Origin of the sequence: Nonlabens xiamenensis (genome assembly GCF_003865345.1) — a bacterium.
Taxonomy (GTDB): domain Bacteria; phylum Bacteroidota; class Bacteroidia; order Flavobacteriales; family Flavobacteriaceae; genus Nonlabens; species Nonlabens xiamenensis.
Window position 1 is genome coordinate 403701 of the sequence record NZ_RMVE01000004.1, and the last position, 45987, is coordinate 449687.

Annotated in this window: 35 protein-coding genes (1 of these 35 cut by a window edge); 10 read left to right on the plus strand and 25 right to left on the minus strand. The window is 42.2% G+C overall.

From position 1 onward, the window contains the following. The 7 genes from EGM47_RS12570 to EGM47_RS12600 form a co-directional block, all read right to left on the minus strand. On the minus strand, window positions 1-420 hold the 5' portion of the coding sequence (locus tag EGM47_RS12570) for an FkbM family methyltransferase (RefSeq protein WP_124981167.1). Its footprint begins 375 nt before the window's first position; only the first 420 of its 795 coding nucleotides appear in the window; its start codon is at window positions 418-420; its stop codon lies off the left edge, out of view. A gap of 30 nt (window positions 421-450) precedes the next feature. Next, a complete protein-coding gene (locus tag EGM47_RS12575) occupies window positions 451-735 on the minus strand; it encodes a hypothetical protein (protein ID WP_124981168.1) in 285 nt (94 codons plus the stop codon). Between the two features lie 146 nt (window positions 736-881). After that, window positions 882-2222, minus strand: a complete 1341-nt coding sequence (locus EGM47_RS12580) for a dihydrolipoamide acetyltransferase family protein (RefSeq protein ID WP_124981169.1) — start codon at window positions 2220-2222, stop codon at window positions 882-884. A 204-nt stretch (window positions 2223-2426) separates the two neighbouring features. Beyond that, on the minus strand, window positions 2427-3545 hold the full coding sequence (locus EGM47_RS12585) for a glycosyltransferase family 2 protein (RefSeq protein WP_124981170.1): 1119 nt from the start codon (window positions 3543-3545) through the stop codon (window positions 2427-2429). Between the two features lie 4 nt (window positions 3546-3549). After that, window positions 3550-4167, minus strand: coding sequence for a recombination mediator RecR (gene recR, locus EGM47_RS12590; protein ID WP_124981171.1), 618 nt, complete (start codon window positions 4165-4167; stop codon window positions 3550-3552). Window positions 4168-4242: 75 nt separating this feature from the next. Beyond that, window positions 4243-5289, minus strand: a complete 1047-nt coding sequence (locus tag EGM47_RS12595) for a hypothetical protein (protein ID WP_124981172.1) — start codon at window positions 5287-5289, stop codon at window positions 4243-4245. Between the two features lie 138 nt (window positions 5290-5427). Continuing rightward, the gene (locus tag EGM47_RS12600) at window positions 5428-5961 is read right to left on the minus strand and encodes a DUF1599 domain-containing protein (RefSeq protein WP_124981173.1); all 534 of its coding nucleotides are present in this window, start codon (window positions 5959-5961) and stop codon (window positions 5428-5430) included. 55 nt (window positions 5962-6016) lie between these two features. Here EGM47_RS12600 and folP point away from each other — a divergent pair, with 55 nt between their 5' ends. Next, window positions 6017-6865: a dihydropteroate synthase gene (gene folP, locus EGM47_RS12605; protein WP_124981174.1), complete on the plus strand. Its 849-nt coding sequence runs from the start codon at window positions 6017-6019 to the stop codon at window positions 6863-6865. A 27-nt stretch (window positions 6866-6892) separates the two neighbouring features. Here the strand turns inward: folP and EGM47_RS12610 are convergent, their stop codons facing one another. Beyond that, the gene (locus EGM47_RS12610) at window positions 6893-7900 is read right to left on the minus strand and encodes a 3-oxoacyl-ACP synthase III family protein (RefSeq protein WP_124981175.1); all 1008 of its coding nucleotides are present in this window, start codon (window positions 7898-7900) and stop codon (window positions 6893-6895) included. A 74-nt stretch (window positions 7901-7974) separates the two neighbouring features. On the opposite strand from EGM47_RS12610, the gene EGM47_RS12615 reads away from it, so the two are divergent. The 5 genes from EGM47_RS12615 (at window position 7975) to EGM47_RS12635 (ending at window position 12163) form a co-directional block, all read left to right on the plus strand. Then, on the plus strand, window positions 7975-8586 hold the full coding sequence (locus EGM47_RS12615) for an alpha-ketoglutarate-dependent dioxygenase AlkB family protein (RefSeq protein WP_124981176.1): 612 nt from the start codon (window positions 7975-7977) through the stop codon (window positions 8584-8586). A 67-nt stretch (window positions 8587-8653) separates the two neighbouring features. Next, window positions 8654-8950 carry a TIGR03643 family protein gene (locus tag EGM47_RS12620; RefSeq protein WP_124981177.1) on the plus strand — a complete coding sequence of 99 codons (297 nt, stop codon included), beginning with the start codon at window positions 8654-8656 and terminating at the stop codon, window positions 8948-8950. Between the two features lie 73 nt (window positions 8951-9023). Then, window positions 9024-9986, plus strand: a complete 963-nt coding sequence (locus EGM47_RS12625) for an alpha/beta hydrolase (protein WP_124981178.1) — start codon at window positions 9024-9026, stop codon at window positions 9984-9986. 75 nt (window positions 9987-10061) lie between these two features. Next, on the plus strand, window positions 10062-11390 hold the full coding sequence (locus EGM47_RS12630) for a DUF819 family protein (protein ID WP_124981179.1): 1329 nt from the start codon (window positions 10062-10064) through the stop codon (window positions 11388-11390). Between the two features lie 59 nt (window positions 11391-11449). Then, window positions 11450-12163 carry a DUF4369 domain-containing protein gene (locus tag EGM47_RS12635; protein WP_124981180.1) on the plus strand — a complete coding sequence of 238 codons (714 nt, stop codon included), beginning with the start codon at window positions 11450-11452 and terminating at the stop codon, window positions 12161-12163. Here EGM47_RS12635 and EGM47_RS12640 read toward each other — a convergent pair. The 3 genes from EGM47_RS12640 to idi all read right to left on the minus strand — a co-directional run bounded on the left by EGM47_RS12640 (window position 12160) and on the right by idi (window position 13577). Then, window positions 12160-12426, minus strand: a complete 267-nt coding sequence (locus tag EGM47_RS12640) for a hypothetical protein (protein WP_124981181.1) — start codon at window positions 12424-12426, stop codon at window positions 12160-12162. The genes EGM47_RS12635 and EGM47_RS12640 overlap by 4 nt on opposite strands. A gap of 231 nt (window positions 12427-12657) precedes the next feature. Continuing rightward, complete coding sequence (locus EGM47_RS12645; protein WP_124981182.1) at window positions 12658-13068, minus strand: 6-pyruvoyl trahydropterin synthase family protein; 411 nt, start codon at window positions 13066-13068, stop codon at window positions 12658-12660. Continuing rightward, on the minus strand, window positions 13065-13577 hold the full coding sequence (gene idi / locus EGM47_RS12650) for an isopentenyl-diphosphate Delta-isomerase (RefSeq protein ID WP_124981218.1): 513 nt from the start codon (window positions 13575-13577) through the stop codon (window positions 13065-13067). The genes EGM47_RS12645 and idi overlap by 4 nt, the downstream gene beginning before the upstream one ends. Window positions 13578-13792: 215 nt before the next feature. On the opposite strand from idi, the gene EGM47_RS12655 reads away from it, so the two are divergent. After that, complete coding sequence (locus EGM47_RS12655; protein ID WP_164510887.1) at window positions 13793-15904, plus strand: thioredoxin domain-containing protein; 2112 nt, start codon at window positions 13793-13795, stop codon at window positions 15902-15904. A gap of 4 nt (window positions 15905-15908) precedes the next feature. Here the strand turns inward: EGM47_RS12655 and EGM47_RS12660 are convergent, their stop codons facing one another. From EGM47_RS12660 to EGM47_RS12670, 3 genes are all read right to left on the minus strand, one after another. Then, window positions 15909-19187 (minus strand): VCBS repeat-containing protein, encoded by a 3279-nt coding sequence (locus EGM47_RS12660; RefSeq protein WP_240642452.1) that lies wholly within the window; start codon window positions 19185-19187, stop codon window positions 15909-15911. Window positions 19188-19303: 116 nt separating this feature from the next. Beyond that, window positions 19304-20830 (minus strand): RagB/SusD family nutrient uptake outer membrane protein, encoded by a 1527-nt coding sequence (locus EGM47_RS12665; RefSeq protein WP_124981185.1) that lies wholly within the window; start codon window positions 20828-20830, stop codon window positions 19304-19306. A gap of 16 nt (window positions 20831-20846) precedes the next feature. Continuing rightward, window positions 20847-23891, minus strand: a complete 3045-nt coding sequence (locus tag EGM47_RS12670; protein ID WP_124981186.1) for a SusC/RagA family TonB-linked outer membrane protein — start codon at window positions 23889-23891, stop codon at window positions 20847-20849. 206 nt (window positions 23892-24097) lie between these two features. Here EGM47_RS12670 and EGM47_RS12675 point away from each other — a divergent pair, with 206 nt between their 5' ends. Together EGM47_RS12675 and bglX are read left to right on the plus strand one after the other, a co-directional pair. Beyond that, window positions 24098-24967, plus strand: a complete 870-nt coding sequence (locus tag EGM47_RS12675; RefSeq protein ID WP_124981187.1) for an AraC family transcriptional regulator — start codon at window positions 24098-24100, stop codon at window positions 24965-24967. A gap of 215 nt (window positions 24968-25182) precedes the next feature. Beyond that, on the plus strand, window positions 25183-27495 hold the full coding sequence (gene bglX, locus EGM47_RS12680) for a beta-glucosidase BglX (RefSeq protein WP_394341797.1): 2313 nt from the start codon (window positions 25183-25185) through the stop codon (window positions 27493-27495). Window positions 27496-27834: 339 nt separating this feature from the next. Here bglX and EGM47_RS12685 read toward each other — a convergent pair whose 3' ends face one another. The 8 genes from EGM47_RS12685 to EGM47_RS12720 all read right to left on the minus strand — a co-directional run bounded on the left by EGM47_RS12685 (window position 27835) and on the right by EGM47_RS12720 (window position 38976). After that, window positions 27835-29247, minus strand: coding sequence for an MFS transporter (locus EGM47_RS12685; protein WP_124981188.1), 1413 nt, complete (start codon window positions 29245-29247; stop codon window positions 27835-27837). A gap of 9 nt (window positions 29248-29256) precedes the next feature. Further along, a complete protein-coding gene (locus EGM47_RS12690) occupies window positions 29257-30273 on the minus strand; it encodes a LacI family DNA-binding transcriptional regulator (RefSeq protein ID WP_124981189.1) in 1017 nt (338 codons plus the stop codon). 19 nt (window positions 30274-30292) lie between these two features. Next, window positions 30293-31666, minus strand: a complete 1374-nt coding sequence (locus EGM47_RS12695) for a GntP family permease (protein ID WP_124981190.1) — start codon at window positions 31664-31666, stop codon at window positions 30293-30295. Continuing rightward, the gene (gndA, locus tag EGM47_RS12700) at window positions 31659-33071 is read right to left on the minus strand and encodes an NADP-dependent phosphogluconate dehydrogenase (protein WP_124981191.1); all 1413 of its coding nucleotides are present in this window, start codon (window positions 33069-33071) and stop codon (window positions 31659-31661) included. The genes EGM47_RS12695 and gndA overlap by 8 nt, the downstream gene beginning before the upstream one ends. Beyond that, window positions 33068-33550: a gluconokinase gene (locus EGM47_RS12705; protein WP_124981192.1), complete on the minus strand. Its 483-nt coding sequence runs from the start codon at window positions 33548-33550 to the stop codon at window positions 33068-33070. The genes gndA and EGM47_RS12705 overlap by 4 nt, the downstream gene beginning before the upstream one ends. Beyond that, window positions 33543-35810 carry a glycoside hydrolase family 3 N-terminal domain-containing protein gene (locus EGM47_RS12710; protein WP_164510888.1) on the minus strand — a complete coding sequence of 756 codons (2268 nt, stop codon included), beginning with the start codon at window positions 35808-35810 and terminating at the stop codon, window positions 33543-33545. Before EGM47_RS12710 ends, EGM47_RS12705 begins: the two co-directional genes overlap by 8 nt. Beyond that, window positions 35810-36847, minus strand: a complete 1038-nt coding sequence (locus EGM47_RS12715) for an SMP-30/gluconolactonase/LRE family protein (protein ID WP_124981193.1) — start codon at window positions 36845-36847, stop codon at window positions 35810-35812. Before EGM47_RS12715 ends, EGM47_RS12710 begins: the two co-directional genes overlap by 1 nt. 134 nt (window positions 36848-36981) lie before the next feature. Further along, window positions 36982-38976: an OmpA family protein gene (locus tag EGM47_RS12720; RefSeq protein ID WP_124981194.1), complete on the minus strand. Its 1995-nt coding sequence runs from the start codon at window positions 38974-38976 to the stop codon at window positions 36982-36984. A 264-nt stretch (window positions 38977-39240) separates the two neighbouring features. Between EGM47_RS12720 and EGM47_RS12725 the strand changes: the two genes are divergently transcribed. Next, on the plus strand, window positions 39241-40845 hold the full coding sequence (locus EGM47_RS12725) for a peptide chain release factor 3 (RefSeq protein WP_124981195.1): 1605 nt from the start codon (window positions 39241-39243) through the stop codon (window positions 40843-40845). A gap of 82 nt (window positions 40846-40927) precedes the next feature. Here EGM47_RS12725 and EGM47_RS12730 read toward each other — a convergent pair whose 3' ends face one another. From EGM47_RS12730 to EGM47_RS12740, 3 genes are all read right to left on the minus strand, one after another. Next, window positions 40928-42922, minus strand: coding sequence for an OmpA family protein (locus tag EGM47_RS12730; protein WP_124981196.1), 1995 nt, complete (start codon window positions 42920-42922; stop codon window positions 40928-40930). A gap of 17 nt (window positions 42923-42939) precedes the next feature. Continuing rightward, window positions 42940-43872, minus strand: a complete 933-nt coding sequence (locus EGM47_RS12735; protein WP_124981197.1) for a PorP/SprF family type IX secretion system membrane protein — start codon at window positions 43870-43872, stop codon at window positions 42940-42942. A gap of 50 nt (window positions 43873-43922) precedes the next feature. Continuing rightward, window positions 43923-45987: T9SS type B sorting domain-containing protein (locus EGM47_RS12740; protein ID WP_206052172.1), on the minus strand; the 2065-nt coding region annotated here is incomplete at its 5' end.

The following is a 45987-nucleotide window of genomic DNA, read 5'->3' on the forward strand; positions in this document are numbered from 1 at the left end:
GCTGTCGCCCAGATGGGCATTAAGGCTGGACATACGACTGATTTGATTCTGATCAGATACAGCGGCTTGAAACGGCTGAACATTTGAAAAATTATTCAGCCTGATGTTTTTGCGCAACTCTTGAAAGGCGATTGGATCTGGTTCAAAACAGATCACTTCCTTACATTTTCGCGCGGCATACAGCACGGTAGGGCCGATCCAAGCACCTATGTCGAGAAATAGACTATTTGCATCGAGATGTTGATCCAATATCCTTAAAGTTTCCGGTTCCCATTGGCCTCTGGACGCCACCTTCCAAAACCCAATATGATCCAGGCCTACTTTGAACCTTTGATCCAGCAATTTTGCCGGGTAATAGCCCTTGAAGCGATACAACAGTTTTCTAGCTTGTCTTAATCTCTTGTTTACGGCAGTCCTCATGGCGATGGTTGAAACAGATCAGTTAGCCTATTATTTATTCTTCCATTGGATATCGACACCTTGGAAATCGGAGGCCGCTTGATCCTTTGCCTGGTTCGGAATTAAGAATTCCATTTCATGAACGATCTCTAGATCATCGTCCAAGTAAAATAACATGGTTTCTTCTCCCTCATAATCACATATAGTCAGCGCATGGATCTCATGGACATTGAAATAGTCATCCTTGTACTCTTGAGGCTCTGTCAACTCGGCATAGTTCAATACTCTTGCGCCTTTGAAGTAATCGATTTGTTGAAGATAGATGTCTTTTTCCATATTACAAAGGTAGTGGTAATTGTGCATTGAACGCTGACCATACTGATGAAGACATTGGAACTCAAAATGATTCCCATCCTTATATTAAAACAAAAAGCCGTTGCTCCAATAGCAACGGCTTTATAATTTTCCGTTCTTGATATCGATCAGATCTTGCGATCAGGATCAAATCCTTCCAGCAATTGAGCTACGCGTTGTACAAATTGTCCACCCAAAGCGCCGTTGACCACGCGATGATCATAACTGTGGGATAGGAACATCTTCATGCGTATCCCGATAAAATCTCCATCTGGAGTTTCTACCACTGCTGGGACTTTTCTAATGGCACCTAGTGCCAAAATAGCTACTTGCGGCTGATTGATGATGGGAGTTCCCAAGACAGAACCAAAGGTTCCTACATTGGTGACTGTATAGGTACCACCCTGCGTATCATCCGGTTTCAATTTTCCATCACGCGCCCTTTGCGCCAGGTCGTTGACTGACTTGGCCATCCCAACCAGATTGAGCTGATCGGCATTTTTGATTACCGGAACGATCAGATTACCGTCTGGCAATGCCGCTGCCATCCCTAGATTGATATTCTTACGCTTGATGATTTTATCACCATCAACCGAGATATTGATCATCGGGAATTCTTTAATGGCTTGGGCCACAGCTTCCATAAAGATAGGCGTGAAGGTAAGGTTCTCCCCTTCTCTTCTCTTGAATTCTTCCTTATGCTTCTTTCTCCAATTCCAAATGGTGGTTACATCACACTCAATAAAACTTTGAACATGGGCACTGGTCTGTACTGATGCCACCATATGGTGCGATATCATCTTGCCCATTCTGGACATTTCGATGATCTCATCTTCTCCATTGACCGAGATCGGAGCAGCTTTTGGAGCTTGCTTGGGTGCTGCGCTGTGTGATGCAGGAGCAGCTGGCGTATTGGATTGAGTAGCGGTGGTAGCGGTCTTGCCTGCTTTTTTATCAGCTACATAATCCAAAATATCATTTTTGGTTACCCGACCATCTTTACCCGTTCCTTGAATAGCCTCAAGCTCTTCCAAAGAAATACCTTCTTCTTTGGCGATATTTTTAACCAACGGAGAGTAAAAAGAATCTGACCCTGAAAAATCTACAGTGGCGGTGGCCTGTTGTGCCTGATCCATTTGAGCGACTGCCTTCTCAGCGGCCTGATTCACCACTTGTTGTTCATCTGATGACGTGGTATCATCTTCTACATCTACTTGAGGTGCATCGCCATCTGTTTCTATAATAGCAATGGTTTGACCTACCTGAACAACATCATCTACTTCAAATAAGACTTCGACCAATGTACCATCTACCTCACTAGGCACCTCGCTATCTACCTTATCGGTGGCAATCTCCAACACCGGTTCATCCATCTCAATGGAATCGCCCACGTTTTTGAGCCATGAAGTAATGGTAGCCTCGGCAACCGATTCTCCCATTTTAGGTAATTTGAGTTCAAATTTTGCCATAACAAGTAGGTACTATAACGTTTTCAATTATTTTGCAAAAGTAGTGATTTCACACCACAGAATCTTTGCATCCTTTCGCGAAAGCATAATTTTAAGAATCGTTTAAGGATCACTAGACTGGAAAAAAGACTTTCAACTGAAGCAGTTTGCAGCTATAACTTGAAGGCCCAGCAATACCATCTATCAAGGACCATATCCTATAGCTTACACTGAAACGCGCACCCCTTTTCTATCGCTAGTATCACTGCCAATATAAAACTTACCTGAGGGCGACAAAAATCTATATCGCTTGCTTGGATGAGTTTGCATGTAGAGAATGATTTTGGCAAAAGAAAGGTTTTGAACGTCCCAAAGTACAGCCGCTGAATTGCGTTGATCTAGCTCTTCCCAAGTAGAATGGGAAATATTTAAAGATTCGGCGCGGTCTTCATCATTGGTCACCAGCATTAAGTCCTGCGGTTCTGGTTTTAGAGGTGGTAATTCCACCGTCTTTAACTGCATAGCCAGCCACAAAGCTGCCTGAATCATATATTTCCCTATCGGATGAGGCTTGAAATATTTATCATAAAATAAACCCATCGCACCGTAGAAACGCTGCAGGTATTGCTTGTTTTTGACGGTACTTTCTCCCTTAAAATGTACGACAGTTAGCCTTCCGAGATAGTGATTTTGATAACCTTTCAACAGGGCAGTATAACTCAGATCGATATCCTCTCCGTACATAAAATAGCGTTGGTCGAATCCGCCGCAAGTCGTAAAAACCTCCTTTGCACAGAACATGAATGCTCCAACTAATATCTCTACAGGTCCAGATGCATGCTGATCTAGTTCATTGAAATAATAGAGGGAATCCCTACCCAATAATTTTTGACGTGCTACCTTCGGCGTGGGTACATGACGTTTGGATTCAGGCAGGAATGATCCTGTGCCGTCTATCAATTGTACGCCTATAAAACCCGGTGGAGCGATCCGATCAGCATGGGAATTGGCATTTGTGGTTTCGCTTTTCGCGAAAGCGATACATTCCTCAAAGATATGCTCTGGCACCAGCGTATCTGGATTGAGTATACAGAGGTATTCACCATTAGCTTGATCGATAGCCAGATTATTACCTTTGGAGAATCCATGATTCTGATCAAAAGGCAGCACCTTAATCTGCCGGCCGAATTGACGCTCTAACATAGCCAAACTATCATCTTGGGACTGATTGTCTGCTACGATAATTTCGGCCTGAATATGCTGGGTTGCCCTCAGTACACTGTGAATACAAAGCTCCAGAAAAGCACTGGCATTATAATTCAAGATAACAACCGAAAGCTCCAAAAGGCTAGTTTTTAAGTGAGTTTTCGTAAGGCACACGGTGCAGTATACTGCGGCCTAAGGTTACCTCATCGGCAAACTCGAGTTCGTCACCCACAGCAATCCCCCTGGCAATGGTAGAGGTATTGACCTCCAATCCATTTAATTGTTTGAAGATATAAAAATTGGTAGTATCGCCTTCAATCGTTGGGCTTAAGGCAAAAATTATTTCATTAACACCGTCATTTTTGACCCGATCCACCAATGACTTCACCTTTAAATCCTGTGGACCTACTCCATCCATGGGACTAATTTTCCCTCCTAGCACGTGGTAGAGTCCGCGGTATTGACTGGTGTTTTCAATAGCCATCACATCCCGGATATCCTCGACCACACATACCAGACTCCGATCGCGATTGTGACTGCTACAAATTTCACAGATTTCAGTATCGCTTACATTGTGACAGGTGCGGCAAAAATTAAGATCATGCCTCATCTTTAACAAGGCCTCAGAAAGCGCATCGGTTTGGTGCTCTGGCTGCCGCATCAGGTGCAATACCAATCTCAAGGCGGTACGCTTACCTATCCCGGGCAATTGAGAGACCTGATCCACCGCCGTTTCCAGTATTTTTGAGGAAAAATTCATGTCCTACAAAGATAGTGAAGATGTAGATGGATGTAGAAGGCTTTCTCCGTGTAATATGATTTGCAATCCGCTATATTATTCTGGCGCTTGGGTAATGGGTAGCTCCAACAACTGAATAAATTTCTTCCTGGGTGCGTACACTAAAAACGAGTTTTCCACAGGTCCAGGCGTACTGTAGATGTGAAAAGAGTTGGTGTCTTTAAGTTGCTTCAAAGCTTCCAAAGGAAATGCCTTTTGAAACTCTTCTTTGCTCAATTCCGGATCCGATTTGAACAAATCATACACTGTTTGATACATGCTTATTCTAGAAAAATAGGTAGACTCTGCCTCCTTGTAGGTAGGATCATTTTCTTGAAGTTCCTTCAACGCAACGAGCGAATAGGCAGCGTACTGCTTTTTACCATTTTTAGTCAGATTGACCAGCTTAACATCTTCCAGTTCATCCGGTTTTTCAAGGACAACTTTGTTGTGGAAGACATCTACCAATTTGATTTGATGCTCCCCTAATTTGAGATATTGACCTACTTGATTCCTGTTGACCAAAACAAAATCATAACCGGTATGGAACTCAAAACTATAGATTACCTTTCCTGTAACTAACGCTGGATTGAGGCTATCTCCGTCCAATTGAAATTGTCTAGTTATGGTCCTATAATTCAGGTCAAGCTGTTTTTCTGGCGTATATATCAACCGCTGTTTTGAACCAAAGCTAGTGGCACCAACATTGCGCACTTCGACCGAATCGTCCTCATGAAATAAGATAGATGCATGCAACTCGATATCCAACAATTCCTGTAATTCCTCAGGATCAAAATAGCTGGGAAAATAGCCTTTCAGCATTAAATTGGTTCCCCAGGATCCTTCCTCCACATAGGTCTGCGCATTAGTTCTCAAGCTGTCCATGCTTGATTGAATAATATCTTTTGGTGGTGAATCGATGCTGAACGGAGTAAGCTCGACGGTTTTATAAGCTAGTTTTCTCTCCTTAAAAACCTCTTCCCCCGTGGCGTAGAGCATATTGTAAATCATATCTTGCTCTTCTGGCGTAGGGCTCGGTGTTTCCTGCGCCATCCCAGTCCAACCCAGTGAGACCGTTAACGATATAACGATAAATTTCTTCATGTATAGTATTGAAAAAAAACTCTCATATTATATTCAATAAAATTAAGCTTAGATAGCTACCTATAATATCCACATTGATTAAGATCAGATTTCTTCAAGAAACGAGGCAATGGGAAATGTATTCTTCCATACCATCTATCAAGATAGGTGGATCATGGCAAAAACCGCATAATTCACCATATCCTGATAATTGGCATCCAGCCCCTCAGAAACGATGGTTTTTCCGGCGTTGTCTTCAATTTGTTTGACCCTTAGAAGCTTTTGTAAAATCAGATCGGTAAGCGAACTCACCCTCATATCTCTCCATGCTTCACCGTAGTCATGATTTTTATCCATCATCAATTTTTTGGTGATAGAAACTTGTTCATCATAAGCTTTCAGCGCCTCTTCCAAACTGAGATCAGGCTGTTCTACAACGCCCAACTGAAGTTGGATCAGCGCCATGATAGAGTAATTGATGATTCCTATAAATTCGCTTTCCTGCCCTTCATCTACCTTAGACTCGGATAATGTTTGTAGTCCCCTGATACGTTGGGCCTTGATAAAGATCTGATCGGTCAGTGAGGGTAATCTGAGAATGCGCCAGGCACTACCATAATCTTTCATTTTATTGGAAAACAAATCGCGACATTGGGCGATGACGGCATCGTATTGCTGACTGGTTTGGGACATACGGGCTTTAAATTTTGCGTAAATTTCGCACTTAATCAGCAAACCAGCATCATTCATGTCTGTTATTAATTGTTCCGGCCAACTCGTGGATCTTTCCCTACCCAAGGTGATGGGGATCGTCAATACCACACCAGATTCATTTTACGACGGCGGAAAACTCAAGACAGACGCTCATATTTTAAATCAAGTAGGCAGCATGCTCGAGGAAGGTGCTACCTTTATTGATGTAGGCGCTTATAGTTCGCGTCCCGATGGAAGCCACATTTCAGTAGACGAGGAATTGCGCCGATTACTTCCCGTATTAGATGTGATTGTCAAGGAATTTGATATCATGGGGTTGAGTTGCGATAGCTTTCGCGGAAGCGTCATCCAAAAATCTCTAGAGCACGGTGCCAATATGGTCAACGATATTAGCGCAGGTCTTCTGGATCCAAAAATGATGGAAATTGTTGCCCAAGCACAGGTGCCATATATCATGATGCACATGAGGGGAACTCCTCAAACCATGCGGCAATACACAGACTATGACAATATAGTTCTTGATCTGAACTTGTACTTTTCAGAACGCATTGCCAGTGCAAGAGCTTTCGGCATTAATGATGTGATCATCGATCCAGGATTTGGATTTGCTAAAACCAGGGAGCAAAATTTTGAATTGCTATCACAATTGGAGTTGCTACAAGCCCAAGAAGTTCCTATACTGGCGGGAATCTCCAGAAAATCCATGATTTACAAAACTTTGGACATAGAGGCCAAAGAAGCATTGAATGGCACCACCGCTTTACACATGGTGTGTTTGCAGCAAGGTGCCAACATTCTACGGGTTCACGATGTAAGAGAAGCCATGGAGACGATCCGCTTGTTTGAGCAGCTCAACCTGTCTCATCCTAAAAAGAATATTTGAATTTCCTAAAGAAATCTATTTTTGGTATTACCATCTAATGATGGCACTACCCCAGGTAAATCCACTTCCAAACGCCGCCAGGACTACGGTATCTCCTTCTTTGACTTTTCCTTCTTCCCAGGCTTCACACAATGCAATAGGAATGGAAGCTGCCGTGGTATTTCCATAGCGCTGAATATTGTTGTAAACCTGATCATCAGCTAACTGAAATTTCTTCTGAATAAACTGGCTGATCCTCAAATTGGCCTGATGCGGTACCAGCATATCGATATCAGCTACTTCCAGTTTGTTGGTCTTTAAACCTTCCATGATCACCTCCGCAAAGCGCACCACTGCATTTTTGAATACAAATTGTCCGTTCATATAGGGATAATAAGGAATGTCTTCCTGTGGATTATCGGCAATGATTTCTGGCACCCAATATTCGGTAGAAGGTCCTTTCAGCGAAAGCTCCATGGCATGCTTCCCTTCACTGTGTAAGTGAGTAGAGAGAATTCCATGACCTTCTTTTTCAGATCGGGTCAATACCGCTGCTCCTGCTCCATCACCAAAAATGACAGAAACACTGCGTCCTCTAGTGGTAAAATCTAAACCACCACTGTGATTTTCTGAACCGATCACCAGCACGTTCTTGTACATTCCAGTTTTTATAAACTGGTCAGCTACACTGAGACCGTAGATAAAACCACTACACTGGTTACGTACATCCAGGGCTGGACAGGTATGGATATCCAGCATCTCCTGTACCTGAACACCACATCCAGGAAAATAATAGTCAGGGGACAGCGTGGCAAAAACGATCAGGTCAACTTCGTCCTTGGAAATTTCGGCGCGTTCTAGGGCTATTTTGGCCGCTTTAACACCCATTACCGCAGTTGAGTTCCCATCTCCCTTTTTGATATGTCGTCTTTCTTTGATACCAGTACGTTCCTGGATCCAGGCATCATTGGTCTCCATTATATTGGAAAGATCATCGTTGGTAACTACATTTTCTGGGACATATTTGCCCATTCCGACAATACGAGAGGTATACATAAAAGAATTTCTAGCATTGCAAGATACGGGACAGGATCACTATCTTGCTAGGTCTAAGCCATCTTTTGATATGCATGCATAACAAGTTATTCCTGCCTGAATTCCCTAATATTCCTGATGCCACAGTGATATATACGCCTGGTTTTTACGCTTTCGCGAAAGCGGAACAGCTCAAAAACCTATTACTTAAGGAAACACCCTGGAGACAAAACCAAATCAAATTATTTGGAAAAACACATCTTGAACCTAGACTAACTCAGTTATACGGCGATCCTAGCACCCAATACAGTTACAGCGGTATCCAATTTGAAGCATTGGAATGGACCGACACGCTAGCGGCCATTAAAAAAGATGTAGAAAAGGCCACCGGAGATCAGTACAATGTTTGCCTGCTGAATCAATACAGGGATGGTGCCGATTCAAACGGCTGGCACGCCGATAACGAAGCTGAGCTAGGTGTCAACCCTAGTATTGCCTCCTTAAGTCTGGGCGCTACACGTAATTTTCACTTGCGTCATCATAGCAATAAAGAATGGCGATTTAAATTTGAATTGGAACACGGTAGCCTGCTGGTCATGAAGGACCAAACCCAACATACCTATCAACATCAAATTGCCAAAACCAAGAAACAGGTAGGCTTGCGCATCAACCTTACCTTTAGAAAAACACTAAAAGATGCAACGTAAGTTTAGGTTTTTGTAAACAGCCTTCTGGTTGATCTATTGTATTTTACAAAATCGAAAAATAAGTATGATGGCAAGAGCAAAAGATTTATTGAAAGAATTAGACGAGCGTTCAATCGACCGTATCATTGAAATGGGTTGGGAAGATCGTACGCCATTCGGTGCTATCAAGGATCAATTTGGGTTGACCGAAAGCGAAGTCATCAAAATCATGCGACATGAAATGAAACCCAGTAGTTTTAGGATGTGGCGTGAACGCGTACAAGGAAGACCGACCAAGCATCGGGCTCTGCGCGATCCTGAAATGGACACTTTCAAATCTTCCAGGCAGCGGCATATCAGCCATAATAAAATCAGTAAGAGATAAGATTTAAGTGTTTGGCACGTTGGTATCTTGGCACGAGCTTTGCCTATTCCAAAACGCTAATTGAATTGGTTATATGAAACACCTGATTGTCTTATTTCTTTTCATCTCGCCTGTGATGCTTTTGGCGCAAAATGTTTTTAGCAAAGAATACGCACAACAAAATCCTGACCTGCGTGAAGAAGTGGTCATTGGATCAGATATAAACGGCTCCTTATGGTTGCCTGAAATAAAAAAAAGGCATCCACTACTCATCATGATTGGCGGTAGTGGTGTGGTTGATCGCAACGGGAATGAACCACGATCCAAAAGTTTTCATCTACAGCAATTGGCCGACAGTCTAGCTGTCCGAGGGGTAGCTACTTTTAGATACGACAAACGCACCTTCACCCAAATGAAGATGCGTAAAAACAATGAATCTACCTTATTTACCGACTTTGTTAAAGACGCTAGGGAGGTGATCCGCCATTTTTCAGAGGATCCCAGGTTTACGGATATTTATGTATTGGGACATGATCAAGGGTCGCTGGTAGCCATGCTAGCCGCAGAACCATCTGTAAAAGGAATTATTTCCATTGCTGGGGCAGGTGAATCCATCGATCAATTAATCATTCGTCAAATTGCCGGACAGCAACCAGGACTAGATAAAGTAGCCCGTGAAACCTTTGCGCGTGTCAAACAGTCCGATAAGCCGGTAGAGCAAATCGAGCGTGATCTGTATATGATTATCGGCCCGCCAGTACAAGACTTTATGAAGTCATGGATGGCTTTTGATCCAGCTCATGAATTGACTCAACTATCCATTCCTACTTTATTGATTAACGGTTCCTACAACAGACAAGTGGATACCCTGCAAACCAAATTATTAAAGAAAGCAGCCCCAAAGTCAAAGCTCTTGATTATTAAGGAAATGAATCATGTCTTGAAAAAAGTACCAGAGGACGAAATAATGGCTTCCAAAAGCTATGTAAACCCCAACTTTCCCTTACACCCAGAATTGATTGCTAGCATCCTTGAATTTATTGAATCCGAGAAATAATTCTATCCATAGACTAGGCTCCCCTGAAAGGCTATTCAGAAAATTGTATTTTGTAGTCTTTTAAAAGCTGCATAGATGCCATTAATATCCTTGATTCAAGAGGTTGAAAAACACCCGCCTGTCATCACCCAAGACACCATTGTCTTTGGGTTACTCATGCTTTGTCTGGCCGTTGTCTTTTATCTTTCCTCTAAAAAGACCGGGTTTTGGGCCTTATTTTTCAAATATGTTCCGGCCTTGTTGATGTGTTATCTACTACCCAGTATTTTAAGTTCGCTGGGGTTAATATCAGGTATGGAATGGGAAGTGCTGGTTGACGGTGAAATACAGCAGCGGGAATCATCACTTTATTTTATGGCCTCAAGGTATTTACTCCCGGCTGCCCTTGTGCTCATGACCTTATCGATTGACTTAAAAGCTGTCTTCAACTTAGGTCCCAAAGCCTTGATCATGTTTCTTACTGGTACCGCTGGCATTATTTTGGGAGGCCCGCTTGCTGTGCTCATCATTGGGACTATCTGGCCAGAGACTGTAGGTGGTGAGGGGGCTGATGCCGTATGGCGAGGCTTGTCTACATTGGCAGGAAGCTGGATTGGTGGTGGCGCTAATCAGGCAGCGATGCTGGAGGTCTATGAGTTTAATGAAGCCAAATACGGCGGGATGGTCTTGGTGGATATTGTGGTCGCCAATCTGTGGATGGCTGTTATATTGTTCGGTATTGCTTATAGCGAAAGGCTGGATGAGTGGTTTGGTGCCGATGCCAGTTCGATTGAGCATTTAAAGAAAAAAGTGTCGGATTACTCGGCCAGTGTAAAAAGGGAAGCCAGTTTGACCGATTATATGGTGATGTTGGGCATTGCATTTGCTACGGTAAGTTTAGCTCATTTTGCAGCTAATTATTTGAGTGAATGGGTTGAAAGCATGAAAACTATTAGTTCAAATATTTACTTAAGTTTTCTGGGAAGCCAATTCTTCTGGTTGATTTCTATAGCGACTATCATTGGCATCCTGCTGTCCTACACGCCTTTGAAACGATATGAAGGAACTGGAGCCAGTCGATTGGGCAGCATATTTATCTACATTCTTGTCGCCACCATAGGTATGAAAATGGACCTTACCCAAATCTTTCAAAATCCGCTGTTGATCGTTGTCGGCTTGGTTTGGATGTCTATACATGCTGGGTTGTTGATCCTAACGGCAAAAATCATCAAAGCTCCTTATTTTTTCTTGGCAGTAGGTAGTCAGGCCAATGTTGGAGGAGCAGCCAGTGCGCCAGTGGTGGCAGCCGAATTTCACCCTGCCCTAGCGACGGTAGGGGTTTTGTTGGCGGTATTTGGGTATGTAGTGGGCACTGTAGGAGCAATTGCTTGCACCATCTTGATGCAAATGGCAGCGGTTTCTTAAGGGTTGTTCCTGCCTGTTTCAGACAAAAAATGCATATTTGCAGCCGTTAAAATTCAATCATGAAAAAATTATTACTGCTCAGCTGCTTAATTAGCGTACTTGCCTCTTGTGGACCTGATAAAGAGAGTGGCTTTTCTATTGCCGGAGAAGTGGAAGGTATCAAAATAGGTAAGATCTACCTTCAAAAAGTGGATGACTCTGTTCTGATTAATTTGGACAGTGCAGAATTTAAAGGAAATGCGGATTTTAAATTGATGACTTCCCTGGACCAGCCACAACCACTATACTTGTATTTGGATGTCAAAGATGGAGCAGAATTTGACGATCGTTTCCAATTCTTTGCCGAGGATACGACAATGACCGCCAACACAACGCTGGAAGATTTTGAAGGCGATATGAAAATATCTGGATCAAAGAACCATGAAGTACTTCAGGTTTTTAAAGATAACAACAGGAAGTTAAATCAGACCTATACTGCTCTATTGAAAAGAGGAATGGAATTAGATGCTGCCCCAGAGGCAAATGAAGAGGTTAACGATTCATTATTTGTCGCTTATGATAAGTATTTGCGTAAGAAAGTATTGTATGCCATCAATTATGCCCAGCTTCACAAAGACCTGGAGGTAGCTCCTTTTATACTGATGGAACATGCGACAGAAGCGAATCCAGTTTTACTGGATAGTGTATATTATAAAATGCCAAAAAAAATTCAGACGAGTCGTTTTGGAAAACAACTGTCTGAATTTCTAGAAAGTACTGAACGCTTAGATTAAAGCGCGTTTACTCTTTCTACCAATTCTCTACCTTTGGTTTCAAGATCCTGACGTACTTGCTTCAGGTGTGCCTTGCGGTTATCTACCTTACGGTCATTTACTTTGGCGATCAAATCATCAAATACTGCGATGGCGTCATCGACAATAGCTTCTGATTTCTTGTCATCCTCTTTAGGATTCACCGCCTGATGGATTAAAGCCGCTTCTATTATATCACCCAATACAAAGTTGATATCTTGTTTGAGGTCTCTTATACTTGCCATAATTATAAATTTGCTGCAAAAATAGCGAATTATTCATCAGTAAAGATGGGCTATTTATCACGCTTCAACTAAGCCTGGTATTCCATCATTAATTCTGTGAAAGGGTTGAACGATCTCAATTGGTGATTTTGGACATAAGATTCTTTCATGTATCCAAAATATACCTCAGGTAGAGTGAGTAGTCAAAGAAAAGGGGGTTGAAAAATTGTTTCATCAGTAAAGACAAGAAGTTTATTCCCCACGATAGATCACAAAATTGCGATCGGTTTCAAACAGCTTGACTTCCAGATCATATTTGTTATCGAGATGCTTTCTGATGCGGTTATAAATAACGTAGGCAATATGTTCAACCGTCGGATTCAATTCCTGAAATTCGCTGACTTGCTCATTGAGATTTTTGTGATCCAGATAATCTTCCACTTCATTCTTAATAAGGTCTTTCAGAATTTTTAGATCAATCAAATATCCGGTTTCAGGATCTACATTACCGGTTACGCCTACCTCCAGGTTATAATTATGACCGTGATAATGCGGATTACTACACTTTCCAAAAACTTGTTCGTTCTTTTCATCGCTCCAGTCATTTCTATAGAGTCGATGTGCGGCATTGAAGTGGGCTTTGCGGTATGCGGTCAGTCTCATGAGATGTGGGCATAATATTTATCAAAAATGATTTTGAACCACTCGGTATAGTTTTGAGGTTGGTGCAACATATCTTCTTTGATATCTTCGGCGGACATCCATTTGTAGTCGGCCACTTCATCGGGATTGATCTTTGGTTCATCATTGTATTTACCTATCATCACATGGTCAAATTCGTGTTCAGTTAAACCATTTTCAAATGGTGCGATGTAGATAAAATTGAACAATTCTTCTAATTCAGTCGTGAAGCCCATCTCCTCCATCAAGCGCCTTTTTCCAGCAGCGATATTGGATTCTCCCTCGCGTTGATGACTGCAACAGGTATTGGTCCACAAGCCAGGTGAATGGTACTTACCAAAAGCGCGCTGTTGTAACATAATTTCATTCTTGTCATTCAGTACAAAAACAGAAAAAGCCCGATGCAACAAAGCCTTTTCATGCGCCTCAATCTTTTCCATGAGCCCTACTTGCTCATCTTTTTCGTTGACTAGGATTACTTGTTCTATGATTTCTAGATTTTCAAACAAAAGTACAAAAGGAAAAATGGTGTTTACTTAAAGATTTATTAAGTACAATAATGCAACAGTAGAACCTTTAATTTTTATTGTTTATGCAGACTTTCCCGTCAACAGAACAACTCTATATTCAGTGGGTCAGGTAATTTTTCTGTCCGCTGGTTAATTAAGCAAATTGGTTTATTTTACATCTAATAAAATGGCAACAATTGAAAACAATATTTAGGCTGGGAATAACATTGTTAACGGTATGTTTTTTACTGACAGCTTGTGATCAACAGGAACCCAAAGTAGACTTAACAACCAATAATCTGGATCAGGCCAGCAGCCCATATCTATTGCAACACGCCACCAATCCAGTTCACTGGCAGGAATGGAAGGAACCGGTGTTGGTAGAAGCCCAAAAAACAAACAAGCCCCTTCTGATCAGCATAGGCTATGCTGCCTGTCATTGGTGTCATGTCATGGAGGAAGAAAGCTTTGAAGATGTAGAAACCGCTTCTTATATGAATGAACATTTTGTCAATATCAAAGTAGACCGAGAAGAACGACCAGATGTAGATCAAGTTTACCTCAAAACTTTGGAACTGATGACGGGTAGTGGCGGATGGCCGTTAAATGTGATTGCCCTGCCCGATGGCAGACCTGTATGGGCAGGTACTTATTTGCCCCAGGAGGAATGGTTATCCACCTTAAAGCAAACCCGTGGTATTTTACAAAACACCCCCAATAAAGCTGAGGAGTACGCGCAAAAAATCCACGAAGGGCTATTAGCCGAAAGTTTATTACCAGCATCTGGAAACAAAGCCAGGTTCCGCCAAGACGAGGTTGAAAGCGCAGTCAACCGATGGCGACAATATCTTGATCTCAATAACGGCGGATTAAAAACATCAGAAAAATTTATGCTACCTGCCAGTCAAGAATTTTTATTACAATATGCCTACCTCAACAACGACAATCAACTATTGAATTATATGGATATCACCCTAACCAATATGTCTCGTGGAGGTATTTATGATGTAGTGGGTGGTGGTTTTTCCAGATATACGACCGACTCGCTTTGGCGGGTGCCCCATTTTGAAAAGATGCTGTATGACAATGCCCAACTGGCCAGTCTATATGCCAAAGCATTTAAAGCAACTGGTGATGCCGATTATTTGAAAGTAGCTGAGCAGACGCTGAATTTTGTTCAATCAGAACTTGCCCTGAAAAACGGTCTTTATGCTTCCTCGCTGGATGCAGACAGTCAAAATGAGCAAGGAGAAAAAATAGAAGGCGCCTATTATACCTGGTCTGAAAATGAATTAAAACAATTGCTTCAAGATGATTTTGAAGCTTTTGCCCTTACCTACGATATCAATCCAGAAGCTGTTTGGGAAGAAGACCAATACATCCTTTATCAAAGCCAATCCGATCAAGAGCTGGCCGAGGCTCTGGACATGGAATTGACCATATTTCAACAGCAGAAAAAACATTGGCTGGAGGTATTGAAAACAGCGCGTCTGCAAAGAGCTCAACCCTCAAGGGATGATAAGGCCTTAGTATCATGGAATGCACTCACGGTCATTGCCTTTCTGCAAGTGTATGAAGCCCAACCCAAAAGCCATTATCTAACCGACGCCAAGGAACTTATAGCGTCCATAGAACGTCATTATTTCAGAGAGGGCGGTCGTCTTTTCCACTCTTTCAAAGACGACAAAGCGAGTATCAACGCTTATCTATTGGACTACGCCAGCCTTGCTTCGGCTTATATCCAACTATATCAACATACTGGTGAACAAAGCTGGTTGGACAAATCACGCGAATTGGTAGAGATTGCGCTAGAAGATTTTGATAATCCAGACCAGGCCTTATTGTATTTCGCTTCAAGCGAAAACCAGCAACTCATGATCAGAACTACAGAGATTTTGGATCAAGTCATACCTTCTTCCAACGCTCTGATGGCAGAGAACTTATTTCTTCTCTCCCACTACTACGGGATTAAAACATATGATGAACGCGCCCGTGCCATGCTCAACCTGGTTAAGGAACAAGCCATTCAGTCCGGAGCTGGGCATGCCAAATGGTTGGATGTTATGAATAACTACAGTCAGCCTTTTTATGAAATAGCCGTTGTGGGTAAAGATGCGGTGTCGCTTTCGCGAAAGCTAAAACAAGAATATCTGCCACAAAGTTTGCTGGCTCAAGGAAGCAGCCCTTCAGATTCCTATTTGCTTAAAAATAGATTCCTGAAGGACAAAACCTTGATATATGTATGCCGAAACAATACCTGTAAACTACCTGTAACCAGTGTGGCAGAAGCCATGGAATTATTGCAATAAAAACTTAAGAACGAATTTTTACAAATTGCAAGTAGTCGTCATTTTTAACGGCAACAATATACTCACCATTCTTGGTGGACATGCGCTTGAGCCTTTTTACATCTCCAGGAATATAAACTCCGCTTTCTGATGCAGGCACCGGCTGGAAGCTTCCCTTTCCATCACCTAACATCAATAATCCATAACCTGCATCATTCCGTGGAGTCTCGACTTCGGAAACATAAAGATTACCAGCAATAAGAACATCCAGATGTCCATCCTGATTGAAGTCCTCGGTTTGAATTCCCGTAATATTGGACAATTGAGCCAGGCGCGGTAATTGGTGAATAATCATTTTCCCTTCTTTATTTTCCAAATAAATACTGGCAAAGGACTTTACTTGATAGTGCAACGAATTCTCCAGCGCTTCTTCTGAATATACATCAGACAAGGTAGCTTCAGAAAAGGTTTCATAATTCTCAAACTTCTTTTTAATACCAGGAATTTGCTGGGAAGAACACTCCCTTCCTCTTACGGGAAATTGTTTGCCCTCACTGTGATAACTCAAGACGATATCCGTGCGCTGATTGCCATCAAAATCGTTGGCATATATATCAAAAGTGGCATCTGCACTCGCTTTGTATTTATAGTTGAGACCGTTATTGCCCAATATATAATCCGTATCTCCATCTCCGTCAAAATCTCCTCCATTTATACTCCACCACCATCCAGTAGTATCTTCGTTAAGCCCCCAATCCTGAGAAACATCTTTTAATGTACCTTTCTGGTTATTGAAGATCTTGATAGGCATCCACTCACCTACAACAATCAGGTCTTCCCAGCCATCTTGATCCACGTCAGTTACCAGTGCATCAGTAGCCATACCCAATTCATTGAATGCGGGCGCTACCTGATCGGTTACTATATTTAAGCGAACCTGTCCTGGCTGACTCAAATTCTTGAGTATTACCGACTGGGCTGGTGCAGGATAATTCCAAGGGACATGACGACCCAAAACTACCAAGTCCATCTTTCCGTTCTTGTCATAATCATAAGGAACAACTTTTCCACCGCTGATTTGCATTGTCGGTAAGTCGGTATACTTAGCAAAATTATTGTTACCATCATTGAGATAAAGTCGGTCTTGGTAATACTTACTGGTCTTGATAAATTCATTACCTCCACTGACCACATAAAGATCTTGGTCACCATCTGCATCAATGTCAATGAATATGGCATCCACGTCCTCACTAAGTCGATCATCCTTATTGGTTGTGATAGTTATTTCATTCCATTCTCCTGATTTTTCTGAGATAAAAAGTCGACCATTTTTATTGTAGGCTCCTCCCAGATAAAAATCGTCCACACCATCCTGATTCAAATCGGCTATGGCCATAGCTGGTCCAAATTGCGACATTTTGTGCGGTAAGAGGATTTGTTCCTGATAATCGTCATATTGGTTCTCCTCAGCTTTGATACGAGGCATTTCTGCCAGGCTGGATGCAAATAATTGACTGGATTTATTTAAGTCTTTTTGGTTATCTATTTTTTTACTGGCTAGAGCATAATCCAACACCAGCATTTCTCCAGCTTTAATATCTTCCAATTGTTGGTAGCTTCCATCAGGCCAGAAGACCTCCAGATTTTCTACCCTATTTTCTTCACCAAGGCCAAAGTGAAGTTTAGGGGCGACAGAGGACTGAAATCCTCGTGTTGTGGTCAATTCCTGTAATTGGGTCTGGTTTTGGTTTTTAAGGATGACCCTGGCACCTATCCCAAAAGGATTACTTTCAGAGCCTTTAAAGGAAATTGTCAGGGATTTGTTGGCGGGCGTATCGTTTCTGAAAATGCTGATGGGATCATCGACGTTGCAGGTAATGATCTCAAGATCACCATCATTGTCCAGATCTGCATAGGCACTTCCAGTAGAAAAGCCTTTGTATTTTAAATTCCATTGATCGTTAACTTGTTTAAAATCAAGATCACCCTGGTTTTTAAAGACAAAATTATCAATACGTTCAGAAGGTATTTTTTTGACGGCCTCTACTTTGGTAGTTTTATCCCAATCCCAATTGCTATGGTCTCTAAAATAATCCTTGTTGTTCACCTCACGTCGTGTGCCGTTTGTAACAAAAAGATCCTTGAGACCATCGTTGTCTAAATCGGCTAAAAGAGGTCCCCAGCTCCAATCTGTAGAAGAAGTTCCAGTAAGTCTAGACACATTACTGAACTGAGGGACACCATTTATTTCATAGCCAGAATTGATTTGAAAACTGTTGTGCATATGCTGGCGCTGAAAGTCAAATAGGGCCAGCTCCCTAAAGATGCGCGGATTCATACTAGCCATATTGGCCTTTTGACGACGGTTATTATTAGAATCCATATCTACCTGAAAGATGTCCAATTGTCCGTCGTTATTTACATCGGCTATATCAACACCCATTCCGTAATAAGAAGTGTGTTTGAATGCTTCCGTGGCTTTGTTTGTAAAAGTACCATCGCCATTGTTGTAGTAATAGGCATCTGGCGTAGCATAATCGTTGGAGACGTAGAGATCGGTCCACCCGTCGTTGTTGATATCGGCGGCACTAACTCCTAAGGTAAAACTATAGTCATTGACCCCAGCTTCTCTGGTAACGTCAATGAAGGAATTGCCATCATTTCTATAGAGTCGGTTGGAGTTTTCAATTTCATCTTGCTTGATACGCGTATAGAACTGCAACATGGTTGCATTGGTATGGGACAATGGATAAACAGCCTGATATAAATCGAGGTCGCCATCATTGTCATAATCAAAAAATACCGCTTGGGTGCAAGTGGAATTGTTGTCTAGCCCGTATTGAGCGGCTTGCTCGGTAAAAGTAGTATCCCCATTATTAATGAATAACTGGTTACGTCGATTTTCCTGTATTCCTCCAACGGAACAATAAATATCTAGCAACCCATCGGCATTGATATCTACCATGGTTGCCCCCACGTACCAACGGTCATCTCCTTCAATTCCTGATTCAGCTGAGATGTTTTCAAAAACCATTTTGCCTTTATTCAAATACAAGCCATTCTTGACCTGGTTACCAGTAAAGAACAGATCATCCCAACCATCATTATTAATATCACCAACAGCTACACCACCACCCATATAGATAGAAGGATAATCAAAGTAATTGATAGCATCAGTCTCTGTCAGAATGTTAGAAAAGTCAACGCCCGAACTTTCTGGCTCAACTTCTGTGAAAGAGGTTGAAGGGCTTGTTGTGCTAATAGCATCATCATGTTGCGTTTTTTCTTGGCAACTAAAGATCACGAAAAGGGATAAGCAGAAAAAAATTAAGGTTTTATGACGCATAAAAAATAAAATAATTAAAGTAAAAAAAGCGTGCTTAAAAATAAGCACGCTTTTTCCAAACTATCTAACTAAAACTAATAACCAGGATTTTGGTCTTCTTGATTGATCTGGTCATTCTTTTCTATTTCTTCACGCGGAATTGGCATCAAGTTATGACGTGGTTCTTTACCTCTAGCAACGAGTTCTGGAGATTCAATACCCCATCTTACGAGATCCCAGTAGCGTTGACCTTCTTGTGATAACTCAAGGAACTTATCATCTACCATAGTGTCAAACAAGGCCTGACCAGATACCGTTGCCGCGATAGGAGTTGCTCCTGCGCGTGTTCTAATCTTGTTCAATTCAGTACGTGCATTTCCATCTTGTCCAAGCTCGATATAAGCCTCAGCCGCTAAGAAAAGTACTTCGGCATATCTCATCAAATGAAAATTGTTACCATAGTTCAGTTGAGTCGTAGCAGCGGGATTGGAGTTGTCGGCACGTGGTGCATACTTCACCCTGATGGCTCCTTCATAATCATAAGGAGAACCTACAGAGCCCCCAGCAGCCTGAAGTTCAGCAGTTGTAAGAATCGAAGCAGATTTACGCGCATTATCACCACCAGCCTCGAAAGCATCAATCAATTTCCGCGATGGCAGATTAAAGCCCCAACCTTCTATAATTCCAGTGTTCCCTAGATTGAATTCACCTTCTCTAGGACCCATCAACTGGATGTACAAATTACTTTCCTGACCTCCGGCCCAGTCAGCCTCACGACCTCCCCAAGCGTAACCAATAGACGATACAGCACCAACTTCCACTAATGATTCCTGACCATATTCTCTAGTACCGTTCCAAACATCTGCCACATTAGGCTCCAAGTCATGAGCTGGATTATTGATCACGTCCTGCAAGAATGGAAGAGCTTCAGCATGACGACCTTGATACACCAAAACTTTACCCATCAATGCTTGAGCCGCTCCTTTAGAAAACCTAAATGCTTGTTCCAGATTGGACTTGTCTGCCATATTTGGAATAGCGTCCATCAAATCCTGCTCAATTTGAGCATATACTTCAGCTTGAGAGCTTTTTGCAATTGAAAAACCTTCAATAGTAGTCGTAAATTCACTTTTTAGAGGAATGTCACCGTACATTTTAGTCAATTCGAAGAGATTCCAGGCTTTTATAAATTTAGCCTCGGCAATCACCTCTTCTTTATTGGCAAAGTCGGTCTTTTCCATTTCGTTAATGACAAAATTGGCAAAGTTTACCGATTTGTACATCGCTCGCCACATACCTGTAGTATACAAGTTGTTGGGGTCAATATTAAAGTTATGTAAGTCAAAATATTGGGATTGATCGGCAGCGTCACCGCCACCTTTGTTCATATCGTCTCCAAATATTTGACGGGTCAAAAATGCACCTTGACCTAAATCCCAAAGTCCGATATAAGTCTCTTGCATCGTATCATATAATCCTACCAATGCTTTATCGGCATTTTCTTCTGACGCAAAGAACTCTTCAATAGGCTGAACCCCTATGCGCTGTTGTTCCGTAAATTCATCTTCACAGGCGGTGATAAAAATCGCCACACAGAAAATAAAAAATATTACTTTTTTCATATCCATAGTATTTAAGTTAGAATCTTGCTTGTAATCCAAAAATTATTTTTCCAGTAATCGGGTTAGTCCCTCGATCTACACCAATGGCATTCCCACCAGAATTCACTTCTGGATCAATTCCACGGTATTTGGTAAATGTGAAATAATCATCCATAGAAGCGTATATACGCAGATTGTTGAGTGACAATTTTGATATTAAGTCGTTAGGAAGTGAATAACCTAACTGCAATTGCTTAATTCTCATGTAAGAACCGTCCTGAACCACCAAATCCGATTGGTATGCTTGGGCTACGTTGGCAGCTCCCGGCAAGGTTGCATCAGTGTCTCCAGGTCCAGTCCAGCGATTATTAAAGAAGTCTACCGGCTTATTGGTTATTGGTCTGTCAGGTCTGTAAAAGGTTTCGAATATATCATTACCTTCTGTCCCTTGCAAGAGCAAATTAAAATCAAAACCTTTATATCCTAAAGCAATATTAGCGCCGTAAGAAAAGTCAGGAAGCGGCTTACCGATTCTTGTTTTGTCTGCAGAAGAAATCATACCATCTCCATTCATATCCACAAAGTTCACGGTTCCATCATCAGGGTTAATTCCGTCTGTACGGAATCCATAAAAGTACCAAACAGGCTGACCCTCTTCAAATCTGGTAACCCCATCTTGATTCAGTGGAGCACCTGCACCAACTAATGACGTACCTTCAGGTACAAAGGCGATATCCGTCACCTCATTATCTATGGTAGAGAAGTTTACATTAAAGTCATAGCGGAATCCAGAATCAGTGGTATCACCATAACCCAATTCCAATTCAAAACCTTTGTTACGGATGGTACCTCCATTAAATGAAGCAAAGGGGAATCCAGCACTAGGCGGTGTGATCAAGGAACCATTTCCAATGATAATATCCTTGGTATCCTTGATAAAATAATCGGCAGTAATTCTCAATTTATTGTTCAATAATCTCAAATCCAAACCAATATCTAATTGTTCTGTAGTTTCCCATCTCAAATTTGTATTAGGAAAGTTGGAGATGGATATACCAGGAAGACCGTCATAGGAAATTCCAAATCCAGAATTGGTATTTGTTACGATACCAATGATATCAGAGTTTCCACCGATACCACCTTTAAACCCATTTTGTCCAAATGAAGCTCTAAGTTTGGCGAAATTAATAGGGTTGTCATCACCCCAAAAGTTTTCTTTACTCATTACCCAACCCAAGGCTCCAGAATAAAAGTTGGCAGCTCTATTATCTGGTGGGAAAATATCAGCCCTATCTCTTCTAAAGGTACCTTCAAACAAGTACTTTTCATCATAGTTATAGGAAACACGACCGAATATGGAGGTCTGGCTATTTTGTCCTCGACCACCAGTCGTAGTTCGGGTTTCATCAGCACGGTCTCCTGTAAAGAAGGAGAAGAACGGCTCAGTATAATCACTAGGAGCAACAGCTGCAGATAGGTTTACACCTTCACCAACAGTGCGCTCGGCACTATAACCTACTAATATCTGACCACTGTGTTTTCCGTAGGTTTTTGAATAACTAGCAAAGTTCTCCCAGAAATAACGGTTGTTCCCAAACCATATTTCGCTTAAAGCAAAGGCGTCACTATTGGACTCTGGACTTACGAAATAAGGCTGCAATAGTTGTTTTACATTTCCTGATTGACGATCGTAACTGTATCGGGTAGTAAAATCAAGACCATCCAATAATTTAAATTTACCATAAGCGGTAAGCAATAAGTTATCATCACGCTGCTCGCGATTACTTAATGGATCGGCATAAGCCACCGGATTCAATATCTCACCAGTTGAATAGGTAGGGTAACCATACACATCTCCATTGTCGTTACGCAATAGATATAAGTCCCCGTCAATCATACCATTATCCAACACCTCCTGTGGAACGGCGCCTTCATCATAAAGTACTGGAGTTAATGGGTCAATGGCTATCGCATTTTGAACAACTCCTCTAAAAGAGTCATTTTCTGCGATTGTATTGTTAAAACTGTTAACATAAGTAGTGTTAATCCCTACTTCCAACCAGTCAGTAGCTTGTGCAGAAATATTTAATCGCACATTGTTACGTTCATAACCAGAGTTTTCACCTCCTACGAGACCTTCTTGATCCAATCGACCTCCAGATAAATAATAGTTGATTTTATCAGTTGCACCAGAAACGCTTAAATCATGTCTTTGATAGAAGGCATCCTGGAAAGTCGCATCCAACCAATCTGTATCAATACCATTATCTACTACTTGTGTCTCTCCTGCTTCCTGCATATACTGTACAAACTGATCGGCGTTCAGTAATTCGGCATCACCTCTATAGGTTTCGTACCCTATCTGCGTATTATAGGAAACCCTAGGCTTTCCTTGCTTTCCTTTTTTGGTCGTCACTACGATTACCCCATTGGCACCATCAGCACCGTAAATGGCAGTAGAGGCAGCATCTTTAAGTACTTCAATACTTTCAATATCAGAAGGTGGCAAATAACCAATTCCATCACGCACTTTGGCTCCATCTACAATATAGATAGGTTCTGAATTCCCGTTGGTACCAATACCACGAATTCGTACTGAAGCACCAGATCCAGGAGATCCTGACCCAGAGACTACAGTCACACCAGCAGTACGACCCTGTAATACGGTTTGTACGTTTTGGTTAGTAGCAGACTCAAACTCTTTGTTATTTACACTGGAAATTGCACCAGTGACCACACTTTTCTTTTTGGCACCGTATCCAACCACAACAATTCTGTCTAATTCATCAACGGATACTGTCATAACCATATCCAACGTCTCTTGGCCAGAATACACAACATCCTTAGTTGCATAGCCCACCGAACTAAATACGATGACGTCACCCGTACTTACATTGGACAATTCATATTTTCCATCCAGGTCAGTGGTAGTACCGTTTGTCGATCCTTGAACACTTACGGTAACCCCTAATAAAGGTCCGTCAGAATCTCTTACGGTTCCTGATATAGTTTGCGCCAGGGATGTAACTCCAATGACCATAGTCAGGATAAAAATCAATTTCTTTACGTGTTGTTTAATCATAATAGTAGTTAAAGGTTAGTCTAATCTCAATTATTAATAGTTTTGACTGGTAATTCAGTAGTTTTAAGTGTTGAAATTACCATATTGATAATTACAACGTTTTAGTATTACAAATCTAATTTGACCAATCAGGCAATGGTAATCCTATTTTATCATTTATTACTCTATTTTTAATAAATCATTAACTTTTTTCATAAAATTGCAGCATGCTAAACATACATAGAGAAATAACACAGCTTACTCCCGAGGACAGTTTCATCGTCTATGATCGTATAAAAGACGACTTTGACTTTCCTATACACTTTCATCCTGAAATCGAACTTAACTTTATAAAAGATGGTGCGGGAGTGCGCCGTACAGTAGGTGATCATATGGGCGTCATTGATGATTTGGAATTGGTACTGGTAGGCTCCAACTTACCGCACGTCTGGGAACTACATCAATGCAAATGCAAGGAGATTCACGAAATAACTGTACATATTGATAAGGATTTATTGGATCAAAAAATGTTGTCCCGGAAGATCTTTAAACCCATCAAAGATATGTTAAGTCGTGCCAGCCATGGGATATTGTTCTCCAAACGCATCACCAAGGAAATCATGCCTCGCCTGACCCAACTCTCTAAAACTTCAGGGATTGACTATTACCTGGAATTTGTATCTATTATGTATGACCTTTCCAATTCCAGGAACCAGAAGATGCTTTCTACCTCTCCTTCGCAGGTCAAAGATTTTGAAAACAGCTCCAACATCAAGAAGGTTTATGATTACGTTCAAAAAAACTATCACCAAAAAATCACCCTCAACGAGATTTCGGAGCTGGTAAATATGAGTCCAGTATCATTCAATCGATTCATCAAGAAACGTACGGGTAGGACCTTTGTCGCTTTTGTCAATAATATAAGGATCAGCCACGCCACCAGATTGCTATTGGAAACAGACCTCAGTATTGGAGAAATCAGTTACAAGTGTGGTTTTAATAATGTAGCCAACTTCAATAGAGTTTTTAAAAAGGAAAAGAATTGTACCCCAAGCGAATTCAAAGACGAATTTATTGGCATCAAGCGAGTTCTTTAATAATTCTACACTATATCGATTGAATTCTGCATAAATAATACTACATAATGTATTTTTATGCATAATCATCAATATCTTAGATTCCTATTTTTGTACACGGATAATTTTTTCCGAGGTCCAATGTATCAGGTAAGTCTTTCTTAGGAATTCCTTATTTGATCCAATGTTTTGCTTTCGCGAAAGCGTGACCGCCAACATCATTGCGCACTAGCACCATGAAAAAAACACCTATTAGTTTATTGCCTGTACTGGTATTGACCATTCTTTGGTCTTGTGCAGGAAATCGATCCAATTCCATGAACACAACCGCCACCGCAACCAATACCGACCCCATCGACAAAAAAGTTGACTCACTGCTTGCACTGATGACTTTAGAGGAAAAGGTAGGCCAAATGAATCAATACAATGGTTTTTTTGATGCTACTGGTCCAACTCCTCAAGAAGGAAATAGTAAAACTAAATACGAACACATCCAAAAAGGCTGGGTGGGTTCTATGTTAAATGTAAGAGGTGTTGATGAAGTTAGGGCGGTTCAGAAAATAGCGGTAGAGCAAAGTCGTTTGGGTATACCCTTGATCTTTGGTTCAGATATCATTCATGGCTATAAAACTCTAGCGCCCATTCCTTTGGCAGAAAGTGCCAGCTGGGACCTGGAAGCCATTGAAAAATCAGCTCGTAATGCGGCTATCGAGGCCAGCGCTACAGGACTGAATTGGACGTTTGCCCCTAACGTCGATATCTCAAGAGATGCGAGATGGGGACGTGTCATGGAGGGAGCTGGTGAAGATCCATACTACGGTAGCCTAGTGGCTGCTGCTAGAGTCAGAGGTTTTCAAGGAGATGACCTTAGCGCCCACAATACAATCCTGGCTTGTGCAAAACATTTTGCTGGATATGGGTTTTCTGAAGCTGGAAGAGATTACAATACGGTTGACATCAACAGATCCACCTTGCATAATGTCGTACTACCACCTTTTAAAGCTGCGGTAGATGCCAATGTAAAAACCTTAATGAATTCCTTTAATGAATTGGATGGCATTCCCGCCACGGCCAACTCCTATCTACAAAGAGAGCTATTAAAAGAAAAATGGGGATTTGACGGCTTTGTAGTCTCAGATTGGGGTTCGATTGGAGAAATAGCTATCTGGGGTGCCGCCGAAAATTTGAGGGAAGCCGCTAAAAAGGCTGCTATCGCCGGGTCTGATATGGATATGGAATCTTATGCTTATGTGGAGCATCTCGTAGCCTTGGTAAAAGATGGAGAAGTGCCTGAATCAGTCATCGATGAAGCCGCGGGAAGAATACTGAAAGCCAAGTTTGAACTAGGCCTTTTTGACGACCCTTACAAATATTGTGATGAAACAAGAGAAATCACACTGATTGGAAGCGAACAGCAAAACCAAGACGCCTTAGACATCGCTAAAAAATCCATCGTACTTCTCAAAAATCAAAACAACTTACTTCCACTTAAAAAATCTGGACAGGACGTATTGGTGATCGGTGACCTTGCTGATGATAAAAACAGCCCGTTAGGAAGCTGGCGCATTGGATCTGATAATGAGACCGCAGTGTCCATATTGGAAGGTATGAAACAGTATGATGCCAATATTTCTTACCAACAAGGTGTGCGCTTGACTGATGCCAACGCAGAGTTTACCCTGGAGGTTCAAGTCAATGAAACTGATCCTAGCGGAATTGACGCTGCCGTTCAGGCCGCCAAAGGAAAGGATGTCGTTGTCATGGTACTGGGCGAACACGGATTTCAAAGTGGAGAAGGAAGAAGTAGAACCGACCTGGACCTTCCGGGACTTCAACAGGAATTATTGGAAGCGGTTTATGCCGTCAATAAGAATATTGTCCTGGTATTGAACAATGGTAGACCGCTTGCTATCAGCTGGGCGGATGAGAATATTCCTGCGATCGTAGAAGCCTGGCACCTGGGAACACAAGCGGGAAATGCGGTAGCCGCCGTACTTTATGGCGATCATAATCCAGGTGGAAAACTTACCCTTTCCTTTCCTCGTAATATTGGACAAGTTCCTATCTATTACAATTATAAAATGACGGGACGTCCGACCAATTTACCCGGAGCGCCGGATGACCTGGTATTTTGGTCTCATTACAGTGATGTGGAAAATACCCCCTTGTATCCCTTTGGCTACGGACTGAGTTATACCACATTTGACTATGATCAGTTGAGCTTAAGCAACCAAGAAATTGGAATGAACGATAAAATCGAGATACAGGTGAGATTGACCAACACTGGCGAGGTTGCAGGGACGGAAGTCGCTCAATTATACATCAGGGATAAAGTGGCCAGCATAACGAGACCTGTTCGCGAGCTCAAAGGGTTCAAGAAGGTAAGTTTAGCGCCTGGTGAATCAACGATCATTACCTTTGAGTTAGATCAATCTACCTTGGGCTATTATAATAATGACGGAGAATATATGGTCGAGCCAGGAACTTTTGAGATTTTTGTAGGTGGTGATTCTTATGCAGACCTCACCAGCTCCTTCCGTTTGAAATAATACATATATCATCCCAAAAGTAAAAAACCTCTTTAAGCCTCAAGCGCTAAGAGGTTTTTTACTTTGGGAATGATTCAATCTTAGTTGATCGGATGGCATCAAGATTCCACCGCTGAGACAAATCCGATGATTATTTGCAGATCAACAGCTTATTAAAATGATCTCCCTCTTATGAGATTGAATGATAGGATTTAGCTGATTCATAAACAAATGAATTGATTCCATCATACACCATCGACAAGTCCATAAGCCTCCGGAAAGGTAGTCGAGCAAAGTACCTCAACTCAACGTATTAAAACTGATGGTTCGTGCATAGGACTCAACTAAAAGTACTGGCGTTTACTTAGTAGAAGAAATTTTGGCCTGCCGTAATCTTTCCAGTTCGTTCTCGATGTCTTTCATACGTTTAGCTGTGAGTGGATACATGGCCAATAACACTACACCTATCAGCACAAAAACTGCTGGTACGATACTCATATTCAATTTGATTCCTTCCAACATTTGCGCTGTTTTGGTAGCGATGTTACCGTCGTACTCAAAAATTCCCAATACGAACAAAGTAATGGCTCCGGCAGCTCCACTACCAAATTTCATTGCCAATGTTCCCGCACTAAATATCATCCCAGTAGGTCTGGAACCTGTTCTGAGCTCTGTGTCATCGGCTGCATCACCCAGCATAGCAAAAAACAAGACAGGCATTATTCCTGCTCCAAACTCAGATAGCATTCCCAAAATAAAAACAGCTACTACATCTTGTGGCTCTAAGAAAAAAATCAGAGCTGCACAGGCAGAAGAACTAATAATACATATGTGAAAAAGGCTAACCTTTCCCAGCCAACGCGTGAGAATTGGCGCAAAAAAAGTAGAAATCATCGCCACCACCAATAAAGAAATCAGATAAAGCCCCAACAAGCCCTTATCCCCACCCCAAGAGGTCAATGCTCCAAAGGTTCCCTGGGAATCATCTATATAATGTTCAAAATAAAAAGCCGCAGCTCCTCCTTTGATGATGTTGTAGGTTACAAATACAAAGCCAATAAATAATAGAATTAACCAGGCCTTGTTGGTGATGATCGATTTTACATCCTCTACCAGCGGAGCAGGTTTCCTTTCCAAAGGCTTAACCCTTTCTCTAGTGGTAGCAAAAGTGATGATGGAAAACACTGCCAGAATAGCAGCCAGTATGTACATGGTATACTGATAGCCCAATATCTCATTACCACCTCCCAATTTGTCTACCAAAGCAATAACTCCAATCGTGGCAATAATCCCTCCAAAATAGGCCCCAAAAAATCGGTAAGAACTCAACACGGTACGCTCCTCAACATCTGCGGTCATCACCCCCATCAAAGCCGAATAGGGAACATTGTTTGCGGTATAAGTCAGCGTATAAAGGATGGAAGTGGCATACGCCCAAATGATTTTACCATTCATGCTCAAATCAGGTGTCGTAAACTGAAGAACCAAGGCGATCCCAAAAGGTAAGGCAGTCCACAGCAACCAAGGCCTGAATTTACCCCATTTGGTCCTGGTACGATCGGCAATACGCCCCATGACAAGATCGGTAAACCCATCGCCTATCCGGATCACAAAAAAAAGTATTCCTGTCACTGCTGCCTCCAGGCCAAATACGTCGGTGTAAAAGATGGGTAGAAATGGTCCAATGGTACGCCAGGCAATATTGGCAGCTGTATCTCCTAGGGCATAGCCTAGTTTCTCCTTGATGGACAGTTTTTGGGTGGCAGTTTTCATGGTTTGGTTTTATTGAGGTAAGGTTGTACCGCGCAAGTCGATGGAAAAATCAACGGTTGCCGTGGTGGTATCTCTTTTATCCTTGTCTTCTAAGCGTTCTACCAACATCCTCACCGATTGCTGGCCAATCTGCTCAGCATGCTGAGTGACGGTAGATAATTGAGGATAGGACATATGTGAAATATCATCTGAGGAAAAGCCTAGAATGGACAAATCCTGAGGAACTTTTTTACCCATTCGCTGAGCGACATTTGTCGCAATGATTCCAGATATATTATCAATACATAATAGACCATCTACATCCTTGTGCTGGGCAAAAAGACCTTCCAACTGATCGTTGAGCAGCGCATCATTGTCATCCATGTTGACCACATGCACTTCCCCTTTATAATCTGGTGAATTTTCAATAGCTTTTTTATACCCCAATACCCGGAGTTTTCCAACACTTAGATTGCCCAATCGATTGAGCAACATGATTTTTTTTCGTCCTTCTTTGATCAGTACCTCAGCACCTTTGAAGGCAGCGTTGAAGTCATCGATGATCACTTTATCGCATTCTACTTCATTAGAGACCCGATCAAACATCACGATGGGCACCTCCTGCCCAATGGTGTCTTTTAAATGATTTACTTCGCCTTTGACCTGTGTCTCCTCGGCAATCGACATGATAAACCCATCCACACTACCATTGGCCAACAAATTAAGGCTGTCATTCTCCTTGTCGTAAGACTCATTGGATAAACAAGTAATGATATTATATCCCAATCTGTTGGATTCCTGCTCAATACCGTAAAGGATACGGGCAAAGAAACCGTTGAGAATATCCGGTATGATCACGCCTATTGTTTTTGTCTTCCGGTTTTTAAGACTTAATGCTAGGGTGTTGGGCCGGTAATTTAATTCTTTGGCGATTTCCTTAACACGGGCAATGGTCTCTTTACTAATTTCTGGGCTGTCTTTTAAAGCCTTTGAAACAGTAGATACTGAAACGCCAAGCGTAGCTGCTAAATCCTTAAGGGTGATCATGTGGTAAAATTTTTATTACTTATAAAAATAGGCTTAACAAGCACACACTTGCAAATCCAGAAATAGATAGCAATGTAGTCATTACTGACCAGCTTTTGAGTGTCTGGGCTTCATTTAAGCCTAAATACTTACCCACCAGCCAGAATCCGCTATCATTGACATGGGAAAAAATTGAAGCTCCAGAGGCGATTGCAATGACCAGTAGGGCAAGCTCTGGAGCAGAGACTTGAAGTGTATCTAAACTTCCGCCCGAATCTGGATATAGCACTGAAGCCAGAATACCTGCAGCGGTAATCATCGCGACTGTAGCACTACCTTGCAAAAGCCTTACTATTACCGCCGTCGCATACCCAAGCAGAAGCATCCCCCAATCCGCTTTCGCGAAAGCGTCTGCCATCATCACTCCAGCTCCAGTATCTATCAACACCTGTTTAAACACTCCACCTGCACCTGTGAGCAAAATAATTATTCCAGCCTTTTCCATGGAGAAGGTCGAGATGTCCATGAGTTTTTTCAATTCCACCTTCCTCTGGATACCCAAAAAATACCAAGCCAGCAGGTTAGCCAGGATCAATGCGGTAAATGGATGGCCTACAAATTTGATCCAACTGATCAATTCATTTCTATCTCCTGATGAATCCACAAAAACATAAGTCGATAAAGTGTTCATTACGATCAGTAGGATAGGAAAACCTATGATGGCCAATATCAGTCCTACCGACGGCTGGTTTTCCCTGACCTTTGAAGCGGTCTCGGTAAATCCGGGAGCTTTGATATCAAGTCTCGAACCGATATACTTCCCAAAAAGCGGCCCACATACAATGGCGGTTGGAACTCCTACGGCAAAACCAAAAACGATCACCCACCCCAAATCGGCCTTTAAAATATCGGCTACAGCTACTGGCCCAGGTGTAGGTGGTATAAAACTATGGGTAATGGCAAGTCCTGCCAGTAATGGTATGGCATATAGTAATAATGATTTACCAGACTTTCGCTGCAATGAATAAATAACTGGTACCAAAATGATAAACGCTACATCAAAGAAAACTGGTATCGCCACTACAAAACCTGTAATCATCACAGCCCAACTGGCTCGTTTTTCTCCAAACAACTTAAGTAAAAATTGGGCAAGTGCCTCAGCGCCACCTGAATGCTCAAGCATCGCCCCAAACATGGCTCCCAGTCCTACTACCACAGCGACAAAACCCAAAGTACTTGCCATACCTTGTTGAATAGCAGAAATCAGGTCCATCGGGTGCATTCCTGAAGCGATTCCAACAATGATACTGGAAATCAATAAGGCAATGAATGCCTGCAATTTGCAACGCAAAATCAAAAAAAGTAGAACAGCGATACCAAGAACTATGGCCAGTAAAAGTGAATAATCAATCATTTGTATCCCAATTGGTATGGTGTGTTCTAAGCGGATCATCATCGGTCCTGCGATACGTATGCGCCCCAAAGAAATCGCGCTGCGCTTGTATAATGGAAGCACTGGATCTTTTCTCTGTCATAGCATCCCAATATTGCAGGGCCGTTGAAAAGGCAGGTATCGGAACCTGACTTTTTACAGATTTGATCACCACGTCTGCCAACGATGTTCTGGACTCAAATAACAGATTCAAAATTTTCTGATCTCGGAATAAATTATCTTGAGTTGCCAACAAATCCACGCAGGAAGCCATAAGTTTTGATTTGATGATACATCCGTTTGTCCAGATGCGGGACAGCTGGCCTAGATGAATGTTCCAGCCCTGTTGTTCCGACTTTTTCCTGATCAGTTCAAATCCTTGGTGATGATTAAGCCATCTGACCATCCTATATGCCTGTTCCAATGCAAAGAGATCAATCTTGACATTTCTGAAACCTTCTGGCCTGGAGGGGTTGTTGACTGAAAGATAGAGGCGCTCTGATTTTAAAAAAGAAGTATGTCTAGCAAATACGGCAGCAGTCATGATGGTCGCCGGTTCACCAGCTTCCATGGCCATTGTACTGGACCATACTCCTGTACCTTTACTAGAGGCCTGATCTTCGATAAAATCGATCAAGTGATGTTCACCTTCTTTCTTTCTAAGGATTTTTGCAGTAGCACCCAGCAAATAGCTATTCAAATCAGTCTTATTCCATTGATCAAGCAAATCGGCGATCTCTTGATGCGACATCGATTGATTAAGCAGGTGATGGACCTCAGCCAATAGCTGCATTTCTCCGTACTCGATCCCGTTATGCAGGGTTTTCACAAAATGACCTGCCCCACCAGAACCAATGTACGTAACACAAGGCTTTCCTTGCGTGTCTGTAGCAGCGATGTCAGCCAGCATTTTTTCTACTAATTGATAACTTCCAAGATCTCCACCTGGCATTAATGAAGGCCCTGTCAGTGCACCTCTGGCGCCCCCAGAGACTCCCATTCCCAAGAATTTTATTCCCTGAGCAGCAAGTTTACTTCCTAAACGCTCTGTTTGTTGATAATGTGAGTTACCTCCATCGATCAATATATCATCCTTCTCCATCAAAGGCGTAAGGGAATCTATTACCTCTTCTACGACAGATGAGGGAACCATCAGTAAGATTTTTCTTGGAAAATCTAGACTATCAATGAAATCATTGATTTGGTCAAATGCCAAAACCTGATCTTTATCTTTATGTTGCGCGGCAAACTGCTTTACTAAATCCTCTTCTCCCTTTGCTGACCTATTATAAACAGAAATGGGGTAATTCTTGCCAGCTAGGTTAGATGCTAGGTTTTTTCCCATCACCCCTAAGCCATAAATTCCAATGAAAGATTTTGAATTCATCGCAATTCATTTTTTATGTGAGAGACGACCTGGTCCAACGGCTGGCCAGCATCAATGCGGATTGCGTCGGTTGGGGGTTCTAAAGTCTCGAATTGCGATCTCACCAGTTTTGGATCAAAAAAATGGGACTTCCTCGATTCCAAACGCTTTTGAATCAATGGTACAGAAGCCTGAAGAAAAACCCAATGTAGGTGATCAACACCTTGGGCCAAATGATCCCGATAACTCTGCTTAAGTGCAGAGCAAGCGAGTATCAAGCTAGCTCCCTTTAACTCTCTCAAATACTTATTCAAGGATTCAAGCCACGGCCACCGATCTGTATCATCGAGTGCGATTCCTGCCTTCATTTTTTGAATATTGGACAATGGGTGGAAATCATCGGCGTCTTGAAAAGGACAGTCGAATTCCTCAGCCAACTGTCGACCTACGGTTGTCTTTCCAACACCGCTTACACCCATGATAATCACTATTCTATTCATAAGTAAAGCTTGTTCCGTTTGAAGTACTTGAATCTGCACCAACCCAAAGGTTGAAAAGCCCTGGCTCGGTCACTTTTTCCATGTTTCGATTGACAAAAGCCAGATCTTCTTTCTTGAGCCAGAACACGACTTCGGTTGAGCTACCTTGATCAAGGTCAATGTGTTGAAATGCTTTAAGTTCTTTTACTGGCCTGGTCAAGCTGGCCGTTTGATCCCTGATATACAATTGAACCACCTCATGTGACTTACGGTCTCCTATATTGGTCAATTCAACACTTACACGCAAACTGTCACCGGCTTTGATCACAGTTTTGTCTATATGGACCTTACCATAAGAAAAACGGCTGTAACCCAACCCATAACCAAATGGAAACTCAGGTTCATAACCAACATCCAAATAATGAGAGGTATTTCCTAGCGAACTCTGCCATGCGCCTACCGGGATACTATCCATTTGTACAAACTTTTCAGGATTCACTGGTCGCCCGGTATTTTTATGGTTGTAAAACAAGGGGAGCTGACCGCTGGTTTTAGGCCAGGTAACCGGGAGTCTTCCTCCTGGTTCGGCAAGACCAAATAACATTTCATAAATCGCTGGACCAGACATGGTACCTGGATGCCATGCCATCAGAATAGCGTCCATGTGTTGTTTGATGGTATTGATCGTGATTGGTCTTCCTGCCATAATCACACCTACAATAGGTTTTCCGGTTTTGGCAAGTTCGCTGATCAAATCTTCTTGAGCTCCAGGTAAATTTAATGAGGCCCTACTGTGTGCTTCTCCAGAAAGTATCGCTTCCTCCCCTCCTATAAATACAATTACATCTGATTCTTGTGCAGCTTTTACCGCTTTCGTGAAAGCGGACTTATCCTTATCCCGACTATACGACAAAGTTTCAACAAAAGTCAGGGAAATATTTTGCTCTTCCAAAGCCATCAACGGTGTGATAGAAGCTTCAGCCTCACCGTCAAAGGTCCAGGTTCCTAATTGTTCACGGGCTTGATGGGCGAGTGGACCAATAAGAGCGATTTTGGTATTTTTTTCCAGTGGAAGTAATTGATTATTGTTTTTCAGCAGCACACTGCTTTTTATGGCTGCATTTTTGGCTTTTTGAAGATGCTCTTGGCTGTAGATTTTTCCATCCAGATGAGCTGGTATAAATGGTCGTTCAAATAATCCCAATTGAAATTTTACGCGCAGAATGTTAGCGACGAGAAAATCAATCTGTGATTCATTAACCTTTCCTTCTTCTATCAAAGTCATCAGATAGCTTTCATAGGTACGGCTGGTCATTTCCATATCTAGACCCGCATTGACTGCAAGTTCGGCTGCCTGTTTTTGATCTGCGGCAAAACCATGGTTGATCATCTCCAGAACAGAATTCCAGTCGCTGACCACAAACCCATCAAACTGCATTTCTTTTCTTAAGACTTGGTCTAGCAAGAACTCATCTCCAGAAGCCGGTACGCCGTTGACCTCATTAAATGAAGTCATGACCGTAGGTGCGCCAGCATTTAAGGCAGCTTGAAAGGGAGGCAGATAAACATTACGCAATTGTGCCTCGTCGATCGTGGCGGTGTTATAGTCCCTACCTCCTAAAGCTGCTCCATAACCGATAAAATGTTTGGCGCAAGCTGCCATCGCAGTAGGGTCGTTCAGGCTGTCACCTTGAAAACCTTGAATATAAGCTTGTGCCAAAACTGAGGCTAAATATGGATCCTCGCCAGGAGATTCGGCTATACGACCCCAGCGGGCGTCTCTAGAAATATCAAGCATGGGCGCAAAGGTCCATCTGATGCCCTGAGCACTGGCCTCAACAGCACTTACTCTGGAAGCATCAACGACAACCTGTTGGTCCCAAGAGGCTGCTAGCCCTAATGGTATGGGGAAAATAGTTTTGAAACCATGAATCACATCACGGGCGAATATCAAAGGAATTCCATGCGGACTCTCCTCGACGGCAATGGTTTGAAGTTCTTTGACATAATCCGAATTCATGACATTGAGAAAAGCACCAATATGTCCCTCCCTCACCGCTTGCTTGAGAGAATCGGGTAAGACTTTGGTCCTACTGGAAGTCCCCCTAAGATTGAGTTGGCCAATTTTTTCTTCCAAGGTCATTTCTGACAATAATTGGTTGACTTTCTGATCGATTTTCGATGGCGGACGCATGGAATGAGTTTCGGAAGTCGCACAACCACGTATGCCGAATGCCATCAGTACAACCAATAAAAGCAATAATGGAACAGACCACTTCATTACTGACCGGATAAGTTGGTCTTAAAAACCGAAGCAGGAACGCCCTTTACACCAGGTTCAACAGAAAAAAGTGATCCCGCCAGTGGAAACCGGTTCAACTCTTCATCAGTCATATCAACTCTAGCCGTAGTAATGTACAGGGTAGCCAAATCCTTACCTCCAAAAGCACAAGAAGTAACATTATGTGCTGGCACCTGAATAGTTCGAATGAGCTTGCCGGTCTTTGAGTCGTAATTGGCCACCGCGTTACCATTCCAAAGACCTACCCAAAGGTTATCGTTAGCATCAATGGCCATACCATCTGGAAAACCTAATGTTTCTGGCACTTCCACCAAAGTACGCTCATTGGAGATGGTGCTGGTGTCTACATCATAATCAAAAGCCCTGATCTTTGCAGTGGGTGTGTCGATATAAAACATAGTGGTAGCATTTTTATTCCAAACGATGCCATTGGAAATGGTAACCGAATCTAACATCACCTGGACATTTCCCTCTGGAGTGATTTTGTAGAGTTTCCCTTCAGGCCTGCTTTGTTCCAAATGCATGGATCCCACCCATAAATTCCCGTTGGGGTCGCATTTCCCGTCGTTGAAACGATTGGTCGTAACTTCTTGTTCCACATCTGAAAATAATGCTGAGACTCCTGAAGACAAACTAACTTTATAAATACCATCTTCCAGTGCTACCAGAGCCTCTTCATCCGTACTAGCAACAACGGTACCTGGCCTGGAAGGCAAATCGATGGTTTTGTTTTCACCTGTGATCGGTTGGTATCGGTGAAATTTTTTTCCTTCGATATCTATCCAGTATAATTCTTCATTCTTTGCATTCCACAACGCTCCTTCTCCTAAACTCGCCTGGAATTCCAGTTCCAACCTTGCCGTTGGTGATTGTTGTTCTGAAGTGGTTTGCATAATAGAAGAATCTTTGGTTTTTTCCTTACAGGATGTGTTTGCAATCATTAATAACAATCCAACTAGCAGGAGTTGATATCTTTTTGGCTTCAAAAAATGATTCAATTGAACTTCGGTCTTCATACTTAAGTTTATCAAGAAATCCCTAACGCTATTATTTATTAAAGTGGCCAGAGGTATTCGAGCTAAATTACATCGATATCGTAATACGATTTTACTGGTTCCTTTACTGATTTTATAAGTTAGTACGTGGCGTATTATTTTCTCACCAAAATAAACTCTGATCGTCGGTTCAACTGATGCTGTGCTTCTGAACAGTCAACTCCATTGGAGCACTCATTAATTAATTGTGTTTCACCGAAGCCTTCTGCGGTCAGTCTTTCTTTAGCAATACCTCGATCGATCAGATATTTCATGGTGCTCTGAGCTCGTCTATTGCTCAGCTGTAGATTATATTGATCCGGTGCTCTACTGTCTGTATGTGACTTTATATTAATCACGGTAGTGGGTTGCGCCTTCATAAAAGCCAATACCTTTTGTAATTCCAATTCGGCATCGTATCGAATCTCACTTTTATCGAGATCAAAATAGATGGGGTTGAGCGATAGCACGTCATTGAGATCATCGCCGATCTGGAGCTCATTGAGACGATCGTTTACAGATGGCTCTAACTCTATCTGAATTTTAATACTTTTAATTTGAGCAGGTGTTGTCACCACAATTTCTTCAGGCTGCATTCCTTCCGTTTCAGCACGTATGATGTAAGTTTCTCCGCAGTTAAGAAGGAATGTGGTCTGGCCTTCGTCCATGAGGAGTTTGCTGGCTACCTCATTATTCTCTTTATCAAGAACCATCACCTTGACCTCTGAAAGATTATCCGGAGTAGCTGTTGTGCTAACTATAACCTGGGAGTATATCCGACAGCGTAGAGGTGTCAACTCCTTTAAGGAATAGATATCATCCAGTCCTTTTCCAGAAGATCGGTTAGAACTGAAGAAACCTCTCGAAGTTACCTCATTGATCATAAAAGCAAAGTCGTCCTGAGGGCCATTGATCGGTACACCAAGATTAACAGGCATTTGATCCATCGATCCAGCGTCATCTAGTGAAATCACAAAAATATCTAAGCCACCGAGCCCAGGATGACCATTGCTGGCAAAATACAGTTGTTGACTTTCACTTACAAATGGAAAAAGTTCATTGCCAGCAGTATTGATCGCTTTCAAATTCACTGGAACACCCAGACTGCCGTCATCATGAATATCCACGTACCAGATATCCGACAAAGCTTTATCTCCCTGAGCTCCCATGGTACTTCCAGGCCGATCACTGGCAAAATAGAGTCGGCTGTTGTCGGCATTGAGCGCAGGGTGCGCCGTAGAAAATTCATCACTATTGATAGAAAGTTCCTCGATATCCACCCATTGTTTTTCCATGTCATCCCAATTCGCTCGATAAATCTTCAGCTTATTCACTGATTCAGCGCTCTGACCATAGTTCCCTTTACTGAAATTATTTCTTGTAAAATAAATACTTTGACCATCTTTTGTCAGTACGGCATTGCTTTCGTGGAATTGAGTGTTGAGACCTGTGTCGTATCGGCGCATGTTGTTCAAAACGCCTGAACTATCTGCATCGGCGATATACAGATTTAGAAAGGTCCGCCCACTCCATTTGTGACGGCGTTTAATCAAAGACGAACTGTCCTTTGAGCTGGCAAATAAGACTTGTTTACCATTATTGATATAGGTTGCACCAAAATCCTGTGCATTGGTATTTATAGCGCTATTTTTTACCTCATATCTCCCAGCTTGTAACTCAATTAATTCTTGAAAATCTATAGCTGGTCCTTCTACGCTTATATTAGACTGTGCCAGCTGTTGGTTATTCAACCCTAACATGATCTGTTCAGCGATATCGTATTTTTTGACAGCTTTGAGGCTTTGGGCATACCTGAAAAAGTAAATAGGTGCAATATCCTGTTGGGGGTATTTGAAAAGTTTGTCGTACCATTTCTTGGCTTCCCGATAGTCGTTATTGAAATAATAAGTATCTCCCAAGCGAGCAAAAAGTTCGCTGCTTTCAAATCCATTCTTGACGATTTCCAAGTACAATTGTTGGGCGCTGTCGTAAGCCAGATTTTCATATTCCTGATTGGATTGTCTCATCAGGTCCACTTGAGCCAACAATGGTCCTGCAAAGCCAAAAATTAAAATGAAATACGCACTTATATTTTTGATAGAAGATTTCATAGGCTTCAAGTTATATCTTTTTGTTTGTTCGTGAGCTGATCCAGGATAAAATAATTTTCCATCAAAATCTGATAACACTGATAAAAATAGAAAAGAGGTATATATTATCAAGGCGTTAGGGTTACCTTAAATTGAAACATTATAAGAAGTGGGAAAAGAAGTATTTCATGGGCATAGAAAGTTGATTGTACATCGCATATAGATCAATTTCAAATCGCGCAGATTGTTTCTGGAATGATTAGCTTTGCAGCCTTATTAGTACCCATGAATTTTAAACAAGAAATAGCAAGAAGACGGACCTTTGGAATCGTCTCACACCCAGATGCAGGAAAAACGACGCTTACAGAAAAGCTGCTTCTTTATGGTGGGGCCATTCAAGAGGCAGGTGCGGTAAAAAGCAATAAAATCAAGAAAGGTGCAGCAAGTGACTTTATGGAAATTGAACGCCAGCGTGGGATTTCTGTAGCCACTTCAGTATTGGCTTTTGAATATGAAGGCACCAAGATAAATATCTTGGATACTCCAGGTCACAAGGATTTTGCAGAGGATACCTTCCGTACACTGACGGCGGTGGACAGCGTGATCGTGGTAATTGATGTGGCCAAAGGTGTGGAAGAGCAAACCGAAAAACTCGTAGAAGTATGCCGTATGCGCAACATACCAATGATCGTGTTCATCAACAAAATGGACCGGGAGGGTAAGGATGCCTTTGATCTTTTGGACGAAATCGAGCAAAAATTAAATCTAAAAGTAACTCCGCTGAGTTTTCCTATTGGTATGGGTTATGATCTGAAGGGAATTTATAACCTTCACAAAAAGAACGTCCATCTGTTTACCGGGAATTCATCCAAGGATATTCACAGTACAACCGAAATTGATGATCTCAATAGTGCTGCATTGGACGAGTTACTGGGGTCAAAAGCGGCTGGAACCTTGCGCGAAGAACTTGAATTAGTTACTGGAATCTATCCCGAATTTAACCGTCAGCAGTACCTGGCAGGTGAATTACAGCCCGTATTTTTTGGGAGTGCACTTCATAATTTTGGGGTGAAGGAATTACTGGACGGTTTTGTGGAAATCGCTCCAGCTCCGAGACCTAAAAAAGCCGAGGAACGATTGGTAGCACCAGATGAGAAAGATTTTAGCGGATTTGTATTTAAAATCCACGCCAATATGGATCCTAAACACAGAGATCGACTTGCCTTCGTAAAGATCGTGAGTGGTAAATTTGAACGCAATACGGCTTATAAACATGTACGTCTGGACAAAAATCTAAAATTTTCCTCGCCAAATGCTTTTTTTGCTGAGAAAAAGAAAATTGTGGACGAGAGCTTTCCAGGCGATATAGTCGGATTGCATGATACCGGTAACTTTAAGATCGGTGATACCCTTACCTCTGGGGAAAGCTTGCATTACAAAGGCATACCTTCTTTTTCACCAGAGCATTTTAGGTACATCAATAATGCCGACCCAATGAAATCAAAGCAATTGGCCAAAGGTATCGACCAGCTGATGGATGAAGGGGTAGCACAGCTCTTTACACTGGAACTGAATGGAAGAAAGGTCATCGGAACAGTGGGAGCTTTGCAGTTTGAAGTGATCCAGTACCGACTTGAACACGAATATGGGGCGACTTGTAGTTATGAAAATCTCAACGTACACAAGGCCTGCTGGATAGACACTCATGACTGGGAAAGTGAAGAATTCACAGATTTCAAAAGGGTAAAGTCAAAGTTTCTGGCCAAGGATAAGCGTGGTCAATTGGTATTTTTAGCCGATAGCGCGTTTAGTTTACAGATGACTCAACAAAAATATCCCAGTATCACCTTTCATTTTGTATCAGAATTTGAGCCCTTGGTACAAGAATGATACAGGTGTCGCTTTCGCGAAAGCGAAAAAACAAAAAGGCCTGATCAAACGACCAGGCCTTTTTTTATTTTATGGTTTAATCTTAGTCACAATCAGCAAACTGCCCTAAGCCTGAAACAATAAATTCGGATCTACGATTCAACTGATGCGCTTCCTCGCTACAGGACACTCCGTTAGAACATTCATTGACCAATCGCTGTTCACCATATCCTTTGGCTTGTAATCTGCTAGGATCAATACCATTATCAATCAACCATTGCCTCGTACTTTGCGCCCTTCTTTCAGACAACTGATCGTTGTAGTCATCATTTGCTCTACTATCCGTATGAGAACGGATATCAATGGATGTATCTGGATATAATTCCATGAATGATTTTACTTTAGCCAATTGTTGCGCTGCATCTGGACGAATGTTTGATTTGTCAAAATCAAAATAAATCTCTTCGATGTCCAAAAGTTGGGCAAGATCATCACAGTTGACGACTGGAATACGATCTAAGGAAATAGCCAGCGCAATATCGATCACATTAGACTCTTCAGGCGTGGTAAAAAATTCTTCGTCAGGTGTATAGTCAGCTTTTTCCGCTTGTACGAAATATGAACTACCACACTCCAACTTAAAGGAATAAGCACCATCTGCTTTAGTGGTCATTTGGGCTACTTTTTGATTGGAATCGTCCCTAATACTCACAACAGCCATATCCATGGGTTCCCCCGTAGTCTCATCAGTTACGGTGCCTTCCAGGACAATTTCGCAGGTGTCGCGTAAATCTTCTGTTTGAATGAACCTATAGATATCATCGTCGCCTTCTCCCTTAGGTCTATTGGAGGAAAAATATCCAATACTAGTTTCATCATCAACGATAAACGCAAAATCATCTTTTGGAGAATTGATAGGTTTACCGATATTGACCGGTTTACTCCAATTTCCATCTGCATTGATGGTACTGGCAAAGATATCCAGTCCGCCTAGCCCCTGATGACCACTAGAAGCGAAGTAAAGCACATTGTTTTTACTTACAAATGGGAATGTTTCCCGACCTGAAGTATTCACTATTCCCAGATTTTCAGGTTCAGAATAGGTTCCATCCTCATTGATCTCTACAAACCATAAGTCAGATTTCGCAAATTTTTGATCTAGATCATAACCAACACTTCCAGGCATATCACTAGAAAAATAAAGTCGCTTACCATCCGGACTCAGGGCAGGATGTGCCACAGAATATTCATCATTATTGAACGGGAGCTCGACTGGATTAGTCCATCGACCATTTTTATAATCGGTCTTTAATATTTTGAGACGATTGATGCCTTCCAGGTCCTCCTTGTATTTCCCTGCTACATAGTTGTTTCTAGTGAAATACATGGTCTTACCATCCTGGGTAAAAGCTGGTGTACTTTCATGGAATTTAGTATTAATTTTACCACCCATACGCTCTACCTGACTCAGTACGCCAACACTATCAGGAATCGCCGTGAACAATTGTAAAAATGGTTGATTATTCCAAGAATGTTTACGACGCACCAGTGAACTAGAATCTCTGGAACTGGCAAAGACAATTTTATTGGCATTATGGTAGAAAGCGGGACCGAATTCAGACGTGTAGCTATTGATTTCTTTGGCGTTTTCTACAATAAACCTGCCTGATTGAAAGTCAATCAACTGTAAATAATTGGGCTCTTCAGCATATTTATTTGCCCTGATGTCGTAGCCTTGAAACGAGTTGAATGTGGTCATCAATTGATTTGACTCACTATATCGTTTTACGGACTTTAGCGATTGGGCGTATCTAAAATAGTATTCCGGCCCTATCTGATCCTTATACTTGGCAAATAATTTATCATACCAAACAACGGCCTCTTTGAGGTCATCATTGAAGTAATAAGTATCTCCAAGTTTTGAGAACAACTCTGCGCTTTCATAACCATTGTCGGCCATCTTCAAATAAAGTTTCTGGGCGTCGATGAAGGCAAGAACCTCAAATTTTTTGTTGGCCTTATCCAGATCTTTTTTTTGTGCATAGACCGTTGCAGTCAGGCCAAAAAAGGTCAGGCACCATAGTAATTTTTTAAACATAAGTCCAGTGTTCATTATTAAAAGAATCTAGGAGTAACAATTCTATCGTAATTATTAAATAATTCGAATCGCATAAAGAGTTCATAACTCCCATCATTATAAATAGCATTCCCTAATTCTGTCGTTTCCCGGTCATAGGCAAATCCGATCAACATCTGATCGCTCAGTTGAAAACCTACCAATCCTGTCACAGCAGCACTCCATCTATAGGCGGCTCCCACGGTAAATTTTTCATTGAAAAGGAAATTAGCGCTCAAGTCTACCTGAAGTGGTGCTCCAGTTACCAGCTTGACCATACCTGCTGGTTTAAACTTCACATTCTCACCTAGATCAAAGACATAACCAGAAGTCAGAAAGTAATGGATACGCTCTTCTGCAATAAAGGTGGTACTTGACTGAGTATCTTCGTCAAAATGATCTGTTTGAAGTAAATTTGGACTACTCAGACCCAGGTAAAACTTCTCTGTGTGATAATGCACCCCTACTCCTACGGTTGGGGAGAGTCTATTTTCAATATTATTCTGTAGTCTTTGATCTCCTGGATTGAAAATATTCAATTGCGTAAAATCAACATTCAACACATGAAAGCCACCTTTTAAGCCAAAACTAAGGTTGGATTCCTCACCTACTGGAATTGTGTAACTGAAATCTGCAGCTACGTACGTTTCATCAGCTGGACCGATCTCATCGTTGACAATACTCAAACCTAATCCGACCCTGCTGTTGGCGATGGGGGTATGAAAGGAAAGCGTTTGCGTTTTAGGCGCACCGTCCAATCCAACCCATTGACTTCTGTGCAAACCAACGATACTTGCGACACCGCGATTTCCAGCGTAGGCAGGATTTATTACAATAGGATTGTACATATACTGGCTGTACTGCGGGTCTTGTTGGCCCTTTACCGCTTCCGCGAAAGCGAATAGAATTAAGAAACAAAGTAGTTTTTTCATGCTTTTATGTATATAATTCCAGCCTTTCCCTGACGGGAAAGGCTAAAATTCTATCGATTAATGTATAAATAACCTGCCTTTTTGATGGTCTCATTTTGGTCATTGATGTATTCAATGACATAGAAATAAGTTCCTTCAGGAAGTAGCTCACCTTGTGATACGGTTACTCTTCCTTCAGAAACACCTCTAAAGGCTTTACTGGCATTGTTGTAATTATCTACCGCATAGACTTCTACACCCCACCTGTTGTAGATGTGTACCGAATTCTCAAAGTTCTCGATACCTTGGATAAAGAAGAAGTCATTTTGATTATCACCGTCTGGTGTAACGGCATTATAGATATTAACATCTCTTGGGTCAGAGTCAAGATAATCGGGAATACCATCACCGTCAAAATCTGATGGTATTCCATCACCGCCACCTGTGATCAAATCATCGTTATCATCATCCACGTCACGATAATCAGGTTCAGCATCACCATCTGTGTTGTTCAGGTCATCAGCTGGATCATTATCGACGATTCCACCGTTCGGGTCACCATAACCACTAATATCTCCATCAAATGCGTCGTCCAAACCATCCATATCCTCGTCTACACCGCTGGCAATGATATCAGGTACTCCGTCGTTATCAAAATCAGAAACCTCTGTACTATCTGGAACTCCATCTCCATCTGAATCATCATCGAGATAATCTGGTAATCCATCATCATCAAAATCAATCGGGTCGATTCCTTCACCAGCACCAGGAGTAGTTTCATAGGCATCGTCCAATCCATTTCCATCACTATCTACGCCGCTAGGGTTAATATAACCACCAGTGGTCTGTGCTTCAATATTATCTGGAATACCATCATTGTCGCTATCCTGATCAAACCAGTCTGGTATACCATCACCGTCACTATCTCCACCACCTTCAAGCACATCGAGAATACCATCGTTGTCATCATCGATATCGTCCACGTCAGGAATACCATCGCCATCTCGATCATTGGCATATCCATCATCCAGCGTTGCCACGCTTGTACCAGCGATGGCTGTCACCGTCTCTGGATCAGAACCAATGGTTGTGATTGACAGACCCATCGGGAGGGTAGTATCATTTAGATCTACCGTTATATCCCCTGCAGGAACGACCGCTGACCAATCACCGTTCGCATCAGTGACCACGGTCTGAGTGTTACCAAGAGCATCCACAATATCAATTTCAACCCCAGCAATACCAGGTTCCCCTGGGTCTTGGATACCATCAGCATTTAAATCTAGGAATACAGTACCAGTGATGGTTCCATCATTATTCTGAGTATAACCATCATCCGTACTTGGCGTATCGGTTCCAGCTACAACAGTTACCGTTTCAGGATCAGAGCCTACTGTGGTCAGTGCGCTTCCAGCTGGTAGCGTCGTTTCATCCACATCGATATCAGTATCTCCAGCTGGCACTTGCGCTGTCCAACTTCCGTCGGCTGCAGTTACCACCGTTTGTGGGTTTCCGTTGCTGTCTACAATATCAACGCTTACACCACCCAAACCAGCTTCACCTGGATCTTGAACACCGTTTCCGTTAGCATCGTTGAACACTACCCCGCTGACCGTTCCATCAAGGGTAGGTACCGTATAACCATCATCCGTACTTGGCGTATCGGTTCCAGCTACAGCAGTTACCGTTTCAGGATCAGAGCCTGCTGTGGTCAGTGCGCTTCCAGCTGGTAGCGTCGTCTCATCCACATCGATATCCGTATCTCCGGCTGGCACTTGCGCTGTCCAACTTCCGTCGGCTGCAGTTACCACCGTTTGTGGGTTTCCGTTGCTGTCTACAATATCAACGCTTACGCCACCCAATCCAGCTTCTCCTGGATCTTGAACACCGTTTCCGTTAGCATCATTAAACACTACCCCGCTGACCGTGCCATCAAGGGTAGGTACCGTATAACCATCATCCGTACTTGGTGTATCGATTCCAGCTACAACAGTTACCGTTTCAGGATCAGAGCCTGCTGTGGTCAGTGCACTTCCGGCTGGTAGCGTCGTTTCATCCACATCGATATCAGTATCTCCAGCTGGCACTTGCGCTGTCCAACTTCCGTCGGCTGCAGTTACCACCGTTTGTGGGTTT

What these genes read in the sequence shown, in the direction of transcription:
- EGM47_RS12620 (WP_124981177.1), top strand. Translation starts at nt 8,654, where the DNA reads ATGGCAAGAGCAAAAGATTTATTGAAAGAATTAGACGAGCGTTCAATC.
- EGM47_RS12615 (WP_124981176.1), top strand. Translation starts at nt 7,975, where the DNA reads ATGCATAACAAGTTATTCCTGCCTGAATTCCCTAATATTCCTGATGCC.
- folP (WP_124981174.1), top strand. Translation starts at nt 6,017, where the DNA reads ATGTCTGTTATTAATTGTTCCGGCCAACTCGTGGATCTTTCCCTACCC.
- EGM47_RS12710 (WP_164510888.1), bottom strand. Translation starts at nt 35,810, where the DNA reads ATGAAGTGGTCTGTTCCATTATTGCTTTTATTGGTTGTACTGATGGCA.
- EGM47_RS12575 (WP_124981168.1), bottom strand. Translation starts at nt 735, where the DNA reads ATGGAAAAAGACATCTATCTTCAACAAATCGATTACTTCAAAGGCGCA.
- EGM47_RS12720 (WP_124981194.1), bottom strand. Translation starts at nt 38,976, where the DNA reads ATGAAATCTTCTATCAAAAATATAAGTGCGTATTTCATTTTAATTTTT.
- EGM47_RS12705 (WP_124981192.1), bottom strand. Translation starts at nt 33,550, where the DNA reads ATGAATAGAATAGTGATTATCATGGGTGTAAGCGGTGTTGGAAAGACA.
- EGM47_RS12580 (WP_124981169.1), bottom strand. Translation starts at nt 2,222, where the DNA reads ATGGCAAAATTTGAACTCAAATTACCTAAAATGGGAGAATCGGTTGCC.
- recR (WP_124981171.1), bottom strand. Translation starts at nt 4,167, where the DNA reads ATGAATTTTTCCTCAAAAATACTGGAAACGGCGGTGGATCAGGTCTCT.
- gndA (WP_124981191.1), bottom strand. Translation starts at nt 33,071, where the DNA reads ATGAATTCAAAATCTTTCATTGGAATTTATGGCTTAGGGGTGATGGGA.
- EGM47_RS12610 (WP_124981175.1), bottom strand. Translation starts at nt 7,900, where the DNA reads ATGTATACCTCTCGTATTGTCGGAATGGGCAAATATGTCCCAGAAAAT.
- EGM47_RS12670 (WP_124981186.1), bottom strand. Translation starts at nt 23,891, where the DNA reads ATGATTAAACAACACGTAAAGAAATTGATTTTTATCCTGACTATGGTC.
- EGM47_RS12695 (WP_124981190.1), bottom strand. Translation starts at nt 31,666, where the DNA reads ATGATTGATTATTCACTTTTACTGGCCATAGTTCTTGGTATCGCTGTT.
- EGM47_RS12595 (WP_124981172.1), bottom strand. Translation starts at nt 5,289, where the DNA reads ATGAAGAAATTTATCGTTATATCGTTAACGGTCTCACTGGGTTGGACT.
- EGM47_RS12725 (WP_124981195.1), top strand. Translation starts at nt 39,241, where the DNA reads ATGAATTTTAAACAAGAAATAGCAAGAAGACGGACCTTTGGAATCGTC.
- EGM47_RS12645 (WP_124981182.1), bottom strand. Translation starts at nt 13,068, where the DNA reads ATGAGACTGACCGCATACCGCAAAGCCCACTTCAATGCCGCACATCGA.
- EGM47_RS12640 (WP_124981181.1), bottom strand. Translation starts at nt 12,426, where the DNA reads ATGGCAAGTATAAGAGACCTCAAACAAGATATCAACTTTGTATTGGGT.
- bglX (WP_394341797.1), top strand. Translation starts at nt 25,183, where the DNA reads ATGAAAAAAACACCTATTAGTTTATTGCCTGTACTGGTATTGACCATT.
- EGM47_RS12625 (WP_124981178.1), top strand. Translation starts at nt 9,024, where the DNA reads ATGAAACACCTGATTGTCTTATTTCTTTTCATCTCGCCTGTGATGCTT.
- EGM47_RS12600 (WP_124981173.1), bottom strand. Translation starts at nt 5,961, where the DNA reads ATGTCCCAAACCAGTCAGCAATACGATGCCGTCATCGCCCAATGTCGC.
- EGM47_RS12665 (WP_124981185.1), bottom strand. Translation starts at nt 20,830, where the DNA reads ATGAAAAAAGTAATATTTTTTATTTTCTGTGTGGCGATTTTTATCACC.
- EGM47_RS12690 (WP_124981189.1), bottom strand. Translation starts at nt 30,273, where the DNA reads ATGATCACCCTTAAGGATTTAGCAGCTACGCTTGGCGTTTCAGTATCT.
- EGM47_RS12685 (WP_124981188.1), bottom strand. Translation starts at nt 29,247, where the DNA reads ATGAAAACTGCCACCCAAAAACTGTCCATCAAGGAGAAACTAGGCTAT.
- EGM47_RS12675 (WP_124981187.1), top strand. Translation starts at nt 24,098, where the DNA reads ATGCTAAACATACATAGAGAAATAACACAGCTTACTCCCGAGGACAGT.
- EGM47_RS12715 (WP_124981193.1), bottom strand. Translation starts at nt 36,847, where the DNA reads ATGAAGACCGAAGTTCAATTGAATCATTTTTTGAAGCCAAAAAGATAT.
- EGM47_RS12730 (WP_124981196.1), bottom strand. Translation starts at nt 42,922, where the DNA reads ATGTTTAAAAAATTACTATGGTGCCTGACCTTTTTTGGCCTGACTGCA.
- EGM47_RS12630 (WP_124981179.1), top strand. Translation starts at nt 10,062, where the DNA reads ATGCCATTAATATCCTTGATTCAAGAGGTTGAAAAACACCCGCCTGTC.
- EGM47_RS12735 (WP_124981197.1), bottom strand. Translation starts at nt 43,872, where the DNA reads ATGAAAAAACTACTTTGTTTCTTAATTCTATTCGCTTTCGCGGAAGCG.
- EGM47_RS12635 (WP_124981180.1), top strand. Translation starts at nt 11,450, where the DNA reads ATGAAAAAATTATTACTGCTCAGCTGCTTAATTAGCGTACTTGCCTCT.